Genomic DNA, 47,185 nt, shown 5'->3' on the forward strand with positions numbered 1-47,185 from the left:
ATAATTGTCCGATAGAATTATGATAAAAATAAATTAGTATATTAACCAAAACGGTCAACTCTATTTAGGGAAGCACAAAGCACAAGCCACAAACCACTTTTAACTTTACACTCAAAAACCTATGAGACTTGTATTTGCCACCCACAACCCCAACAAAATGAAGGAGATTAAACAACTGCTTCCAGATACGATTGAGTTACTTTCTCTAAATGATATTGGCTGCGATGAAGACATTGAAGAAACCGCAGATACCATTGATGGAAATGCGATTCTTAAAGCCAAATATGTTTCCGAAAAGTATGGGTACGACTGTTTTGCAGACGATACAGGACTCGAAGTAAAAGCCCTAAATGGAGAACCCGGCGTATTCTCTGCCCGGTATGCAGGAGAACATAAAAATAACGATGCGAATATCGCAAAGCTTCTTGAAAACCTAGAAGATAAATTAGATAGAAGCGCTAGCTTTAAAACGGTCATCGCCCTCTCTTTAAACGAGCATGAAACGCTATTTACAGGAATCTGTGAAGGAGAAATCACCAAAAAGAAAAGAGGAGAAAAAGGTTTTGGCTATGACCCCGTATTTTTACCGAAAGATAAAACCCAAACTTTTGCCGAAATGGAGCCCCAAGAGAAAAACGAAATAAGTCATCGCGCAAGAGCTTTTAGTCAGTTAGTCAGTTATTTATCAGAATAAGACGGCTAATAAATAAATGCGTTTTATAAGATAAGCTACTTAGGATTGTTTACCTTTGCAACTTATTTATTTTATTATATGAACAAATTTGAACAATTAGGGCTTAACGCCGAAATCGTAAATGCAGTAAGTGATATGGGGTTTGAGGCTCCTAGTGATGTACAAGAAAAAGCGATTCCAATTTTATTACAAGAGGAAACCGATTTGGTTGCCCTTGCACAGACCGGAACAGGGAAAACAGCAGCTTTTGGTTTTCCGCTACTCCAAAAAATAAACGCCGATAGCAAACACACACAGGGATTAATTCTTTCCCCTACAAGAGAATTATGTTTACAGATTACCAACGAAATACAAAATTACGCCAAATATATTAAGGGACTTAAAACGGTGGCCATTTATGGAGGTTCTAGTATTTCTGATCAAGCGAGAGCGATCAAGAAAGGAGCTCAGGTGATCGTGGCTACGCCCGGAAGAATGAAAGATATGGTAAGTCGCGGGATGATAGACATCTCTAAAATTGACTACTGTATTCTTGATGAAGCCGATGAAATGTTGAACATGGGATTCTATGAAGACATTACCGATATTTTATCGCACACCCCAAAAGATAAAAAAACATGGCTTTTTAGTGCTACGATGCCCAAAGAGGTATCTACAATCGCTAAGAAGTTTATGAACAATCCCGTAGAGATTACGGTGGGAACCAAAAACGAAGGAACCAAAAATGTTTCTCACGAATATTACGTGGTAGCAGGAAGGGACCGTTACAATGGTTTAAAACGTTTAGCCGATTCTAATCCAGATATTTTTTCGGTGATCTTTTGTAGAACCAAAAGAGATACCCAAAAAGTAGCCGAAAGATTAATCGAAGACGGTTACAATGCGGCGGCTATTCACGGAGATTTAAGTCAGAATCAACGAGATTTAGTGATGAAGAGTTTCCGTTCTCGTCAAATTCAAATGTTGGTGGCTACAGATGTCGCTGCCCGCGGAATTGATGTAGATGATATCACCCACGTGATTAACTACCAGCTGCCAGATGAAATTGAAACCTACACCCACCGAAGCGGAAGAACCGGTCGTGCTGGAAAAAGTGGCGTTTCTATGGTAATTGTGACGAAGAGTGAAATGCGTAAAATTAAAAGTATTGAGCGCATCATTAAGCAGTCTTTTGAACGTAAAGATATCCCTAGCGGAGAAGAAATTTGTCAGGTGCAATTATTCCACTTGGCGAAAAGCATTAAGAATACAGAAATTAACCACGAAATAGACAGTTACTTGCCTCAAATTGAAGAGCTTTTTAAAGACTTCAGTAAAGAAGAGGTCATTAAAAAAGTGTTTTCTGTAGAGTTTACTCGTTTCTTTAACTACTATAAAAATGCTTCTAAGCTTAACAGTCCTGCTGCAAATCATAACGATTACAGAGAAGGTGAAGATAGCGGAGAAAGCACGCGTTACTTTATTAACGTAGGTTCTAAAGATGATTTTGATTGGATGTCTCTAAAAGACTTCTTAAAAGAAAATCTAGATTTAGGGAGAGATGGTGTTTCTCGTGTAGATGTAAAAGACAGCTTCTCTTTCTTTAATACAGATACGACAGAGAAAGATAAAGTATTGGCTTTCTTTGAGAATTTTGAGCACGATGGTAGACGCATTAGCGTTGAAGAGACCAAAGATAAAGGCGGCAATAGAGATCGCAAAAAACGCGGCGGTGGCGGTGGTTTCCGTAAAGGAGGCGGCGGCAAAAGAAGCGGCGGTAGCGGTTTCAATAAGAGCAGCGACTCTGGATCTAGAGGAGAAGGTTTTTCTAGACGTAGCGGTGAATCTTCAGGGAAACGTAAATCAAACATCAAAAGCTCGGTGAGCCGAAGAAGAAACAAAAAATAAATATATTTACGTCTTTTAGAAGTAGATTTTATGTCTAAGTTCCCCATTCTTTTTAGCATCATGTTCATGGTTCTATCTTTTTCCGCGAAAGCGCAAGAAGTAGAAATTGAGGTGATTAAAGGAAAGGTGCTTAATGCGGCAAACGATTTACCTCTAGAAGACGTAAACATTGTGAACCTTAATCAGGTTAAAGGTACGGTTTCTGGCAAGGAAGGAAGTTTTGAATTGAAGGCAAAAGTCAACGATACCTTATACTTCTCCTATCTTGGTTATAAATCCATTCAGGTTCGCGTCACGAATGACTGGACCAAATATGGTGATGTAAAAGTAAAGATGACCGAGATTGGTATTGCCTTAGAAGAAGTAACGGTATCGCCTTTAAAACTCACGGGATATCTAGAAATTGACGCCAAAAACATTCCTATTTACGATAATTCCCGTTACAGCATTTCTGGCCTTAGTTATGGCTATGAAGTAGGTGACAGTCAGCCTGGTGCTTTTGCAAAAACCATGGCTTCCATTTTTAATCCCGCAGACTTGCTTTACAATACCTTTAGTAAAAAAGGTAGACAGATGCGCAAATTGCGCAAAATGAAGGAAGATGACGAGATTAGAAATTTGTTGCAAGAAAAATTCAATCGAGAAACCCTAGTCGCTTTATTGCAAATAAGCCGGGTAGATATCGACGAGATTTTAAGAAAGTGCAACTACTCTGGTCAGTTTATCAAAACGGCCAACGACCTTCAAATCTTAGATGCTATTAGCGGTTGTTACGAAGAATACAAAGTCTTAAATAGAGATTAAGCTTTTTGTTCTGCCAAAAAACGCTCTATAATTTGCTCACTGCTTTTTATAGAATTTTTTGCCCAATTGAGTTTAGCGTTATAAATTTCTTCCTCGCTAAGCCTCCACTTTACTCCACTACGTTTTAATTTAGAAGTAATACTCTGCAAGATAATCGCAGCAGAAACCGATATGTTTAAACTCTCGGTAAAACCTACCATGGGTATTTTTAGGAAACCATCGGCTTGTTCCATAATTTCAGTAGAAAGTCCGTCTTTTTCGGTTCCGAAGAATAAAGCCGAAGGCTGAGAGACATCAAAATCTTCTAGCATACACGCGTCATTATGTGGCGTAGTGGCAATAATTTGATAGCCTTTAGCACGCAAGGTCTCTAAACTATCTTTTGCGGTATGATACCTATTAATGTCTACCCATTTTTGAGCGCCCATGGCAATCTCCCTATCGATACGTTTTCTATTGCGTTCTTCGGTAATATGAACATTTTGCACACCAAATACATCGCAGCTACGTATCACAGCGCTGGTGTTATGAAGTTGGTACACATCTTCGGTAGCGACCGTAAAATGATTGGTTCTTTCGGCTAAAACTTTGTCGAATAATTGCCGCCTACGCGGAGTTAGATAACTTTGTAAATGTTCTAAGAGTTCTTGATTCATGCTACAAAAATAAAAACCCCAGCGAACTTTGCTATCGTTTAAAACAATATTTTGATTATTTTGCTGAAAACCTTTCTAAATACAAACCCATGAAAAATATAGTAGTCTTAACAGGAGCTGGCATAAGCGCCGAAAGTGGCATCAAAACCTTTAGGGATGACAACGGACTTTGGGAAGGACACGACGTGATGCAAGTGGCTTCCCCGCAAGGTTTTGAAAAAAATCCCGAGCTGGTTTTAGATTTTTATAATAAAAGACGACGACAATTAAAAGGAGTGCACCCCAATGCGGCACATTTGGCCTTAAAGGAATTGGAAGAAAAATATAAAGTGACGATTATCACTCAGAATGTAGACGACTTGCACGAACGCGCCGGAAGCAGTAACGTAATTCATTTACACGGTGAGCTTTTTAAAGTGCGAAGTACTTTTGACCAAGAATTGGTTTTCGATTGGAAAGACGATTTAAATGTTGGGGATTTCTGTGAATTCAACTCGCAATTAAGACCGCATATTGTTTGGTTTGGAGAAGAAGTTCCTTTATTGGAGCGCGCAGCTTTAGAAGTAGAGAAAGCCGACATCCTCCTCATTATTGGCACTTCGATGCAAGTATATCCTGCGGCAGGTTTAAAAGACTTTGTGCCGTCGCATTGCCAAATGTTTTTTATAGACCCCAAGCCTGCCATAGAAGAAATTAAAAATTTAACGATCATCCCAGAAAAAGCTTCTACCGGCGTTAAAAAATTGGTGGAGGAATTGCTGAAAGATTGTTAATTGTATATTTTTCAATACGGAATACCAAAATTTGAAAATTAAAACCTTTAAGACTTAGTTTTAGTCTTTAAAATGAGGATGCTAATTAGAAGAAAAAAAACTCTGCTATTCTGATTATTAAATTCTTATCCATAAAAACATCAATTAATAGTAGATTTGTTACCCAAACCGAAATGGAATCACCAATAAAATGAACGTTAACCACTTTCCAAAATTAGAGTCAAAACGGCTTTTGTTTAGAAAAATAATCGCATCAGACGCCGAAGAAATTTTATTCTTAAGGTCTGATAAAAGTATCAATACATACATAGAAAGGCCAGAAAGTAAAAAAATTAAAAGTATTGCTGATGCTAAAAAGATGATCAGAAACTTAGATAAATCATATGAAGCTAACGAGTCCATTGCTTGGGGAATAAGTTTAAAAGACGAGCCTCAACTTATTGGAACTATTGGAATACGAAATTTCTCTGTAAACCCAAAAACTGCAGAAGTGGGTTATGATTTACATACTGAATACCATCAAAAAGGAATCATGAACGAAGCGCTAAGCATGCTTATTCACTTTAGTTTTAATACACTGCAATTAGAGAAAATAGAGGCTTTTACGCATGTTGAGAATCAGGCTTCTATAAAATTATTAGAAAAAAATGGATTTCAGTTAATGAAGAGTAGAAAAGATTTAGACTATCTGTCAAATATCATTTTTGAACTTGAAAACAGTAAAAAATAAAGACTCTCGGGACAAACCTCTCTTCCGACCTAAGCTCAACTTCGAGGTATCAATTAAAAAATGCAATAAGCGAGTTGAAATAGAATTGTAGCATCTAAAACAGCAAATTTTATTTTTTTTTCAAACAATCAAAAAATCGTGTAGATTGCATAGTAGTTTTTTAGATGATCATAAAAGAATAACGAATGCGTAAATTAGAGCGAATAACAAATCCGAAAGTAGAAGAAGTTTTTGCTAATTACCCTGACGTTGTTCGTGAAAAGATGCAATTCTTAAGAGAATTAGTCATAGAAACGGCAGAAGAGATCAAGGAAGTTTCTAAACTGGAAGAAACCTTGAAATGGGGAGAACCTAGTTTTGTGACCAAGAACGGTAGTACGCTACGTATGGATTGGAAAGAAAAAACACCAGAGTACTATGCGATGTATTTTCAATGCAGCAGTAGACTCGTAGACACGTTTAGACTGGTCTTTGATCACACATTTCAATACGAAGGCACTCGCGCCCTTGTCTTTCATATCAACCAGAAATTACCTATAGAAGAATTAAAATCTTGTATAAAAGCAACGTTGACCTACCATAGCGTGAAGCACTTGGAAACTTTGGGAATTTAATAAAATGTTATTTGTGGTATTGAATTTGAAACTACAGTATTTGCCAACACCTATAACCTCAGAAAAATCTCCATTAAATATTTAACCTATTGGTCTCCCAATAATTCTTGCATTTTCTTTTCTAAATCTGCTCCCTTTAATTTAACCTCAATCACCTTTCCATCCTCATCCAACAGGTAATTCATAGGAATGGAAGAGACTTGATATAAACGAACAGCTGGATCATCCCACCCGTTGAGGATTGAAACATGATCCCAGTTCATTCCAAATTTTTTAATAGCATCCATCCATTCGCTTTTTTCTTTATCTAGAGATACACTTAGAATGTTAAGGCCCTTCTCGTGGTATTTTTTATAAACCTCTACCACATTTGGCATTTCTGCTCGACAATACGAACACCAAGATGCCCAAAATTCAATCAAAGTATATTTTCCATCTTTGTTCATTACGTCTTGTAAGGAAAGCTCTTCTCCTTCTGGAGTTTTCGCACTAAAATTAAAAGCAATATCACCTATAGAAATACCTGTAGATTCTCCATATTTTTCCCCCAGCTTCTTACCCATAGGGGTTTCTTTAAGTAGTGTCGAAAATTTTCCATAAAGTTGAAACATTTCCGTAAAAGTAATCGTGGGTAAATCTATTAAATCTGAAAAAATGAATAAAGAAGGTAATGCGTTGGGGTGTGTTTTAATCAACTCTTTATTATGAGCAACTATAGCTCTTGCAATTGCCATTTGTTGGCTTTCCAGTTCTTCTCGGATATTAGGATCCTCAAGTTCTTCTGTACTAAATTGACGAGACATGCGAATAAGCTCTGCATTTCTCTCTTTCATGTATGCTTTATAATCAGTCAATAGTTCATTGGCATCACTGCCTTGCATCACAGAACTGTAGATGCTGTCCGGATAAATTTTAGCCGTTAAGGATTTGTTTTCATTAATAAAAGATACATCTCCACGTACTCCAGCTATCGATAAAAGGCTAAATACTTGATGATCTACTGCTGGTAATTCAATTTGAAATTTTCCATTTTTAACTTGGGTTGAGTCTAAAGAAATTTTTTCATTTTCATTCACCAGAATAGAAAAGTAAACCAGAGTGCCATCGGGTACATTCTCAATTTGCGCATGGAGTTGATTTTTTTTAGTTTGACTTGTCACCGCTTGAACCGATAGGATTAAAACGCTTAACACAAGAAAAAAGAATTTATTCATGTTTTGGGGTATAAAGGTTTTGTAAAGATATAAAATTCTAACACAGACCTTGTTTAGTTCTATAAATACCATTCATACAGAAAAGAATACCAACTACGAAATATCTTATACTACCTATCATAAAGTTTATTTTTGAATGATAAAAGTTCATAATTTTCCAGTAGATATTTCATGTCGGAATGGCTCTGTCGAATGATCAATAAAAAAAGAGCTCTATTTTAAAAATAATAATAAGTAAACGAATCAAACCTAAATTAATACATTTTAAATACCAAAAAGGATGAAAACTAAAAAAATTACCAAAACACTTTCTTTATTATTACTGAGCTTCTCTCTAGTTGTTCTTTATTCGTGTAGCAGCGATGATGATAGTAATCCTAATAATTCTGAGAATCCAGGATCTGGTGCACCGCACACTTATGAACTCACCATAACCGGTGGAGAATTAGACGGTCAAGTATTATCTGGTGTTATCGATAATAAAGCTGACGATGATGCAAGTGCTGATGACTTTATTGCTTCTACCGGCTTTACCAATTCAGATGAGGGTCCAAACTTAAGACTTATTAATCTTTTCATGGAAGATGATCAAGTAGGCATCACCGGATGGGTAATGTATAATGAAGAAACAGGAATCTCAAAAGACTTTGGAAGTGGAGAGGTAGATGCACTATCGGTATCAAGTTTGACGATAAGCGTTACCCCGTCTAGCGAATTCGGTTAATTCTTGGGAGGGGCCTATATTAGCAATGAAGGAACGGTTACGCTTACCAATGTGAAGTTATTAAGCTTTCTTTCTACTGCAGGTACAGCCGCATTTCAAATGAATATTGAAGGAACCTTTATTAGACCATTAGCAAACGGATCTGTAGATGAAATGGAAGAAGCTCAAATTTCTGGAGAAATAGTATTCAATGTTCCTGTGGAAATGGAATGGATGGAGGAATTATAAACGCGATTTTCTCTTTCTAAGCATCTATTTAAAACTAGTCGTGTCCGACTAAGACATAAGACCTGCCCGTACCGAAGCGGTACGTTCGGGCGGGCGCTACAAGATAATAGACGTAAGATTTAATCTGTAATATGCTGATTATCATCTTTTTTTAAAAATATACATCTATGATAAATTTTAAAATAAAACGCAACACAAAAGCAAGGGGCTCCCACCAAAAAACACCTTTATTACTTGCTATAATTGACTTAAGCACATTCTAAAACATTTTACCTGGACACTAATGATTTAAAATCTTAATTTTAATATAGATGAAAACCTCAAAACAACTCATTTACCTACTTCTTATTTTAGGTGTAAGCATTTTTGTAAACTGCAGCAGCGATGATGATACTTCGCCAAATAATAATGATAATGATTCCCAAGCTTATGATGTCACAGCAAATTTAGAGTTCTCTTCTGGAGAGCAGATGGATTTTAAAGCAAATTCTGTTTTACCATTTGCAGATCTTTTTATTTATGATGAGAATACAGGACATCGTATTTTAACTTCGGGATATCAAACTACCCAAGACAGTCTTATTTATAGATTAGATATAAAAGGTATTTTTAAAGACGAACCGGGAACGTACGCGATGTACGAAAACAATGACAATTATCTAGAAGCACTTGGGTTTTATTTGCAATTTACTGTAGAGAGTGAAGATGGAGCTATAACTACAGATGATTTGTACCGGACGAAATACATTAGCGCAGAGTCGGGTAATTTTGAAATCACCTCGGTTAGCGGTAATCGCTTAAAAGGTAATTTTTCTGCTGTTCTACCCTATGTTCCTTTAGAAGATGGGAATAACCTAAAAATCATGAATGGAAAAATAGATATTGCTATTTCTAGGCTAAGTGAATAAAATAGAATGTATGCAAGAAACCCACCTATCAAAGGATTTTGATAGGTGGGTTTTTTAATTTAAATTTAAATTTTAATAGAAATGACAAGCTAGTGAGATTACATTTAAAAGTTTAAGTTCATTTTCACAAGATTAGTTAACCATGCAGCTCAACGTAAAAGATACCGTAGATCAAGAGACTTATGACCAAGTCGTAAAGTTATTGATTGATTACAATATCAGTAAAACTAAAGCACATAAAAACGAAATCAATAAACCTATAGAAATCATTGCCAGAGATAAGGCTAACCAAATTATTGTGGTCTTTATGGGCGTTCCATTTGGGGAACCTTAGAAATTAAAACCTTTGTGGTAAAACAGGAAAATAGAAACGAAGGCATTGGAAGACAATTAATGCTGGAAGCAGAAAAAGAAGCAAAAAAACGAAATTGTCGCTATTTAAGTTTAGACACGTTCTCTTTTCAATCGCCTTTATTTTATGAGAAACTCGGTTTTAAAAAGATAGGAACAGAAACTGATTTTCCCAAAGGCTATGAGAAATATTATTACCAAAAGAAAATCTAAATCACTCCCAACTATAAAAAATTTGTCTTGCAAGAAGAAAAAATAATCTATACAACGCCTCCAGTTCGCATCAGTGTTTACGGGACTTTAATTCTTATTATCATTGGAGCTTATTTTATTTACATTGTTAACTCCCTGATGCTGCAATTACTAATGGGCAGTATTTTTGTCTTCATCTTCATTTTTAGAACCCTTAAGAATTTTTACAAAAAAAAATTATAATCTCAGAAAACCATATTGAACTTATCAAAACAAGACTGGCAGGAAAAAAAGCATCTAAACGCTTCATGTTTTCAGAAATTGAACGCATTAAATACAATAAAGGGGGCTACCGACAAGACAGCGCGATCTACTTAAAAACCAAAGAAAATTCAAATATAAAGGTTCCTGTTACAGAAAATTCATTTCAGTTAGGACCCATTCTCAAGTTCCTAAATGATAAAGGCATTAAAATAAATTTGGTGCATTCAGATCATGAATTAAGATTATACCTTGACGGAAAAATTAAAAGCTTCCCTATGTCAAGCAAAGCGGAAGTGGATACTAAAAACTTTCGTTAATATAAGTTCTAAGATTTATATCACTATTCTTAACCAATAACGTCCTAAACATTTTTAAGAATATTAAAAGATTAATTCTGTTCTAAATTTAATTAGGACAATACTGATTCTTAACCTCTTTAATAATTACTCCCAAGCAATAAAAGTAACAAAACAGAAAGTTGTCCGTCATAAAGTAAAACCACCAAACGCAACTTTATGTCTTTATGGACTCCCCTTATTTGGTTAGCGATCATTTTACCCTTACTCATCGCTGCTCAAATTTTCTCGAAAGAAACCCACCCCAAATACCTTTTTCTTTTTGGCGCCTATTTTCTCTTTGATGCTTATACCCGTATTTTAGGTTTTGAATTGATTCCTCTAGATTTTCTACATCTAAACCTAAACTGGAGTGGAACGCTGCTAAGTTTTGTGGTCGCTCTCCTCATCATTTTATCGCAAACCAAAAACATACGACGCGAAATGGGGTTTACCACCCAACTAAATACCAAAACCCTTAAACTGGGAATTTTAATTTTCTTGGGCTTCCTCGTTTTCGATTTTATCTTTAAAATGATCGTATTTCCTAAAGGAAATGAATTTGATATGGAGCAATTAATGTTTCAAGCGAGCATGCCGGGATTGTCTGAAGAAATCGTTTTTCGCGGCATCCATCTTTGGCTTTTAAGCAAAGCCTTTGTTCCCACAAAGAAAATTAAAGGCATTGCATTTGGCTGGGGGTTTATCATCGTCACCTTTCTTTTTGCGATGATTCACGGCGTGGTCCTCACAGAGGCAATGGAGTTTAAAGTAGATATCATCACCATTCTTTACCTCACTCTAATCACCTCACTAAGTATAGGAATTTTAAGAAAATTTACTGGTAACCTCATCCTCCCAACACTGGGACATAACCTCGTGAATGTGATGAATTTATTTATTCGAAGCTTATAAAAAGCTAGTTTTATGCGGTGGATTGTATTTTCCTTATCGGATTTGATTTCGTTTTTTTACTCTTGATAGTTTTCTTGTTAGTATATTACACAGGAAGTATGAAATTGTATTAACTTTCTTTAGTTTAAAGTGAACAAAAAAAGTTAGAAGACTGGGCTAAACTGACTAGAAAATACGTTCCAGACAATTCTCAGCTTTTACGATATATCAATATATTCGAGAAAGAATGGGATAAAAAATAAATCATGAAAAGCTCTAAAGAGACTTCTTTATTAACCCATTTGCGTGAGATGAATACCCTTCGACCAAACAGAGTGTTTTCACCAACCGACTTCTAAACGAACCCGAATTAATCCTGAAAGTTATCGCGATTGCAAAAAATGAAAGCGAAGAAGTTTCAGGGAAAGCCTCTAGGGCTTTAGAGTTGGTTTGCATTCAAGATTTGCAGCTTATTTTCGCGCATATCGAATCTATTTTTCAAATCATTAAAAGAAATAGACGAGACGATGTGATTCGTCCTATGGCTAAAGTTTTAGAACTATGGGTACTAAATTATTTCAGTAAAACCCCAAAAATTAAGCTTCAGGAAGACCAAAAAGAAAAAATTACCTCCATTTGTTTTGACTGGATGATTACGCCGCAAAAAGTAGCTTCTCAAGCCTATAGTCTGCAAACACTCTACTTATTAGGGAAAGAAATACCTTGGATTCATCCAGAATTAAAAATCATCCTAGAGCAAAACTACCCTCAAGCTTCATCAGGATACCAAGCAAGAAGCAGAAAAATTCTTAGCAAGATTACAATTTAACAAGCCTTCTCTTTCCTCTCTTAGACTTCAGCAATTGAGGAATGGGAGTCGAAATAAAGGTAAACCCTATTCCGGTTAATAAGATCAATCCACCCACCAGCATTTGTAGGGTTATGGGTTCCGATAAGAAATACCAAGCCAAAATAGTAGTTAGTAAAGCTTGTCCCAAGAGAGATAAACTCACGCGAGTGGCACGCATTTTACTAATGGCAAAATTAAGCGCAAACCAAGCGAACAACTGACACACCAAAGCCTGAATAAATAAGACCAACCAAGCGGTATTACTAAAGCCGTAGAAGGCTTCTCCTGCAACCCAATTTAATACCCCCAAGAAAATGGTAGAAGCAAATAGGTTAATCAGCATAAAAGTGGGAACGTTGATTTTATCCAACACGCCTTTTGAGGTTAGAAAATACCAAGAGTAGAAAATCCCCGATAAAATTCCGAAAAGGAAAGCCCTATCAAATTTCATTTCCAAAAAGAACTGAAATCCAACAATAGTCACCATTCCCAATAAAGCCACTAAAGTTCCTATCCAAAAGTTGAGTTTAGGTTTATCGGCGAGTACAAAAAAGGCTCCTACGCCAACCCAAATGGGTGATAAGTTGGTAAGCAGTGTGGCTTGGGTGGCACTAGATTCTTGGATGGCGATATTCCAAACGGCTACATCGGCACCAAATAAAACCCCACATAAGGCAGAGAGTAAAGCTATCTTTAGCGTGGGTTTTTGCCATTGCTTGGTTAAAAACACCACAGGCAATAAAAGAACAAAAGCAATCGCCATCCTATAAAATGCCGATATAAGTCCAGAGGTTAAACCTAATTTTACCAAAATGGGGAAAATAGAAATACTCACAATCCCCGCCACTAATGCAATTCTCGCTTTATTCATCGCTCTAAAAATAATCGGCAAAATTAATCCATATTCATAATATGGACCTTGTTTTACCTAAACTTTAACGTATTAAAAAATGATTTTAATTTATCAAATGAAGATTTTACGCTCACCTAAAAAGGAGCTATATTTGTCTGCTTAAAACACACACAACCATGCATACGTTACAAGCTATTTCCCCTATTGATGGTAGATATCATTCTAAAACCGAAAAACTATCCGCTTTCTTTAGTGAAGAAGCCTTAATCAAGTACCGCGTAAAAGTAGAAATTGAGTATTTTATTGCACTTTGCAACTTGCCTTTACCTCAACTAAAAACGATGGATGCTGACTTATATCCTAAGCTTAGGAAAATTTATGAAGATTTTTCTAGTATTGATGCGCAGGCGGTAAAAGAGATTGAGAAAGTAACCAACCACGATGTAAAAGCCGTGGAGTATTTTATAAAAGAAAAGTTTGATGCTTTAGGTTTACAAGCGCACAAAGAATTTATCCACTTCGGATTGACCTCACAAGACATCAACAATACGTCTGTTCCGCTTACGCTGAAAGATGCCTTAGTAGAAGTGTACCATCCTTTATTGGAAGAAGTATTACAAAAGCTAAAAGCGATGGCCAAGGATTGGGCTCATATCCCACTTTTGGCAAGAACTCACGGGCAACCTGCCTCTCCTACCCGATTAGGAAAAGAGATTGAGGTTTTTGTGGTGCGTTTAGAAGAGCAGATCAAAAGCTTAAAAGAAGTTCCTGCGGCGGCCAAATTTGGCGGTGCAACAGGAAATTTTAACGCTCATAAAGTCGCTTATCCTAATCAAGATTGGAAGTCTTTTGGAAATCATTTTGTAGAGCAAATCTTGGGAATGAAGCATTCTTTCCCTACCACACAAGTGGAGCATTACGATTTTATGGCGGCTACTTTTGATGCTTTAAAACGCATCAACACCATTCTTATTGATTTAGATCGTGACGTTTGGACCTACGTTTCTATGGATTATTTTAAGCAAAAAATTAAGGAAGGAGAAGTAGGTTCTTCGGCCATGCCACATAAAGTCAACCCAATCGATTTTGAAAACAGCGAAGGAAACTTAGGAATTGCCAATGCTTTATTTGAGCATTTATCGGCAAAACTTCCCATTAGCCGTTTGCAAAGAGATTTAACCGATAGTACCGTATTAAGAAATATTGGCGTTCCTATTGGTCATACCATGATTGCTTTGGCTTCTACCTTAAAAGGTTTACATAAGCTGCTGCTGAATGAAAGTAAACTCAACGAGGATTTAGAAAACAATTGGGCCGTCGTAGCAGAAGCGATTCAGACCATTTTGAGAAGAGAAGCTTATCCCAATCCTTACGAAGCTTTAAAAGGACTCACACGTACCAACGAAAAAATTAACGCCAAGAGTATAGCCGATTTTATTGAAACCTTAGAGGTTTCGGAAGAAATTAAAGCTGAATTAAAAGCGATCACACCTCAAAATTATACGGGAATTTAATATTTCTAATTGAAACCAATCTCTCTTAAAAAAAACACTTTACAGAAAATAGATAAGGATAGGGAGAGTTTAATTTATTTCTAAACAAAAAACCACCCTTCTTTCTAGAAGGGAAAAAAGGAAAACATAAAAAAAGTCCAAGTTCGACAGATCGAGCTTGGACTTTTTTAACTGTATTTTTTGCTGAGCTCTATTCTCTTCTAAATTTTTTAGTTTCTTCAAAAACGTGCTCCAAGATGGCTTTATCTTCTTCCGTAAAGTCAATTTTACGGCGTTGCATTACTTTTTCGGCAACTTCAAAAGCTTTGTTGGTTTTGTAGGTGGTAGTTCCATTACTTCCACCCCAGCTGAAACTCGGGATAAAATTACGAGGAAAACCTGCCCCAAAAATATTAGCACTTACGCCCACCACGGTTCCGGTATTAAACATGGTATTGATTCCGCATTTAGAATGATCTCCCATCATAAGGCCGCAAAACTGAAGTCCGGTGGGTGCGAAACGCTCGGTTTCATAATCCCATAAACGCACCTCAGCATAGTTATTTTTTAAATTGGAGTTGTTGGTATCTGCACCCAGATTACACCATTCTCCCAAGACCGAATTTCCTAAAAAGCCATCGTGTCCCTTATTAGAATACCCCATAATCATAGAATTGCTCACTTCTCCCCCCACTTTACAATGAGGTCCCACGGTGGTGGCTCCGTAAATTTTAGTACCCATTTTTAGCGTGCCGTGATCACAAAGTGCAAAAGGTCCCCTAACGTGGCAGCCTTCCATCACTTCGGCGTCTTTTCCTATGTAAATAGGTCCGCTAGAAGCGTTTAAGGAAGCCATGGTTAACTTCGCGCCTTCTTCTATAAAAATTTGCTCTTGATTCACGCAAAAAACGCCTTCGGGAATTTTGGCAGAAGTCCGGTCTTTGGTAAGTAAGTCAAAATCGGCTTGAATCGCTTGGTCATTTTTAGCGAAAATATCCCAAGAATGAGCAATCATCAAGGGCTCTTCTTGAAGTTTAATTTCCTGAAAAGCATCTAAATCTATTTCCTCTTCTTCTTTTGTTCTAAAAGCGATGTAGGTATCTTCAAAGGTTAAAACTTGATGTTCTTTTAAGTTTTTTATTTGCTCTACTAAGCTTTCTGACGGGCAAACAGCCGCATTAATCATGGTATTATGTTCCATCTCCACCATAGGCCAACGTTCAGCCAAATAATCTTCGGTAATCGTGGTTGTGGTGGTTTCCAAGAACTTTTCCCATTTTTCGCGTATAGTTAAAATCCCGAAACGTAAATCGGCTACGGGTTTGGTATAGGTAAAAGGGAGCAATTGGTTTCTTACTGCGCCATCAAATAATATATAATTCATCGTCAACTTAGTTTTAAAACAAAGGTAAGGAAGTTTTTAGTAGCTGCTTTTTTGAAGATGCATTTTTATTTTTGCTGGTAACTCTCCCTGAATAGCCTTCAACAGATAACTCTAAGCCGAAGTAAACACCACGAATCTCTTCCGCAAAGAGAAAATTCCGCGAAAGCGAAAAAATAAAAGTGTCAACCGCAACATGAATTTAAAAGCTAAAACAGATTAATATGACCGCAAAACACTTCCGTAAAGGAAAAATTAAGCATAAAACTTACCTAGCGAAAATTAAAAATGACCTACCTCATATTCTACTTCTTTTTGTTTTTGATGTTGACTGACTTATTTACTACTTTTACGATAACTTAAAATAGAAAAAGCATGTCTGTTGCAAAAAAAGAATATAAAAGAGTAACGGTAAAGTCTTTGGTAGATATGAAGGCCAACGGAGAGAAAATCTCTATGCTTACCGCTTATGATTATACCATGGCAAAAATTGTAGATGGCGCCGGGATTGATGTTATTTTAGTAGGAGATTCTGCTTCTAACGTCATGGCGGGTCACGAAACGACCTTGCCCATTACCTTAGATCAAATGATTTACCACGCCTCTTCTGTGGTTCGCGCTATCGACAGGTCGCTTGTTGTGGTAGATTTGCCTTTTGGAAGTTACCAGAGTGATCCTAAAGAAGCCTTGCGTTCTGCCATTAGAATTATGAAGGAAAGCGGCGGGCACGCGGTAAAACTGGAAGGAGGGAAAGAAGTGAAAGAATCTATCAAGCGTATTTTAAATGCTGGGATTCCTGTAATGGGACATTTAGGGCTTACTCCGCAATCTATTTATAAGTTTGGGACGTATACCGTGAGAGCTAAAGAGGAAGAAGAAGCTGAAAAATTAAAGGAAGATGCTAAACTCCTAGAGAGAATTGGATGTTTTTCTATCGTTTTAGAAAAAGTACCCGCCAAATTAGCGCAAGAAGTAGCCGAAAGTGTTTCTATTCCCGTTATCGGAATTGGTGCTGGTGGTGGTGTAGACGGACAAGTATTGGTCGTGCACGATATGATTGGAATGACACACGAATTTAATCCTCGGTTTTTACGTCGATACCTCGATTTATATAGCGAGATGACCGCTGCTTTTCAGGAGTATAATAAAGATGTAAAATCTTCAGATTTCCCTAATGAAAAAGAACAATATTAATGGAAAGCGCCGGTTTAAGTATGTTTATATACCTAGATGCTCTTACCGGCGCTGTTTTTCTTCTCGTGGGATTCTTGATGAATAGATTTCCTCCTAGAGAGATCAATTCTTTTTATGGTTACCGAAGTGCTAAGTCTATGAAATCCCAAGAAGCTTGGGACTTCGCGCAAGCGTTTTCTTCTAAGCTTATGATGAAATCAGGCTTATTTTTAGTAGCTTCCGGTTTGTTAGGCTATTATAGCCTCGATATTTCCTTTTTTTGGGAAAGCACTTTAGCGACTTCAGCCTTTATTCTAGGCATAGGAGTTGTTTTTTATCTTACTGAAAAAGAATTGAAAAGAATCCCCTAAACTTTTAACCCCATTCCCTTGAGCAAAATAGTAAGTACGCCTAAAAATCTACAAGTGATTTATGAAGACAATCACCTCATTGTCATTAATAAACGCGCTGGAGACCTCGTACAGGGTGATAAAACGGGAGATGCTCCGTTAAGTGAAGTCGTAAAAATCTACCTGAAAGAAAAGCACAACAAGCCCGGAAATGTATATCTAGGAGTCGTTCATCGCTTAGACCGACCCACCACAGGAATTGTTTTGTTTGCCAAAACCTCCAAAGCCTTACCCCGACTTAATAAAATTTTTGCAGAAAGAAAGAACCAAAAAACCTATTGGGCAATGGTACAGAAAACACCTACTCCCAAAAACGGTACATTAGTTCATTACCTCAAGCGTAATCCCAAGCAAAACAAGTCTTACGCGCACACTAACGAAGTTCCCGAAAGCAAAAAGGGAATTCTTCATTACACCACCTTGCAAGAACTAGATCGGTATACCTTATTAGAAATCGATTTAGAAACCGGTAGACATCATCAAATTCGAAGTCAGCTGTCAAGCATAGGCTCATCTATTAAAGGCGATTTAAAATATGGTTTTAACCGAAGTAATCCCGATGCCAGTATTCATTTACATGCCAGAAAACTAAAACTCGTACATCCTGTGCAAAAAGAGGAAATGACTTTTGTAGCGGCACTTCCTAAGGATCCTCTATGGGATGCGGTAAAAGATAAATCTTAAAGTAAGCGTTAAAAACTCGCTTTTCTTTACGGAATTGTTCTCTTTTTATTTACTTAGTTTCGGTTTTAAAGCTTGTCTATAATTAAGAATTGATGTAGAAATCAATCCAAAAAAATACTTCACTTTAAACTTTAACAGAAGGCGGTTAACAAAAATAATAACAACAGTTTATGAGTTACAATGTAGAAAAATTACATGCCAAGCAAGTTGATTTTTTTCTTAAAAGCAATCCCTTCTCTATAAAAGAACGCATTCAATTGCTCCAGAAGCTAAAGCAAGAAATCAACTCGCAGGAAGACGCGATTGTGGAAGCCTTAAAAGAAGATTTTCAAAAGCCGGCTTTTGAGTCGATGGTAACGGAAATTGTGATAGTTTATAAAGAATTAGATCTTTTTATCAAAAACCTTAAATCTTGGTCCAAACCCGAAAAGGTAAGTTCCAGTTTACTTAATTTTCCTTCTTCAGATCGCATTTACCACCGCCCGTATGGGAATGTGTTGATTATCGCTCCGTGGAATTATCCTTTTCAATTAGCAATCAATCCGCTTATTGCAGCCATTGCTACCGGAAATACGGTCACCTTAAAACCCTCTGAGCTAACCCCAAAAACAGCTGCTCTTTTAGAAAAAATTATTAAAAACACCTTTACGGAAGCCCAAGCTGTAGTCATTCAAGGCGATAAAGAAGTAGCGCAGCAGCTTCTCAACTTAAAATGGAATTTCATCTTCTTTACCGGAAGCGTTCCTGTAGGGAAAATTGTACATCAAGCCGCAGCCAAAAACCTAACTCCCGTGACTTTAGAGCTGGGAGGTAAGAATCCGTGCATTGTAGAATCTACAGCAAAAATACAGCTTACCGCCAAGCGTATTGTTTGGGGGAAATTTTTAAATGCGGGACAAACCTGTATCGCTCCAGATTATGTGCTGGTTCATAAAAATGTCAAACCTGCGCTTATAAAAGCTTTAAAAGAAGAAATTATAGCTTCTTACGGAAAAAACACCATCGATTCCCCAGATTATGCCCGAATCATCAATTCATCGCATTTTGAGCGATTAAAAGACTTAATTGATAAAGAAAAGGTGGAGTTTGGCGGACAAACCGATGCGGAAACAAATTTTATAGCCCCCACTTTAATCGATGATCCCAAATTAAGCGACAAGGTAATGGAGGAAGAGATTTTTGGCCCCATTCTTCCTATTATTTCTTATGATCAGGAAAGTGAACTGAGCGAAATCATTCGCTCCTATCCCGCGTCCTTGGCTTTTTTCGTTTTCACGGAAAACCAAGCTTTCGCTGAAAAGATTATGACTCAGTTTCCTTTTGGCGGCGGAGTTATCAACGATGTGGTCATTCACTTTGCCAATGAAAAATTACCTTTTGGAGGCGTTGGAAATAGCGGAATTGGCGCTTACCACGGCAAACACAGCTTTCACTGTTTTACGCATCAACAATCTGTCGTAAATCACAAAACTTGGATCGACGTCCCTTTTCGCTACGCTCCCTACGGAAATAAACTCTCTTGGATTAAAAAATTTAAAAACTGGCTTTAGCCAATTGTTATTTAAAAGCTCCCCTCCTTCGGTAAGGAGGGGGGCTTTTTCACTTGTGAAAAAGGGGGTGGTTGTGACAATTCTTATCTTTGTAAAATAGCAGTCCCAACTAATCAATACACTTAAACTCAATCTTATCCCCTTGTTTCTTTTGCGACAAGATTTGTATACTTTTCTCGGTTAACTGAAAAATTCTAGGATAGCCTCCCGTAGTTTGCGCATCTCGCATCAACACAATTAAATTACCGCCTGGAGTTAATTGCACCGTTCCCGGCAATACAGGTTGTGAAAGCATCCCTTTTATAGTATTTGGGAATTGCTCTGTTAATTGATACGCCATTCGGCTGTTGTTTTTAGAAATACTCAACACTTCTATTTGCAACTGAATTTGTAATTCATTAGAAAGCCTATCCCATTCTGGTCCTTTATAAACTTCCAAAACTTTAGAAGCGTAGCGTTTAGCCTCATATTTAATTCCTGCAAACTGCTGGACCGAATTCTCTTCTTGTAAATTATAGGGTGAAATTTCACCTTTTTGTAAACTTGCATGACTAGTGATTGGGAAAAACTGACTTCGGCTTTTGAGAAACTCTTTAGTTTTAAAACCACCAGAAACCGCCACATAAGCTCTTACTCCCTGCGTGATTTGCTTTATATGAAGTTGATCTCCGCTTTCAACTAAAAAAGGCCTTAGAAGCTCTATTTTTAGATCATTTAACTTTACTTGGGCTTTTAATCCCACCACCACGACTAAAGTCTCTTTTTGAAATTCTAAAACAGGACCCAATAAAGTCACTTCCATTACAGCTTCAAACTCTTGATTTCCTACTAAAAGATTAGCCATTTTAGCCGAATACCGATCCATAACTCCGCTTTGCGGAACTCCCCACCCTGCAAAACCAAATCTTCCCAAATCTTGAATGCTTGATAACAAACCTTCCTTAATTACTTTTACACTCATTTTTCTAATTTTTGAATCTGATACGCTCCCAATTCTACTTGCCTTAAAATTTCTTGATGTTCTTTTATAGAAACCGATTTAAATTGAACTTCATCTCCCGGTAAAAAAGGAGAAGGTGAGTCTTGTGAAGGATCAAATAATGTCACCGGACAATTTCCTATAAGTTGCCATCCTCCAGCAGAATTTTGAGGATAGATTCCGGTTTGTTTTTCTCCTATTCCAACAGCTCCTTTTTTCACGTTTAAACGCGGTGTTTTCTTACGCGGAATTTGAAGTGTTTTAGGCAAGCCTCCCAAGTATAAAAACCCAGGTAAAAAACCTATAAAAAATAAGGTGTAATTGGTAGAGGTATGAAGACTTATAAATTCCTCTGAAGTCAGGTTTTTGTGTTGGCAAATTTCTTCCAAATCCAATGCAAATTGTTCTTCATAACAAACGGGAAGAACATAATGATTTGTTTTTATTTTTTTACTTAACTTGGTCTTTACAAGCAGTGCTTTTAATAAAGATATTTCACCATAAATATTTTCTATACCTAAACCATAATTAATTAACAATGAATTATATGTATTGATTACCTCAACATTTAATTCAATATAGTTTTTTTGAATTATTTTTCTGCATTGTAAGATCTCTTGCAGTATATTTTTCTCTATTTTTTCCTCCCAGGAGATAAGAATAGCTCGTTCTCCCAAGGTTTGAAAAATAAGTTGATCAATTTTCATACGTTGTTTATTTTGATTTTTTAGGAGTTTAATTTCAGCTTTAAATACTCCAAAATCTCTAACGAATTTTGGGTATCACTATGCACACAAACCGTATCAAATTTTTGGTATAAAACCTTCCCTTTTATACTGATAATCTCTCCTTCATTTACCATCATTTTCACCCGCTTTAAAATACTGTTTTTATCATGTAAAACCGCTCCTTTTGCACTTCGAGGAACCAAACTAAAATCAGGTTCATAAGCACGGTCTGCAAAACCTTCTATGGCGGTTTTTAGTTTGGTTTCGGCTAAATCCTTTACAACCGATTTGGGCGGCACAAAAAGTACGAGCTTCTCATCTATTTCTTGCACTAACTCAATCAACATCTTTGATTTCTTCTCATGATGCTTTAATTCATTATAAAGTGCTCCGTGAGGTTTAATGTGATGAAGCCTCCCCCCTAGCCTCTCGGTAATCTCTTTTACCAATAAAATCTGACTTTTAAGCGACTTTCTCAACTCAGGTAGCTCTATGTCAATGATTTTTCTTCCAAAGCTTTCTTGATCTGGATAAGAAGGATGAGCACCAATCTTTACTTGATGTTTCAGAGCAAGTTCAACCGCAGTTTCTACCGTTGCTGCATTTCCAAAATGTCCTCCACAGGCTATGTTACAAGACGAAATGAGAGGCATTAGCCTCTCATCGTATATTCCTCCTTCTGCCAAATCGCAGTTAATATCTATCATTTCTATACTATTTATTCACGCGCTGGTTATGTGCATACAAAGCAAAAGTAGTTAACCAATGTCCGCCTTCATAAGAATCGTTTAATACATTGGAGAACGAATAAGCTAAATGCTCTTCTGCAATCGGTTTTAAGTGGGCAAATCCCTCATATTTTCCTGCAAGATTAAACAACACGGCAGCACGACTAAAATTGAGTCCGTCTAAATGTACGAGTTTCCCATCTTTACGGTCAGATACTTCTCCTACTTTCAATGCGAAGTCTCTATTATTTATTTTCGGCATAAAATCTTTCAGCCACAGCTTAAAGGTTTGTTCTGCCAATACATTTTGCATTAAATGAAGTTCTTGCAAGCAAGGGGATAGAAAATCAAATCCGCTGGGCTCCCAAGAAATTGGACAATCATCATCAGATAAATAGAAGTCTTTTGCTCGCGCCGAGATTAAAGCTTGCAATTTTTCATTCTCGGTAGCCACCGCATAATCATACGCAAAGCCCATCGCAAAAGCAGTATTATCATGCTCTCCCGTACGAATGGGATAGTTTAACTTAGGTAAAAATTCCTGAAAATTACTTACTATTAGATTGGTTAAAGGCTGTAAATTAGCTTCCAACTCCACTGCCATAGGATCTTCCCACGTATGTATTTCTTGTGCTAATTTTAATAACCAAGCCCAGCCATAAGTACGTTCGTAAGTTTTATTTTGTGCCGCTTTAAAATAGCGCACTTCTTGCTGAATATTTTCTTTAGAAAGATTCGCTTTCAACAAATCCTTCATCTCTTCCGCTTTAGCGAGATTAGGAAACTGTTTTAAAAAACTCACCAAACTCCAATGCGCATGCACCGAAGAATGCCAGTCAAAACAACCGTAAAATGCGGGATGTAACTCTTTTGGATTTTTAAGATCTTTTTCTGAAGCCAAGGTTTGCCCCAACTTATTAGGAAATTCTTGTTGCAAGCATGCCAGTGGCATTTTGACCAATTTCTCGGCTTGCTCTAAGCTCAATACCACAGGTTCTGTATTTGTAATTTTAGAAGAAATCTCTTCCACAATGCTCGTATCCTGCTCCGTTTTTTGCTCTTCTTTAATTGAGGTATCCTCTTGATTCTTGTCTTTACAAGCCACCAACGCCAATAAACTTAATGTAATTGCTATTTTTCTCATAGTTTTATCCTAGCCAACCATCTCTATCTAAACTTCTATATTGTATGGCTTCGCTTATGTGTTCTCCGTTAATATTTTCTGCGTTTTCTAAATCGGCTATGGTTCTCGAAACTTTTAAGATGCGGTCATACGCTCTTGCGGAAAGATTTAAGCGTTCCATAGCTGTTTTTAAGAGTTGCTTGGAAGCTTCTTCTAGCTTGCAAAATTCTCTTATTTGCCCTACTCCCATTTGGGCATTGTAATGGATGTTTTCTAAATCTTCAAACCGAAGCGTCTGGTTTTCTCTCGCTTTGGTCACTCGCTCTCTAATCTTCACACTGCTTTCTCCTCGCCGCTCATCGCTCAACTTCTCAAAAGGCACTGGCGTTACTTCTATATGAATATCGATACGGTCCAACAAAGGGCCACTAACTTTACTCAAATAGCGCTGCATTTCTGCTGGAGAAGACCTCACCGGCGCATCGGGATCATTAAAATATCCCCCCGGACTCGGATTCATACTCGCCACCAACATAAAGCTGGAAGGATAAGTCACCGTAAATTTAGCCCGAGAAATAGTCACTTCCCGATCTTCTAAAGGTTGACGCATCACTTCTAAAACACTTCGCTTAAACTCGGGTAATTCATCTAAAAATAAAATGCCATTATGGGATAAAGAAATCTCTCCGGGTTGCGGATACGCCCCACCGCCGACAAGAGCCACATCCGAAATCGTGTGGTGCGGACTCCTAAAAGGACGCTGAGCCATAAGCCCTACATTCTCCCTTACTTTCCCTACTACGCTATGAATCTTGGTGGTTTCTAAAGCCTCATGTAAAGTCATAGGCGGTAAAATACTAGGCAAGCGTTTGGCCAACATCGTTTTCCCTGATCCCGGCGGACCAATAAGGATGATGTTATGACCTCCCGCCGCTGCGATTTCCATACAACGCTTAATCGATTCTTGTCCTTTTACATCGGCGAAATCAAATTCGGGATTTTCTAAACTTTGGTAAAACTCTTTCTTGGTGTCAACAATAGTAGGGATTAATTCTTTTTGCTTGTCAAAAAACTCAATTACCTCAGTGATATTTTCAATTCCATAAACGTCGATACCGCTTACAATCGCTGCCTCTTTAGCATTCTGCTTGGGCAAGATAAAGCCTTTAAAACCTTCTTCTTTTGCTTTTATCGCAATAGGCAAAGCCCCTCGTATAGGCTGTAAACTCCCGTCTAGAGAAAGCTCCCCCATAATCACGTATTCTTCTATTTTTGGTGCTTTAATCTGAGAAGAAGCGGCTAAAATCCCTAAAGCTAAGGTTAAATCGTAAGCCGAACCTTCCTTCCGTAAATCGGCTGGAGCCATATTTACGGTAATCTTTTTTCCGGGTAATTTATAGCTATTATTTTGTAAAGCGGCAGCAATTCTAAAACTGCTTTCTCGAATCGCATTATCGGGTAAGCCTACCAAATGATAGCCTATTCCCTTTGCTACATTCACTTCTACAATAATTGTAGAGGCTTCAACCCCAAAAACAGCACTTCCATAAACTTTTACCAGCATAGCTTTAGTTTGTCTTAAAAATAGCAATATTTTAAAACAAACTTGTAAATGAAATGATATTCTTTTTTAATGTTGAATTATTTTGTTAAAAACTGCTGCAATAAACGCCTTGTAGAGGCATCTAAATCTGTATTGATCTCCCTTGTCTCTAACTGCTGGTATATTTTAGAAGCCAATTGTTTCCCTAACTCTACCCCCCATTGATCGTAACTATAGATATTCCAGATAATGCCTTGTACAAACAATTTATGCTCGTACATCGCAAGGAGACTTCCTAAGGTTTCTGGCGTTAAACGCTCTATTAAAAGGGTGTTGGTAGGTTTATTTCCTTCAAAACATTTATACGCCTTTATTCTTTCTTGCTCTTCTAGAGAAAGCTCTTTAATTTCTTCTTCAATCGTGGCTTGAGATTTTCCAGAAAGAAAAGCTTGTGTTTGTGCAAAGAAGTTAGCCATTAATTTATGATGATGCCCTTTATTTCCGTGCACGGAATTATTAAAACCAATAAAATCGCAAGGAACTAACTTGGTACCTTGATGAATTAATTGAAAAAAAGCATGCTGCGCGTTGGTTCCCGGCTCACCCCAAATGACATTCCCAGTTTGGTAGCTTACTTTCTTACCACTACGGTCAATATTTTTCCCGTTACTCTCCATCACTCCTTGCTGTAAATAAGGAATAAATTTTTGTAAATATTGGGAGTAAGGGATTACCGCTTCCGTTTCTGTAAGAAAAAAATTGTTATACCAAATGCTAATCAGCGCTAAAAGCACAGGTATATTTTGATCAAACGAGTTTTTTTCAAAATGCTCGTCCATTTTCCGGGCTCCGTCAAGCATTTCCGTAAAGTTTTGATAACCAATTCCGCAACAAATCGCTAAACCCACCGCACTCCACAGTGAAAATCTACCACCAACCCAATCCCACATGGGAAAAATATTCTCTTCTAAGATTCCGAAATTCTTGGCTTTTTCATTGCAAGCACTTACGGCAACAAAATGCTGATTGATGTCTTTTTCCGTAAAGCCTTTATCTATTAACCAGTTTTTGATCGTAGTCGCATTACTTAAAGTTTCTTGGGTAGAGAAGCTTTTAGAAACCACAATAAAGACGGTTCGCTCTGCATCTATTTTCTTAAGAACTTCGTTGACGTGATCGCCATCTATATTGGATACAAAATGAACTTGCAACTGGTTTTGGTAAGCCGCTAAGGCATCGAGCACCATTTGAGAGCCCAAATCACTGCCACCAACACCAATATTAACCACATGCTGAATACTTTTGCCAGTTGCTCCTTTCCAATCTCCACCAATCAATTTTTCAGAAAAAACTTTCATCTTCTCTAAAGCAGCTTCTACTTCTTTGGTTTTTTGTTGAGCGCGCAAACGTGTATGTGCCACGGCCCTATTTTCGGTAGCATTGATGACCTCTCCTCTAAACTGCTTTTGAATAGCATCTTTAAGATCTACTTCTTCACAAAGTTCTAAAAGTAGCTTTTTGGTGGTATCATCCAGTCTATTTTTAGAGTAATCTAGGTAGAATTTATCCCATTCTACATGAAATTTATTCACACGTTCCCCATCTTCCTGAAACATATCGACCATCTTTTTTTCTTTGATGTCTTGATAATGCTCCTGAAGTTTCCTCCAAGCCACTGTTTCTATGGGGTTAATTTTCTTTAACGCCATTGGATATCTTGTTTTGATGGTGTGTTATTAAATGAGTGATGGGTCTTTTTATAATTTCTCCTAACTCCAATCCTCTTTCTCGTAAACTTTCTTTTATAATCGCTTTAGAAAAATGAGCGATAGAACCCACAAAATGAATGGGATACTTGTTTGATTCTTCAAACAACAAAATTCTATTTTCTATGAATTCTACAATTCCTTCCTTTAGAATATGGTAAAAATAAGGGTTTATTTCTTTTTGAGTAAATATAAAGGAGGCAAAATTTGCCAAATAAGCATTGGGGTTTTCTCGTTGATAGAGGTGCTCTTTGATTTCATCTGGATTTAGATCAAACTTCTGCTCAAAAGCTTCAGCTGTTTCTTTTGGCATTTTTCGGTAAAAATAATCCTGCAGCAGTTTTTTTCCGAAGAAATTCCCACTGGCTTCATCCATGATAATATAACCTAAGGAAGCTACTGGGTTATTAATTTTTTCTCCGTCATAAAAACACACATTGCTTCCAGTACCCAAAATACAAACGATGCTAGGGTGCTGCTTCAAGGCTTTAACCGCGGCCATGGTATCTTCTTCTACCAAGACTGTCGCTTTAGAAAAATAGCTTTCCAGAATTCGTTTTAGCCTTTGTGTCGGGATTTTGGTTCCACAGCCCGCACCGTAAAATTCTACCTGAGAAATTTTTCCTTTTATTTGTTGTAATTCGAGATTGGCATGAAGTCGGCTCGACAAGGTTTCTTCCTGAAATACAGACGGATTTAAGCCTTTTGTTTTGGTTTCTAAAATAACCATACCCTTCTGGTCTAAAACCACCCAATCGCATTTTGTTGAACCGCCATCTGCTACTAAAACCATCTTTTTTACTTGATTGTTGTGACGTAAGTGGCTAAGTCTACTAGTTTTGAAGAATAACCAAACTCATTATCGTACCAAGCTATCAATTTAAAAAAGTTCTCATTTAAACCTATACTCGCTTCTGCATCAAATACACTGGTTCTCGGCTCTGAAACAAAATCTTGAGAAACTACGCCTTCATCTGTATAGCCTAAAATTCCTTTTAATTCATTTTCAGAAGCTTTTTTTAGGGTCGCTTTTAACTCTTTAAAAGCAACCGCTTTTTTGGTTCTCACCGTAAGATCTACGACAGACACATCTGGCGTGGGTACTCTAAAAGCCATCCCCGTAAGTTTTCCGTCAAGGGAAGGAATCACTCTTCCTACGGCAAGCGCTGCTCCTGTGGTTGTGGGAATGATATTCGCCAAGGCATTTCTTCCTATTCTATAATTCTTTTTGGAAGGTGCATCTACGGTAGATTGAGAAGTCGTTGTTGCATGAACCGTAGTCATCAAAGCTTCTTCTATCCCGTAATGATCTTCAATCACTTTAGCCAAAACCGCCAAACAATTAGTAGTACAAGAAGCATTAGAAACAATAGTTTCTTCTGCAGTTAACTCTTTATGATTCACGCCCATTACATACATAGGAATGTCTTTAGAAGGCGCCGATATCACTACTTTCTTAGCTCCCGCTTTTAAATGCTGACCTGCACTTTCTTTGGTTTTAAAAATACCTGTACAATCAATAACCACCTCTGCATTTACTTCATCCCATTTTAACTCTGAAGGATTTTTTTCTGCACTTACGCGGATTTCTTTTCCGTTCACGACAAGATTTCCGTTGTTTACGTTAATATCTCCAGGAAATCTACCGTGTACCGAATCATATTTTAGTAAATAAGCTAAATGCTCTACGTCTACCAAATCATTAATTGCTACAATATTAATGTCTTCTCGTTGGCTGGCAATTCTAAAGGTTAATCTCCCTATTCTTCCAAAACCATTGATGGCTATATTTATTTTTTTCATGTTTCTTCTTCTATTTTTTTAGTTATATGGATATAATATCGGCTACTTTTAATAAATCCCAATCGATTTCATTAGATCCCGCAATGGCTTCTTTAAACGGAGTCACTACAATCTTTTTGTGCTTTACCCCCACCATCACATTATTTTTGTTTTCTAAAAGAGCTTCTACCGCTCCCACACCAAGCCTACTCGCTAAGACTCTGTCATAACAACTTGGGGCGCCACCTCGTTGAATATGACCTAAGACCGTGACCCTTACTTCGTACTGTTTTAGGTGCTCTTCTATATATTCTGCTAACTCAAAAATGTTCTTTCCAATCTGATCTCCTTCAGAAACCACGACAATACTCGAAGTTTTTCCAGACTTACTACTTTTTGCTAAAGATTCTACCAATCTATCTTTTCCTAGATCTTCTTCCGGAATTAAAATCTCTTCCGCTCCAGCGCCAATCCCAGCATTTAAAGCAATATCTCCCGCAACTCTTCCCATAACTTCAACTAAAAAAAGTCGGTTATGCGAATTGGCTGTATCCCGAATTTTATCAATAGCTTCTACCACTGTATTTAAAGCAGTATCATAGCCTATGGTAAAATCTGTACCCCGAATGTCATTATCTATGGTTCCAGGAATTCCCACTACAGGAAAATTAAACTCTTCATGAAAAAGCGATGCGCCTTTAAACGTCCCATCGCCGCCAATTACAATAAGGGCGTCTATTTCGTTTTCTTTAAGATGATCGTAAGCTTTTTTCCTGCCTTCTGCCGTTCTAAAATCATTAGATCGCGCCGACTTTAGAAAAGTACCTCCTCTGTTAATCATATTCTTTACAGACCTTGCTCCTAAGGGAATAAAATCTCCTTCTACCAAGCCCTGAAAACCACGGTAAATCCCGGTACATTCTTTTTCGTAAAAAACACAAGCTCTAACTGCCGCTCTAATAGCCGCATTCATCCCCGGAGCATCTCCCCCAGAAGTGAGTACTCCTATCTTTTGTATGTTTGTTTTCATAGACTCAATATTATTTGAATTTAACTAAAATGCCCATTCTAAACTACTAAAACTTAGCTAAAATAAAAGACTATGCAAAAACTTCCTCTTAAAGTAAGATGATATATTTAGTTTAAAAGATTCCGAATCAAATTTGGTATCCTAACTAACTAGTTGAGGAAAAGGCTAGAATTTATTTTTTAGCTTCAATATACTTATCGATTTGATTTTCTAAATAATTCAATGGTAAAGGTCCTTGAGAAAGCACCGCGTCATGGAAGTCTCTGATATCAAATTTATCTTTAAGCTCTTTTTTTGCTTTTCTTCTCAGCTCCAAAATTTTAAGCATGCCTATTTTATAAGCGGTAGCTTGTCCTGGCATCACAATATGTCTTTCCACCATTTTTTTACAATCTCCTTCTTCATTAGGTGTATTCGTTTTGTAATAAGCAATGGCATCTTCACGCGTCCATTTCTTCGCATGAATACCTGTATCTACCACCAAACGACAAGCGCGCCAAAGCTCCATCGCCAATCGTCCAAAATCTGAATAGGGATCTTTATAAAAGCCTATTTCTTTAGGTAAAAACTCGGTATACAATCCCCAACCTTCTACATAAGCGGTATAAAAATTGAATTTTCTAAACATAGGAATACTATCCAATTCTTGTGAAATAGCGATTTGCATATGATGACCAGGAATACCTTCATGATAAGCTAAGGCCTCCATTTGATAGTTAGGCATGGCTTTCATATGGTATAAGTTTGCGTAATATATTCCAGGTCTAGACCCGTCTAAAGCCGGAGCTTGATAAAAAGCTTTCCCCGCACTTTTCTCCCGAAAAGCTTCTACGGCTTTTACCTTAATATCTGCTTTGGGAAGCACGTTAAACAAGTCTCCCAACCTTCCTTTCAGGGCATTGATGATTTGTTTGGCTTCAGTAAGATAAGCTTCTCTGCCTTCTGCAGAATCTTCATAATAAAATTGAGAATCATTACGCATAAAATCAAAAAACTCTTGCAAAGAACCTTTAAAACCAACTTTCTCTTTGATGGCTTCCATTTCTTTATGAATTCTTTCTACTTCTTTAAGTCCGATAGTATGAATTTCGTTTGCCCCTAAATTCGTCGTCGTCATGCGTTTTAAGCGGTTGTTATAATACGCATCTCCTTTAGGAAGTTTCCAGACCCCCGCATCTGAAACCGAACGTTGCGTTTCATCTTGTAATGTCGCTATTAAGGTTTTAAATCCAGGGGCCACATGAGTTAACATGGCTTTTTTTGCTTCCTGCTTAAGAGAGGCTTTCTCTTCTTTTTTAAGTTTCAACTTCTCCAGCTTTGATGTAAAATCCTTCCATAGCGTACTTGGTCTTTTTACGTCTTCAAAAGGATATCCTTTAATTACATTTTGAGCATCATCCAATACTTTAGCAAAGACAAATGTAGGAGGTAAAACGCCGTTTTTCTCCCTAATCTTTAAACCTTCAGAGACATCTTCGAACACTTGCTTCATTCCGTTTAAACGAGAAATGTAAGCTTTGGCATCTTCTTCAGAATCAATTTGATGCATATTGATTAAAAATGCAGGTAACTCTGCTTGATAACCGTGCATCTGGTTGACAGGATAATCGTAAAAACGATATTTATAATCTGCTATCTCATTCTTCAACTGATTTTTCATCAACGCATAACTCAGCTGGTTTTCTTCAGATAACTTTGATTTCTTGATACTATCCTTTAGAAAAGCTAGCCGTACTTTGCTCTTTTCTAACTCTTTTGGATACTTCTTCTTGGAGAAATCATCCCATTTACCATAATCCGTTTTCTTTCCTAAACGTGTTTGCATCATAGGTGAGTCGGCAAGGTCTTCCTGAAAAGTTTTTTCAAAAAATTGCTCTATTTTTTTATCTTCAGATAAAGAACTTTGTTTGGGATTGGATGACTTTTTATCCTGACAAGAGATGATTACAAAACTGCTTAAGATTAAAATATACTTTTTCATTCCTTAGTTTTTTAACCATTGAAACTCTACGGAAGAATCGCCAAAAACGGTATGCGTTTGTTTTTTGAAGTCTCCTTTTTTAGCTTTAAAAATGTTAGGTACATAGGTTTGCGGATTCAAGTCGATTAATGGAAACCACGTACTCTGCACTTGTATCTGTAATTTATGTCCTTTCTTAAAGGTATGATGAATGTCTTGCAATTTGATGTTCACCGTCGTCTTTTTATTAGGAGTAAAAGCTTTGGGGTTTTCAAAACTATCTCTAAACCTACCACGAAGCACTTCGCTGCGGACCATCATATGGTAATTACTCATTTTTAAATAGTCCTGAGTTTCTTCATAATCTTCGGCATCATCGGGATACACATCGATTACTTTTACAATCCAATCGGCTGCTGTTCCTGTGGTGGCTACTTTTAATTTGGCCATAATTTCTCCTGCCAAAGTCATATCTTCTTCAAGAATTTCAGTTTCAAAAACCAATACATCAGGTCTTCTTGCCGAAAACCGCTGATCGTCTGTCATATACTTTCTAGGTGTAAACACCATTTTAATATCTTCAGAGTAAGGAACTGGCTTTTTAGGATCACTTACAAACTCTACTTTTTCATTAGGTTTTGGTAAGGTATGTAAACTTTCATTTTCTCCTAAGTAATATTTTTTGGTCACCGCTTTCTTTGGGGGCCAATGCTCATAAGTTTTCCACGCTCTTAAACCGGTATCGTACATGGTTGCTTCTGCTAAAACAGCCTCTTTTCCTTTTCCGTTACCTTTTAAAAAGTGGTTAAAGAAAGGGGTTTCAATATTTTTCTGGTAATTAAGCGAAATGTCATCTCCAAAATAAACATTCCCTATCGCCTGTCTTTTCTTAGTTCCTGCCCAATCCCCGTGACTCCAAGGTCCAAAAACAAGCGTATTGTAGTTTTTATTATTGGCTTCAATATTCTTGTACGTTTCAAGGGGTCCGTAAAGATCTTCCGCATCAAAAAGTCCGCCTACAACCATTACGGCAGGTTTAATTTTGACTTTGCTTAAATGCTGAATGATTCCTCTTTTTTGCCAAAATTCATCATAATTAGGATGCGCTTTAAATTGCTCCCAAAAAATATTATCTTCTTTATAATATTCATCTAACTGACTAATAGGCGTATGATCTAAGAAAAACTGATATTGATCTTTACTTTCAAGATCGGGAAACTTAAACCAAGCTTTATATGTTGGACCGTCCTGCTGATATCCAAAAAGAGCCATCGCTCTCCAATAGCTCAGCATATAAGCGCCATTGTGATGAAAATCGTCAAAAAAGAAATCGGCTATCGAAGCTTGTGGAGAGGCTGCTTTTAAGGCAGGATGTTCAGAAAGTAAGGAATAGGTCGCATAAAAACCGGGATATGAAATTCCCCAAGTTCCCACCCTAGCATTATTATTATCTACATTGTTCACCAACCATTCAATCGTATCATAAGTATCGCTCGCTTCATCTATTTCTTTTCCTTTTTTATTCGGAATAAAAGCACGCATATTATCATAAATCCCTTCACTCATCCAACGTCCGCGTACATCTTGATACACAATAATATTTCCTTCTTTCATTAAGAACTCATTGGGACCTACTTTAGAACGAAATTGATCTTCCCCATAAGGTCGAGAACTGTAAGGAGTTCTCTGCATAATAATGGGATATTTTTGCGATTTGTCTTTAGGAGAATAAATGGTAGTGTGCAATTTTATACCATCACGCATCTCAATGTCGACTTCTTGCTTGTCGTAATGCTCTTTAATTTGGTAGTCTTCATCTTGCGCCGAAAGGTTACATACCGAAAAGAAAACGATTAAAAAGAAGTAATAAAGTGACTTAGTTTTCATGAGTTGAATTTTTGTAGCCTAAAGGTATTAATAATCTTGAAAAAGTTATTCTTTACGGAAGTCTTTATGGGTTAAATTGCAAAAAACCTCTAAATTTCTTTAGAGGTTTTTGTTGTTTTCCGTGTTAGGAATATAATTTAGGATTTACTCTTTATAATTTCCTAAACCTTCTTTTAACCAAGCTTCATATTCATCTACATCTGGCATATAAGAGGCGGGCGTATTTAGCATTTCCTCTTTACTGTTCAGTAAAACATAATAAGGTTGTGCATTAACCCCAAATCTTTCAATCTGAAAGTCGCTCCATCTATTTCCAACAGTACGTATTCTTTTTCCAGTTGTTTCGCTGGTGTACTGCATTTCTTTTGGTAACTTTTTTTGAATATCTACATATAAAGAGATCAATACCACATCACTTTTTAATCTTCCTAAAATTTGTGGCTCACTCCAAACCCGCTCTTCCATCTTACGACAGTTAATACAGGCTTTACCGGTAAAGTCGATCATTGCTGGCTTGCCTACTTTTTTAGCATAAGCCATTCCTGCTTCATAATCTGTGAAGGCTAGAATATCATGCGGACCTAGCTCTGCGTGTTCCGGGAAATCTCCTTCATCATAATTTGCACTTCCGCCACCCGTTTTGGTAAATCCAACTCCGTATGGGGATTCACTATAATTCATTGGTGGTGGGAAACCGCTAATTATTTTTAATGGCGCTCCCCAAAGTCCTGGAATCAAGTAAATAACAAAGGTTAATACCACTAATCCAAATCCTAATCTTCCTACAGAAATGTGTTTCACAGGAGAATCGTGAGGCATACTAATTTTTCCGAAAAGATACAGCACTAAAGTTGAGAACACAGCAATCCAAATCGCTAAAAACAATTCGCGTTCTAACCAATGCGCATCCAAAACTAAATCGGCTTGCGATAAGAATTTAAAGGCTAAGGCTAGTTCTAAAAATCCTAAAACTACTTTTACAGTATTTAACCATCCACCAGATTTTGGCAAAGAATTCATCCATCCTGGCAACATAGCAAAAAGCACAAACGGAATAGCAATCGCCAGAGAGAATCCTAACATTCCTACAATCGGCGCGATTCCTCCTTTAGAAGCTGCTTCTACCAAGAGAGAACCCACAATTGGTCCTGTACAACTAAAGGATACAATCGCTAAGGCCAAAGCCATAAAGAATATTCCTGCAATTCCTCCTTTATCGGCTTGCTTGTCTACTTTATTGGCCCACGAATTGGGCAGCATAATCTCAAAAGCTCCTAAAAAGGAAGCTGCAAAGATGATTAATATGACAAAGAATATAATATTAAAGGTGACGCTTGTGGAAAGTGCATTTAAGGCATCGGCGCCAAAAACAGCGGTCACTATAGTTCCCAATACCACATAAATAAGCACGATAAAAAATCCGTAAAGCAAAGCATTTTTAACTCCTTTGGCTTTATTTTTACTTTGCTTGGTAAAGAAACCAACCGTCATAGGAATCATGGGGAAAACGCAAGGCGTTAATAAGGCTACAAAACCAAATAGAAAAGCTACCCAGAATACGGTAAAAATACCACGGTCTACTTTAGCTTCTTCTTTTTGTAATTTTTCTGAAACTACGGGCTTATCTGTTGCTCCTGCTTCTACTGCTACCTCTTCTTTTCCTCCAATTTGGTAAGCTTCAAAATCGTCAAAATTGGTGAATACTTCCGCAGTTTTATCTTTAATATTGAATACAAAGTAATATTCTTCATTGATACAAACCTCTTTACAAATCTGGTAAAATATCTGAGCTTTAATCAAGCCTAAATCTTCATTAATCAGCTTAACTTTTTGCGTAAACTTAGCTTCGTTTGCGAAATACACCTCGTCTACACCAAAAATATCATTGTAAGCTCTATCGGTTTCGCTTTCTTTAGCTTCTCCTTCTAATTCATAGTTCCCTTCTGCATCTATATATTCAAATCCAGTAGGAATAGGTCCGCCTTCTGGGGTATGCTGAGAATAAATATGCCATTCGTCGTCAATTTCTGCTTCAAAAATTAATTCATATTCTTGGTCAGAAACTTGCTTCACGCTTGCCTCCCATTTGGCAGGACTCTTTATCTCTTGAAGTCCAGAGCCGGGAAACTGAGCGAAGGATTGGCCAATGCTTAAAAAAGCAATACAAAGGGTTAAATATAGTCTCATGGGATAAGGTTAAATTTAAGTATATTTTGGGTTGGTTGTATTTTATATCGTTCGTCGGTTCTATGATTCACAATCCAGATAATATCTGTTTCATTGCATAAAACCCATATCTTCTCTTTTTCCGTTACCGGAATTTTTTCATCGATGAGAAAATCGCTAATTTTCTTCTTTCCTTGCATTCCAAAAGGGTAAAAATAATCCCCTGGTTTCCACTTCCTCAATTCGAGCGGGAATTTAAGAAGTTCTATCGGAAAATAAGCCGTATTCTTAGTTTTCTCTTCTATTTTTTCGACTTTCTCTTGTTTTAAAATACCTAACGAAAAAATTAAGTCTTCTTTAGCGTTCACTTTAAAGGAACCTTCCTCTTCCTTTTTGATTTTCTCTAAAATAAGCACTTCCCTATCTTTCAATAATTGATGCGTTTTAGAAAAAACTCGTTTCCCCGATTGCGCTTCCAAAAGCAAATACACATCTTCCCATTCCGTAAAGCCAAAATCTTTGAGTAATTGATAAAGTACCGCTTTAGAATTCGGGATTTTTTTTAACTCCTGGATAGCTAACTCATATCCCCAAGAGGTTTCTTTTACGATCTTAGAAAATAAAAGCGCTGTATAATCTTCTAGCAAAGCTTCAGATTCTTGTAAATGCGCTTGAGTTTTTAAAAAGGATGAAATCACATCTGGATTTTCCTCTTTTAAAATAGGATAAACCTGATTTCTAATCTTGTTCCGTAAATAAGCATTGGACTGGTTACTGGCATCTTCTCGCCAGCTAATATCGTTCTCTTTAGCAAACGCCTCTATTTCTTCTCTCGAAAAAATTAACAAAGGCCTAACTACAAGCTGATTGTTTTCAGGAATTCCTGTAAGGCCAGTAAGTCCCGTTCCTCTCATTAAATTGATAAAAAAAGTCTCCAAACTATCATTGGCGTGATGTGCCGTTAGTAAACTTTTGTAGTTTTCTTGCGCGCACAATTCTTCAAACCAAGCATAACGCAAATCGCGTGCAGCCATCTGAATAGAAACTCCGTGATCTTCAGCAAATTTTTTGGTATCAAAATGTTGTACATAAAAAGGACAACCTAATTGCTGCGCCAGTTCTTTTACAAAAACCTCATCAGCGTCGCTTTCTTTTCCGCGTAAGCGAAAATTGACATGGGCTAACGCAAAATCGACTTGAGAAAGCTGAAGCAAGTGAGCCAAAACCACGCTATCTACCCCGCCACTAATGGCTAAAACAACTTCTTGAGAAGTTAGGGATGGAAAATTTTCTTGTATATGTTTAGAAAAACGGTGTTGCATTTAACCTGGGCACTTTTTTCGCTTTCCAAAGATACCATTTCCCCACAAAACTTAAGCAACCTAAGTTACACACTTATGGCTTTCTTCAAAGCTTTAACTTTTACTAAACATTCTTCGTATTCGCTCTCAGGAATTGATTGTATGGTTATCGCACTGCCCACCGAGCAAGAGGTGTATTTTTTGTTAGAATTGTATAAAATCGTGCGAATAATGACGCTAAAATCAAAATCCCCTTCTGGCGTAAAATAACCAATGCTGCCGCTATAAAGTCCGCGTTTGGTGGTTTCCAGTTCTTCAATAATTTTCATGGCCGAAATTTTTGGCGCGCCCGTCATACTTCCCATAGGAAAAGTGGTTTGAAGCACTTCAATCGGACTTACACCTTCTTTAAGTTGAGAAGAAACGGTAGAAATAAGCTGATGCACTTGTTGAAAACTATATAATCCGCAAAGCTCATCTACGTTTACGCTTCCGCGGAAAGCGGTTTTGGAAAGGTCATTTCTCACCAAATCTACAATCATCACGTTTTCGGCAATTTCCTTAGGATCATTTTGAAGCTTCTTCTTTAATTTTTCATCTTCTATAGGATCTTCTAACCGCTTGGCCGTCCCTTTTATAGGTTGAGAAGTTACTTTTTGCCCTTCTTTTTTAATATAACGCTCGGGGCTTGCACTCAACGCATAATGTTCTTCTAGGCGTAAAAAAGTAGCAAAAGGAGCTTGAGAAATCGCATTGAGTTCTAAATAACTTTGAAGCGGATTGATTTCTTGATTTTCTACATAAAATTCTTGACAGAAATTGGCTTCATAAATATCGCCTCGCTGAATATGAACTTTCATCTGATGCACTTTCTTCAAATATTCTTCGGGAGAAATTCGTGCTTGAAGCGCAGCCGTTTGCTGTTGAACTGGTGCTTTGACCTCTAAAGAACAAATATGTACAAAATCGGTTTCTATTTCGTCATCTACCATATTTAGGTAGAGAAATTCAGCTGAATCTCCCTCGATGCGAATTATTTTTTTAGGTTGAAAGAAATACAAATCGGGAAAACCCAATCCATCAAAATTTTTAGACTTTAACTTTTCCGTATCTTCTTTAAGGTCGTAAGTAAGGTAACCAAAAAGGTAATCTTTGGTGGTAGACTGGTATTCTTCCAGCTTTTCAAAAGCTTGGAGGGTATCGGTTTTTAAGGCCGTAAAAGCATCTACGGCAAGAATTGCTTCGTAGTTCACTTGCTCATTGTAGGCATTGGAATCTAACCAAATTACCTCCTCAAACTCCTGACTCCATTGCAAAGCTTGCGCCTTAAAAGCGCTCGTATCTTTTAGTTTAAATGTTTTATAAGTCCTCAATTAACTTTCTATTTCCTGTAAAAAATTAGATAAGGTATCAATAATTCCTAATTGTAAAGTTTCATCGGTAACTTTAAGCTCTTGTAAATCAAAATGCTCATTAAATGAAGGAAAGCTAAAACTAGCCACCACTTGAGCTCCAAATTTTGGTAAAATAGCCTCTGTATACGCTAAAGCAGAAGCTGCACCTCTTTTTCCCGCAGAAGTACTCATTAACAGTACTTTTTTACCTTCCAAAAATTTTGGATCAAAACGAGACAACCAGTCTAATACATTTTTAAAGAAACTAGAAACCGTTCCGTTATGTTCGTTCACCGAAATAATTAACGCCTCTGCTTGATCTATTTTATTTTTTAAACGGGTTATATTTAAAGGAATGCCTTCATTTTTTTCTATATCATAACTATAGACAGGAAGTTCAAAATCGGTTAAACGAATAATTTCCACTTCATGATCTACGATTTGATTCGCTACGGAAGTAACCAAGGCATGATTGATAGAAATGGAACTACTTGACCCTGCAAAAACTAAAATTTTACCCATAAGATTGTAATAAGGCCTAAAATAACTGCATTTTACTTGAATATGAAAACTATTTCTTTTAAAAAATCCTTAATTTTAGCTTTCTAATATGTAGCGATGGATTTTAGATTACGTGTTTTTAATGAAGTGGTAAAAACATTGAGTTTTTCTCAGGCTTCAAAAAATTTATACCTCTCTCAGCCAGCGGTTTCCAAACATATTAAAGAGTTGGAAATGAAATATGAAGTAAAGCTGTTTGAACGTCAAAAAAATACCATTAAAATTACTTCCGCAGGACAAGATCTCTTTTTTTATGCTGAAAAAATTCTCAACCTTTATCACGAAGCCGAAAATCATTTTTTGGCTCTTCAGGAAAAGTTACCTAAAAAAGTGAAGATTGGTGCGAGTACCACCATCGCTCAATATATTGTACCTCCTTCTTTGGCTGAATTAAAGAAGAATTTTCCGGGCACGGAGTTTTCCCTTGTCAACGATAATTCAACTCAGATTGAACGTAAAATTGAACAATACGAACTTTCTTTTGCACTCATCGAAGGCAGCAACCACAATCCTTTATTAACTTACGAGAAGTTTTTGGATGATGAACTGGTACTGGTTACTTCTACCCGAAACAACTTAACTTCATCCATCTCTTTAGAAGATCTTCTTAAACTTCCTCTAGTCATTAGAGAAGAAGGATCTGGCACCCGCTCTATTTTGGAGAATCGCTTGGCCAAAGCCGGAATTCGTAAAAAAGACCTCAACATCGATATGATTTTGGGCAGCACCGAAAGTATCAAGTCTTATTTGTATGCTACGCCTAGTTATGCTTTTGTCTCTATCTCTTCGGTCTTTGATGATTTAAGACATCAGCAACTTCAAGTCATTGATATTGAAAATTTTGAAATCAAACGTCCGCTCTACTTTGTAAGTCTTCAGGGAGAACGTTCTTTATTTTTTGATCAAATTAAGAAATTCTTTTATTTAACCCATAACAAGAGGTTATAACCTATCACAATGTTTGTTGAGTAGCATCCGTTTATTTGCCCGACCTTTGCGCAGATAAAATAAACAAACATGCTTAAAAAGATAAATCCTATTTATGTAAAAGTAATTTTTGCATTGGCAGCGCTCTTGTGTCTCACCCCTTTTATTTCTTCTCCCATTGCCTTATTAATGGGAATTATACTCACCAATTTACTCTTTAATCCTTTTCCTGTATTAAGCGGAAAAACAGTGAAGTGGTTATTAAAAATTTCGGTGGTTGGCCTTGGTTTCGGAATGGATTTGAATAAAAGTTTAGAAGTAGGAAAAGAAGGTTTATTACTTACCATTATCACCATTAGTACCACGCTTATTCTAGGATATTTTATAGGAAAACTATTAAAATTAGATAGAGTGATTTCTTATTTGATTGCTTCGGGAACGGCGATTTGTGGAGGAAGCGCCATTGCAGCGGTATCGGCGGTGATTAAAGCTAAAGAAAAAGACATCTCTATCGCTTTGGGCGTAGTCTTCTTTTTAAATGCGCTGGCTATTTTTATCTTTCCCGTTTTAGGACATCAATTGGGATTATCCCAAAAAGATTTTGGTTTATGGAGTGCCATTGCTATTCACGATACGAGCTCTGTAGTAGGTGCAGCTTTAGCATACGGAGAAGAAGCTTTAGATATTGCGGTCACCGTAAAGTTAAGTAGAGCTTTATGGATTATTCCTTTATCTATATTTTCTATGTTTTTGTTTAAAGGTAAATCCAATTCTATTAAAATTCCTTGGTTTATCTTACTATTCGTACTAGCAGTAATTGCGAACTCCTACCTTAATCTACCCGAATGGATGAGTTTCAACATTCCTGAAATTTCTAAACAGTTATTGATTCTAACCTTATTTCTTGTCGGCACCGGACTTACATTCGCCTCCATTAAAGAAAGCGGAGCTAAGCCTATCGTGCTGGGAGTTTCGCTTTGGGTCATCATCTCTGTTATTTCTTTAGGCTATATCTTGTATGTAATTTAAAGCTAGTCGTGTCTGGCTAAGATGTTAGAACGCTTCGCTTTTAGAACATAGAAGTTAGATTTAATTTCTTAAATATTAGTATTCAGATGTATTATCAAATCAAAAAGATAATATAAAGACTATATAAAATTTTGATTTCTCAACCTGAACTTGCCCGAAATGGATTCATTCAGGCGGGCTTGATTCAGGTTCTCCATATGATTTTAATGTCACATCAATAGGTTTAGGAGTAAATCTATTATAATAAATTTTTCCGAGTACTGCTTAATTTGACTTCTTGAAGATAGTTTCCTATTAAAAGTCATGAAAAAATCCGAATCAATACGATTCGGATTTTTTTATTTAAGAGGAAGAATTAATTTCTAATTCTCTCCTATTATATCTACTTACACGTGTAAAGCACGGTCTCCCGTTGCTGCTAAAGCGGCTTCTTTCACGGCTTCAGCATAAGTTGGGTGTGCGTGGCTCATTCTAGCAATATCTTCTGCACTTGCTCTAAATTCCATTGCAACCACCGCTTCTGCGATTAAATCGGCTACACGAGCTCCTACCATATGTACTCCAAGAACTTCGTCGGTTTCTTTATTGGTTAAGATTTTTACAAATCCGTCAATATCTCCACTCGCTCTAGAACGTCCCAAAGCACGCATAGGGAATTGACCTGATGCATACTCTACTCTGTCCTCTTTTAATTGCTCTTCCGTTTTTCCTACAGAGGCAACTTCTGGCCAAGTATATACAACCCCCGGAATCAAGTTATAATCGATATGTGGTTTTTGACCTGCAATGGTTTCAGCAACAAAAACACCTTCTTCTTCGGCTTTATGTGCTAACATAGCTCCTTTAATCACATCTCCAATTGCGTAGATATTCTCTACATTGGTTTGCAAGTGTTCGTTTACTTCAACTTGCTTGCGGTCATTGATTTTAATTCCTGCGTTATCGGCTTCCAATCCATCGGTAAAAGGTTTTCTACCTACAGAAACCAAGCAGTAATCTCCTTTAAATTCTACTTCTTTTCCTTTTTTATCGGTGGCTTTAATTACCACTTCGTCTCCTGTATTTTCCACAGCAGTTACTTTATGAGAAAGCGCAAATTTTACTTTTTGCTTTTTCATCACTTTGGCAAGCTCTTTACTTTGAGCAGCATCCATGGTAGGGATAATACGGTCCATATATTCAATTACGGTCACCTCTGCGCCTAATCTCTTATATACCTGTCCTAACTCTAATCCTATAACTCCGCCCCCAATCACTAACATGTGCTTAGGAACTTCTTTTAATTTTAAAGCTTCGGTAGAAGTGATAATTCTCTCCTTATCAAGATCTATAAATGGTAAAGAAGAAGGTTTACTTCCCGTTGCAATAATAGTATGTTTAGCTTCAATCGTTACATCTTCTCCTTCCGCGGAAGCGATATTGATGTGCGTTTTATCTTTAAAAGAACCAACACCTTCATAGGTATTAATTTTATTTTTATCCATCAAAAAAGCAATCCCCTTAGTGGTTTGTTCTACCACCGTGGCTTTGCGGCCCATCATCTTTTCTAGATTAAGCTTTACTTCTCCAGGAATTTCAATCCCGTGATCTTCAAAATGCTTCAAAGCATCTTCATAGTGGTGCGAAGAATCTAATAATGCTTTAGAGGGAATACAGCCTACATTTAGACAAGTACCTCCCATGGTGGAATATTTTTCTATTATTGCGGTCTTTAAACCTAGTTGTGCGCATCGTATTGCGGCTACGTAACCTCCAGGTCCCGAACCAATCACTGCTACATCGTAAGTGCTCATAATTTAGTTTTTGTTGAGTTGAAAAACGTTGACAAAAATACGATATCTAATTCAATCAACAAGGTAGATGACACAAAGGATTGTTAAAATCCTTAGAATTTACGAAACGATAAGCGTCGTGTTCTTCACTTCCTTAATCACAAACGTACTCTGAGTGCTTCCTATTCCCGATATAACCGTTAGCTTTTCTATTATAAATTTGCGGTACGCATCCATATTTTTCACCAAGACTTTTAGAATATAATCGTAATCGCCACTTACATGATAGCATTCTAACACCTCTTCGAGTTTTAATACTTCGCGTTCAAATTGAATGATGTTATTTTTAACATGCTGCGACAATTTCACTTGGCAAAGCACCATAAAGTCCTTTTCTACTTTTTCTTTATCAATTAGCGCGACGTAGTTGGTGATGATTTTTTGTCGCTCTAGTTTCTTGATACGCTCATAAACGGCGGTATTCGACAAGCCCAATAGAAGCGCTAATTCTTTGGTGGTCTTTTTGGCATCTTGTTGCAAGTACTTGAGCAGTTGGTGATCTAGGCTATCTAATTTTATCATGGCGGTAAATTTTCAGGATTTATCAAAAACAGGAATCAATTGCAGTTTTAAATTCTAACAAACATAATTATTGTAGATTTTTAATCTAAGTTATGAAAATTAGCTTGACAATTATCTGATAATTACCGAATTTAGTTATTATTCACTTAAGTCTTATTATCATGAAATATAAACCAGCCGATAAAATTCAGGATTTACAATATTTTGGAGAATTTGGAGGAGTAAACCCTTCCATTTCAGATTCCTCTACCTACACCTTTCTTTCTGCAAAGACGATGTTTGACACCTTTGAAGGAAATGCCGAAGGTTGCTACCTCTACTCCCGCCACTCGAGTCCCAGCAATTTATATTTGGGCGAAGCCCTTGCTGCCATGGAAGCAACCGAATCTGCCACGGTTACCGCCAGCGGCATGGGTGCTATCACTCCAGTCTTATTGCAGTTATGCGATAGCGGAGATCATATCATTTCTAGCCGAACCATCTACGGAGGAACTTATGCTTTTATGAAAAATTTTCTACCCAGACTAGGGATAGAAACCTCTTTTGTAGACATCACCAAAATCGAAGCGGTAGAAGCAGTGATTACCCTGCAAACCAAAGTTATTTTTTGCGAAACGGTGAGCAATCCCTTATTAGAAATCGCCAATTTGACCGCATTGGCTCAGCTTGCTAAAAAACACAATTTGCAATTGGTGGTAGACAATACCTTTTCTCCACTTTCCATTTCACCCGCTCAATTGGGCGCAGCTGTCGTGATTCATTCACTTACCAAATTTATTAACGGAAGTAGTGATACGGTAGGTGGAGTGGTTTGCGCTTCAGCGGAATTTATTGATCAACTTAGGAATGTAAATGACGGCGCTTGCATGTTATTAGGATCTACGATGGACAGCATGCGATCGGCTTCTGTGTTAAAAAACCTGCGTACGCTCCATATTAGAATGCATAAACACAGCGAAAATGCGATGTATTTAGCAGAACAATTGGAGGCTTTAGGCTTAAAAACCGTTTATCCCGGATTAAAATCACATAAAGGAAATGCTTTATACCAAGAAATGATGAACGAAGAATATGGTTTTGGAGGGATGCTAACCTTAGATGTAGGCTCTTTAGATAAGGCCAATACCTTAATGGAATTGATGCAAGAACGAAATTTAGGTTATCTAGCCGTGAGTTTAGGCTTTTACAAAACCCTATTTAGTGCCCCAGGAAGTTCTACCTCTTCTGAAATCCCTGAAGAGGAACAACAAGAAATGGGATTAAGCGACGGACTTATACGCTTCTCTATAGGTTTGGATAATCATATTGACCGTACGTTTCAAATGATGAAAACTTGTATGGAAGAAGTGGGGATACTATAAACTCTTCAACAATGGCTTTCTTAAAACAGAAAGCCGTTGTTTTTAAATCTTCTATTCTTAAGTTGTTTTCATCCAGGGCTAAAAAAATGTAGGTAAGAGATGAAACAATTCATCTATTTATTCTCAGCAATTTTAAAGGTTTTGAATAGATTAAATTTTCGTTTTCAAAGTGTTTCTCAAAGTAACAATTATAGTAAAAGTTAAAAAAGGTTAAGAAAACTAATACTGTTTCTTGGTTCAGATAGTGAAAAATCACTACATTACTCATTCTTACACCAACTTATTATTGATACTCTATGGATAGTCAATCTTCTGACCCTGAAAACCAAAAAATTATATCAAACAACATAAGCATAGGTGCAGCACTCCTTCCAGTTATTGCTCTGGTAGGCATGCTAGCTTATAATGTATTTGTTTTTGGAGATGATGCCTTAGGCGGCTCCAATCAATTTATCTTACTTATGGGAGCTGCAGTTGCTGCTGTGGTAGGGCACTTTAATAATACTTCCTACTCAACGATGATTGAGGAGGTTTCTCAAAACATTAAGTCTACTTCTGGCGCCATCTTAATCTTATTAATGGTAGGTGCTCTAGCAGGAACATGGCTGATAAGTGGGATTATCCCCACCATGATTTATTACGGACTTCAAATTTTGAACCCTACGATTTTCTTAGCGGCTTGTGTGGTTATATGTTCTGTAATTTCGATTGCCACTGGAAGTAGTTGGACCACTTCTGCCACCGTAGGAATCGCATTGATAGGAATTGCCGAAGCTTTAGGAATTCCTTTAGGAATGACGGCCGGAGCCATTCTTTCTGGCGCTTATTTTGGAGATAAACTTTCTCCACTTAGTGACACCACTAACCTTGCACCCGCTATGGCCGGTACAGATTTGTTTACGCATATACGCTATATGCTTTATACCACTATACCTTCTATTGTCATTACGCTAATCGTTTTTATTATTATAGGTTTAAATCTAGAACCTGAAGGGGTAGCCGATACCAGTTCAATTTTAAATTCTATCGATGCCGCCTTTAATATTTCTCCTTGGTTGTTTGTAGTACCAGGATTAGTGATCTTTCTTATTATTAAAAAGACGCCACCTTTAATCGCCTTATTATTAGGTATTTTATTGGCTGCCGTAGCGAGTCTTATCTTTCAACCCAATATCGTTGCCGAAATCGCCGGAAGCTCTCAACTTACTTTTGAAAGTGCTTACAAAGGAATTATGAATGCCATTACGGTAGATACACAAATTGAAACCTCTAACGAAGCCCTCAACGATCTTTTCTCTTCTGGCGGAATGAAAGGCATGTTAGGTACTATTTGGTTAATTATTTGTGCGATGACTTTTGGTGGAATTATGGATGCCATTGGTGCGCTATCCAGAATTAGTAAAGCATTACTTCAAATGTTTCATACCACATTCGGGTTGTTTAGCAGTACGGTAATTAGCTGTTTAGCACTAAACGCCACGGCTTCAGATCAGTATTTAGCCATAGTAGTACCGGGAAAAATGTTCGCCCAAGCCTATAGAGATAAAGGCCTTGCGCCAGAAAATTTAAGTAGAACTCTAGAAGATTCAGGAACGGTGACTTCGGTTTTAATTCCTTGGAACACCTGTGGAGCTTATCATAGTGGAGTTTTAGGCGTTCCCGTAGCGAGTTATTTTGTCTACGCGGTCTTCAATTACTTGAGTCCGTTTATGACCTTATTATTTGCCGGTTTAAACATTAAAATTAGACAACTTAGTCAAACTAAAAAAGCGACTGCATGAAATTAGATATTTTAGCTATAGGAGCACATCCAGATGATGTAGAATTAAGCTGTAGCGGAACTCTTGCCAAAGAAATTGCAAAAGGTAAAAAAGCCGGGATTATAGATTTAACCCGTGGCGAATTGGGTACGCGAGGTTCTGCCGAAATTAGAGATCGAGAAGCGCAAAACGCGGCGAAAATTTTAGGCGTTTCAGTACGGGAAAATCTAGGTTTTAGTGATGGTTTTTTTATCAACAACACCGCTCATCAGCTAGAAATCATTAAAATGATTAGAAAATACCGTCCAGAAGTGGTTTTATGCAATGCGATTAAAGACCGACATATAGATCACGGTAAGGGAAGTCAGTTGGTGAGTGACGCTTGTTTTTTAAGCGGACTTCGTAGAATCGAAACCATTCATCAAGATAATCATCAACACCCCTGGCGTCCCAAAATCATTCTCCATTACATTCAATGGATGGAAATTGAGCCCGACGTTATTGTGGACATTTCAGGATATATAGATCAAAAAGTAGCTTCCGTAAAGGCTTATAAATCGCAGTTTTTTGATGAAAACAGCAACGAACCTTCTACGCCTATCACGAGCAACAATTTTTTAGATAGTGTGACCTATAGAGCAAGGAACCTAGGCAGACTAATCAATACCGAACACGCCGAAGGCTTTACTGTAGAACGCTGCCCTGCAGTAGATTCTATTTTTGATTTAATTTAATTCATTTTTTATTTTGCCATATTGGTATAAAGTATTAAATTTGCCAGCTCAAACAAATGGTGGTTGTAGCTCAGCTGGTTAGAGCGCTGGTTTGTGGTACCAGAAGTCGCCGGTTCGAACCCGGTCTTCCACCCTTTTTGAAAACCTCGCTTTTGGCGAGGTTTTTTTATGCCTTTTTCTTTCTCTATTCAAGAGTTTAAATCGGTTAAAAAAATAATTTTTTTTGCTAAAATCCTAATAGAAAAGCATCTAGAAACTCCCACTCTTACTCAATTTTTGCTACCGAAAAACAAAACTCAATCAAGTCATTATTTTTCTAAAAGATGGAGTTTATTCGGATCAAGTCAAAAAGTTGTGGGATTTTAGTTTTATGCAAAAATTGTGGATAGTCTAAATAGGAAAAAATCTAC

45 protein-coding genes and 1 tRNA gene are annotated in these 47,185 nt (G+C 37.2%); 25 read left to right on the forward strand and 21 right to left on the reverse strand.

What is annotated here, in order from left to right; all coding sequences use genetic code 11:
• Positions 1–121 precede the first annotated feature (121 nt).
• The 3 genes from RBU60_RS09375 (at position 122) to RBU60_RS09385 (ending at position 3,385) form a co-directional block, all read left to right on the forward strand.
• Positions 122–694 (forward strand): non-canonical purine NTP diphosphatase, encoded by a 573-nt coding sequence (locus tag RBU60_RS09375; protein WP_308864626.1) that lies wholly within the window; start codon positions 122–124, stop codon positions 692–694.
• 78 nt (positions 695–772) lie between these two features.
• Positions 773–2,581, forward strand: coding sequence for a DEAD/DEAH box helicase (locus tag RBU60_RS09380; RefSeq protein ID WP_308864628.1), 1,809 nt, complete (start codon positions 773–775; stop codon positions 2,579–2,581).
• Positions 2,582–2,611: 30 nt separating this feature from the next.
• Positions 2,612–3,385, forward strand: coding sequence for a carboxypeptidase-like regulatory domain-containing protein (locus tag RBU60_RS09385; protein WP_308864630.1), 774 nt, complete (start codon positions 2,612–2,614; stop codon positions 3,383–3,385).
• Here the strand turns inward: RBU60_RS09385 and RBU60_RS09390 are convergent.
• Positions 3,382–4,041, reverse strand: a complete 660-nt coding sequence (locus RBU60_RS09390; RefSeq protein WP_308864631.1) for a TrmH family RNA methyltransferase — start codon at positions 4,039–4,041, stop codon at positions 3,382–3,384. The genes RBU60_RS09385 and RBU60_RS09390 overlap by 4 nt on opposite strands.
• A gap of 89 nt (positions 4,042–4,130) precedes the next feature.
• Between RBU60_RS09390 and RBU60_RS09395 the strand changes: the two genes are divergently transcribed.
• The 3 genes from RBU60_RS09395 to RBU60_RS09405 all read left to right on the forward strand — a co-directional run bounded on the left by RBU60_RS09395 (position 4,131) and on the right by RBU60_RS09405 (position 6,158).
• Positions 4,131–4,814: an SIR2 family NAD-dependent protein deacylase gene (locus RBU60_RS09395; protein ID WP_308864632.1), complete on the forward strand. Its 684-nt coding sequence runs from the start codon at positions 4,131–4,133 to the stop codon at positions 4,812–4,814.
• Positions 4,815–5,046: 232 nt separating this feature from the next.
• Positions 5,047–5,544, forward strand: coding sequence for a GNAT family N-acetyltransferase (locus RBU60_RS09400; protein WP_308864634.1), 498 nt, complete (start codon positions 5,047–5,049; stop codon positions 5,542–5,544).
• Positions 5,545–5,729: 185 nt separating this feature from the next.
• Positions 5,730–6,158 (forward strand): DUF1801 domain-containing protein, encoded by a 429-nt coding sequence (locus RBU60_RS09405; RefSeq protein ID WP_308864636.1) that lies wholly within the window; start codon positions 5,730–5,732, stop codon positions 6,156–6,158.
• Between the two features lie 86 nt (positions 6,159–6,244).
• Here the strand turns inward: RBU60_RS09405 and RBU60_RS09410 are convergent, their stop codons facing one another.
• Positions 6,245–7,372 carry a TlpA disulfide reductase family protein gene (locus RBU60_RS09410; protein ID WP_308864638.1) on the reverse strand — a complete coding sequence of 376 codons (1,128 nt, stop codon included), beginning with the start codon at positions 7,370–7,372 and terminating at the stop codon, positions 6,245–6,247.
• 280 nt (positions 7,373–7,652) lie between these two features.
• Here RBU60_RS09410 and RBU60_RS09415 point away from each other — a divergent pair, with 280 nt between their 5' ends.
• From RBU60_RS09415 to RBU60_RS09450, 8 genes are all read left to right on the forward strand, one after another.
• The gene (locus tag RBU60_RS09415; RefSeq protein WP_308864639.1) at positions 7,653–8,096 is read left to right on the forward strand and encodes a hypothetical protein; all 444 of its coding nucleotides are present in this window, start codon (positions 7,653–7,655) and stop codon (positions 8,094–8,096) included.
• Positions 8,097–8,099: 3 nt separating this feature from the next.
• Positions 8,100–8,324 carry a hypothetical protein gene (locus tag RBU60_RS09420; RefSeq protein WP_308864640.1) on the forward strand — a complete coding sequence of 75 codons (225 nt, stop codon included), beginning with the start codon at positions 8,100–8,102 and terminating at the stop codon, positions 8,322–8,324.
• 311 nt (positions 8,325–8,635) lie between these two features.
• Positions 8,636–9,232: a hypothetical protein gene (locus RBU60_RS09425; protein ID WP_308864642.1), complete on the forward strand. Its 597-nt coding sequence runs from the start codon at positions 8,636–8,638 to the stop codon at positions 9,230–9,232.
• A gap of 142 nt (positions 9,233–9,374) precedes the next feature.
• Positions 9,375–9,566 (forward strand): hypothetical protein, encoded by a 192-nt coding sequence (locus RBU60_RS09430; RefSeq protein ID WP_308864643.1) that lies wholly within the window; start codon positions 9,375–9,377, stop codon positions 9,564–9,566.
• Positions 9,567–9,568: 2 nt separating this feature from the next.
• On the forward strand, positions 9,569–9,796 hold the full coding sequence (locus RBU60_RS09435) for a GNAT family N-acetyltransferase (RefSeq protein ID WP_308864681.1): 228 nt from the start codon (positions 9,569–9,571) through the stop codon (positions 9,794–9,796).
• A 287-nt stretch (positions 9,797–10,083) separates the two neighbouring features.
• Positions 10,084–10,356: a hypothetical protein gene (locus tag RBU60_RS09440; RefSeq protein WP_308864644.1), complete on the forward strand. Its 273-nt coding sequence runs from the start codon at positions 10,084–10,086 to the stop codon at positions 10,354–10,356.
• Between the two features lie 198 nt (positions 10,357–10,554).
• Complete coding sequence (locus RBU60_RS09445; RefSeq protein ID WP_308864645.1) at positions 10,555–11,289, forward strand: CPBP family glutamic-type intramembrane protease; 735 nt, start codon at positions 10,555–10,557, stop codon at positions 11,287–11,289.
• Between the two features lie 442 nt (positions 11,290–11,731).
• Entirely contained in the window at positions 11,732–12,097 is a 366-nt protein-coding gene (locus RBU60_RS09450) for a hypothetical protein (RefSeq protein ID WP_308864646.1), read from the forward strand.
• On the opposite strand, the gene RBU60_RS09455 is transcribed toward RBU60_RS09450, so the two are convergent.
• Positions 12,087–12,989, reverse strand: coding sequence for a DMT family transporter (locus tag RBU60_RS09455; RefSeq protein WP_308864647.1), 903 nt, complete (start codon positions 12,987–12,989; stop codon positions 12,087–12,089). The two genes, RBU60_RS09450 and RBU60_RS09455, sit on opposite strands and share 11 nt — an antisense overlap.
• Before the next feature lie 158 nt (positions 12,990–13,147).
• Here RBU60_RS09455 and purB point away from each other — a divergent pair, with 158 nt between their 5' ends.
• Positions 13,148–14,485, forward strand: coding sequence for an adenylosuccinate lyase (purB, locus tag RBU60_RS09460; protein ID WP_308864648.1), 1,338 nt, complete (start codon positions 13,148–13,150; stop codon positions 14,483–14,485).
• 190 nt (positions 14,486–14,675) lie between these two features.
• Here the strand turns inward: purB and RBU60_RS09465 are convergent, their stop codons facing one another.
• Positions 14,676–15,848, reverse strand: coding sequence for a GlmU family protein (locus RBU60_RS09465; RefSeq protein ID WP_308864650.1), 1,173 nt, complete (start codon positions 15,846–15,848; stop codon positions 14,676–14,678).
• A 372-nt stretch (positions 15,849–16,220) separates the two neighbouring features.
• Here RBU60_RS09465 and panB point away from each other — a divergent pair, with 372 nt between their 5' ends.
• The 4 genes from panB to RBU60_RS09485 all read left to right on the forward strand — a co-directional run bounded on the left by panB (position 16,221) and on the right by RBU60_RS09485 (position 19,662).
• Positions 16,221–17,039, forward strand: coding sequence for a 3-methyl-2-oxobutanoate hydroxymethyltransferase (gene panB, locus RBU60_RS09470; RefSeq protein WP_308864651.1), 819 nt, complete (start codon positions 16,221–16,223; stop codon positions 17,037–17,039).
• A gap of 20 nt (positions 17,040–17,059) precedes the next feature.
• A complete protein-coding gene (locus tag RBU60_RS09475; RefSeq protein ID WP_308864653.1) occupies positions 17,060–17,389 on the forward strand; it encodes an SdpI family protein in 330 nt (109 codons plus the stop codon).
• Between the two features lie 18 nt (positions 17,390–17,407).
• Positions 17,408–18,112 (forward strand): RluA family pseudouridine synthase, encoded by a 705-nt coding sequence (locus RBU60_RS09480; RefSeq protein ID WP_308864654.1) that lies wholly within the window; start codon positions 17,408–17,410, stop codon positions 18,110–18,112.
• A gap of 170 nt (positions 18,113–18,282) precedes the next feature.
• A complete protein-coding gene (locus RBU60_RS09485) occupies positions 18,283–19,662 on the forward strand; it encodes an aldehyde dehydrogenase (protein ID WP_308864655.1) in 1,380 nt (459 codons plus the stop codon).
• Positions 19,663–19,771: 109 nt separating this feature from the next.
• Here RBU60_RS09485 and RBU60_RS09490 read toward each other — a convergent pair whose 3' ends face one another.
• From RBU60_RS09490 to RBU60_RS09560, 15 genes are all read right to left on the reverse strand, one after another.
• Positions 19,772–20,623 (reverse strand): 5-oxoprolinase subunit C family protein, encoded by an 852-nt coding sequence (locus RBU60_RS09490; protein WP_308864656.1) that lies wholly within the window; start codon positions 20,621–20,623, stop codon positions 19,772–19,774.
• Complete coding sequence (pxpB, locus tag RBU60_RS09495; RefSeq protein WP_308864657.1) at positions 20,620–21,348, reverse strand: 5-oxoprolinase subunit PxpB; 729 nt, start codon at positions 21,346–21,348, stop codon at positions 20,620–20,622. The genes RBU60_RS09490 and pxpB overlap by 4 nt, the downstream gene beginning before the upstream one ends.
• A gap of 20 nt (positions 21,349–21,368) precedes the next feature.
• A complete protein-coding gene (gene pxpA / locus RBU60_RS09500; protein ID WP_308864658.1) occupies positions 21,369–22,076 on the reverse strand; it encodes a 5-oxoprolinase subunit PxpA in 708 nt (235 codons plus the stop codon).
• A 7-nt stretch (positions 22,077–22,083) separates the two neighbouring features.
• On the reverse strand, positions 22,084–23,241 hold the full coding sequence (locus tag RBU60_RS09505; protein ID WP_308864660.1) for a DUF2891 domain-containing protein: 1,158 nt from the start codon (positions 23,239–23,241) through the stop codon (positions 22,084–22,086).
• A gap of 4 nt (positions 23,242–23,245) precedes the next feature.
• Positions 23,246–24,784 carry a YifB family Mg chelatase-like AAA ATPase gene (locus tag RBU60_RS09510; RefSeq protein WP_308864662.1) on the reverse strand — a complete coding sequence of 513 codons (1,539 nt, stop codon included), beginning with the start codon at positions 24,782–24,784 and terminating at the stop codon, positions 23,246–23,248.
• Between the two features lie 77 nt (positions 24,785–24,861).
• Positions 24,862–26,472 (reverse strand): glucose-6-phosphate isomerase, encoded by a 1,611-nt coding sequence (pgi, locus tag RBU60_RS09515; protein ID WP_308864663.1) that lies wholly within the window; start codon positions 26,470–26,472, stop codon positions 24,862–24,864.
• Positions 26,453–27,322, reverse strand: a complete 870-nt coding sequence (locus RBU60_RS09520; RefSeq protein WP_308864664.1) for an N-acetylglucosamine kinase — start codon at positions 27,320–27,322, stop codon at positions 26,453–26,455. The genes pgi and RBU60_RS09520 overlap by 20 nt, the downstream gene beginning before the upstream one ends.
• A 5-nt stretch (positions 27,323–27,327) precedes the next feature.
• Positions 27,328–28,332 carry a type I glyceraldehyde-3-phosphate dehydrogenase gene (gene gap, locus RBU60_RS09525; RefSeq protein ID WP_308864665.1) on the reverse strand — a complete coding sequence of 335 codons (1,005 nt, stop codon included), beginning with the start codon at positions 28,330–28,332 and terminating at the stop codon, positions 27,328–27,330.
• A gap of 22 nt (positions 28,333–28,354) precedes the next feature.
• On the reverse strand, positions 28,355–29,341 hold the full coding sequence (gene pfkA / locus RBU60_RS09530) for a 6-phosphofructokinase (RefSeq protein ID WP_308864667.1): 987 nt from the start codon (positions 29,339–29,341) through the stop codon (positions 28,355–28,357).
• Positions 29,342–29,513: 172 nt separating this feature from the next.
• A complete protein-coding gene (locus RBU60_RS09535) occupies positions 29,514–31,322 on the reverse strand; it encodes a DUF885 domain-containing protein (protein ID WP_308864668.1) in 1,809 nt (602 codons plus the stop codon).
• A gap of 3 nt (positions 31,323–31,325) precedes the next feature.
• Positions 31,326–33,188, reverse strand: a complete 1,863-nt coding sequence (locus RBU60_RS09540) for a CocE/NonD family hydrolase (RefSeq protein ID WP_308864669.1) — start codon at positions 33,186–33,188, stop codon at positions 31,326–31,328.
• Between the two features lie 144 nt (positions 33,189–33,332).
• Complete coding sequence (locus RBU60_RS09545; protein ID WP_308864670.1) at positions 33,333–35,375, reverse strand: protein-disulfide reductase DsbD family protein; 2,043 nt, start codon at positions 35,373–35,375, stop codon at positions 33,333–33,335.
• The gene (tilS, locus tag RBU60_RS09550) at positions 35,372–36,676 is read right to left on the reverse strand and encodes a tRNA lysidine(34) synthetase TilS (RefSeq protein WP_308864671.1); all 1,305 of its coding nucleotides are present in this window, start codon (positions 36,674–36,676) and stop codon (positions 35,372–35,374) included. Before tilS ends, RBU60_RS09545 begins: the two co-directional genes overlap by 4 nt.
• 65 nt (positions 36,677–36,741) lie before the next feature.
• Entirely contained in the window at positions 36,742–38,028 is a 1,287-nt protein-coding gene (locus tag RBU60_RS09555) for an anthranilate synthase component I family protein (RefSeq protein WP_308864672.1), read from the reverse strand.
• The gene (locus RBU60_RS09560) at positions 38,029–38,571 is read right to left on the reverse strand and encodes an NADPH-dependent FMN reductase (RefSeq protein ID WP_308864673.1); all 543 of its coding nucleotides are present in this window, start codon (positions 38,569–38,571) and stop codon (positions 38,029–38,031) included.
• A 96-nt stretch (positions 38,572–38,667) separates the two neighbouring features.
• Between RBU60_RS09560 and RBU60_RS09565 the strand changes: the two genes are divergently transcribed.
• Both RBU60_RS09565 and RBU60_RS09570 read left to right on the forward strand, forming a co-directional pair.
• The gene (locus RBU60_RS09565; RefSeq protein WP_308864674.1) at positions 38,668–39,558 is read left to right on the forward strand and encodes a LysR family transcriptional regulator; all 891 of its coding nucleotides are present in this window, start codon (positions 38,668–38,670) and stop codon (positions 39,556–39,558) included.
• A gap of 69 nt (positions 39,559–39,627) precedes the next feature.
• Positions 39,628–40,566: a YeiH family protein gene (locus RBU60_RS09570; protein ID WP_308864675.1), complete on the forward strand. Its 939-nt coding sequence runs from the start codon at positions 39,628–39,630 to the stop codon at positions 40,564–40,566.
• 386 nt (positions 40,567–40,952) lie between these two features.
• Here RBU60_RS09570 and lpdA read toward each other — a convergent pair whose 3' ends face one another.
• The gene (gene lpdA / locus RBU60_RS09575; protein ID WP_308864676.1) at positions 40,953–42,359 is read right to left on the reverse strand and encodes a dihydrolipoyl dehydrogenase; all 1,407 of its coding nucleotides are present in this window, start codon (positions 42,357–42,359) and stop codon (positions 40,953–40,955) included.
• A 99-nt stretch (positions 42,360–42,458) separates the two neighbouring features.
• Positions 42,459–42,920: an Lrp/AsnC family transcriptional regulator gene (locus tag RBU60_RS09580; protein ID WP_407660199.1), complete on the reverse strand. Its 462-nt coding sequence runs from the start codon at positions 42,918–42,920 to the stop codon at positions 42,459–42,461.
• A gap of 161 nt (positions 42,921–43,081) precedes the next feature.
• Here RBU60_RS09580 and RBU60_RS09585 point away from each other — a divergent pair, with 161 nt between their 5' ends.
• The 4 genes from RBU60_RS09585 (at position 43,082) to RBU60_RS09600 (ending at position 46,909) form a co-directional block, all read left to right on the forward strand.
• Positions 43,082–44,281, forward strand: a complete 1,200-nt coding sequence (locus RBU60_RS09585; protein WP_308864678.1) for an aminotransferase class I/II-fold pyridoxal phosphate-dependent enzyme — start codon at positions 43,082–43,084, stop codon at positions 44,279–44,281.
• A 296-nt stretch (positions 44,282–44,577) separates the two neighbouring features.
• Positions 44,578–46,062, forward strand: coding sequence for a Na+/H+ antiporter NhaC (nhaC, locus tag RBU60_RS09590; protein ID WP_308864679.1), 1,485 nt, complete (start codon positions 44,578–44,580; stop codon positions 46,060–46,062).
• The gene (gene bshB1, locus RBU60_RS09595) at positions 46,059–46,775 is read left to right on the forward strand and encodes a bacillithiol biosynthesis deacetylase BshB1 (RefSeq protein WP_308864680.1); all 717 of its coding nucleotides are present in this window, start codon (positions 46,059–46,061) and stop codon (positions 46,773–46,775) included. The genes nhaC and bshB1 overlap by 4 nt, the downstream gene beginning before the upstream one ends.
• Before the next feature lie 58 nt (positions 46,776–46,833).
• Positions 46,834–46,909: transfer RNA gene (locus tag RBU60_RS09600), tRNA-His, on the forward strand.
• Positions 46,910–47,185 lie beyond the last annotated feature (276 nt).

Source organism: Mesonia profundi, assembly GCF_031085155.1.
GTDB classification, from domain to species: domain Bacteria; phylum Bacteroidota; class Bacteroidia; order Flavobacteriales; family Flavobacteriaceae; genus Mesonia; species Mesonia profundi.

What these genes read in the sequence shown, in the direction of transcription:
- RBU60_RS09465 (WP_308864650.1), bottom strand. Translation starts at nt 15,848, where the DNA reads ATGAATTATATATTATTTGATGGCGCAGTAAGAAACCAATTGCTCCCT.
- pxpA (WP_308864658.1), bottom strand. Translation starts at nt 22,076, where the DNA reads ATGATAGATATTAACTGCGATTTGGCAGAAGGAGGAATATACGATGAG.
- RBU60_RS09440 (WP_308864644.1), top strand. Translation starts at nt 10,084, where the DNA reads ATGTTTTCAGAAATTGAACGCATTAAATACAATAAAGGGGGCTACCGA.
- RBU60_RS09445 (WP_308864645.1), top strand. Translation starts at nt 10,555, where the DNA reads ATGTCTTTATGGACTCCCCTTATTTGGTTAGCGATCATTTTACCCTTA.
- RBU60_RS09430 (WP_308864643.1), top strand. Translation starts at nt 9,375, where the DNA reads ATGCAGCTCAACGTAAAAGATACCGTAGATCAAGAGACTTATGACCAA.
- tilS (WP_308864671.1), bottom strand. Translation starts at nt 36,676, where the DNA reads ATGCAACACCGTTTTTCTAAACATATACAAGAAAATTTTCCATCCCTA.
- panB (WP_308864651.1), top strand. Translation starts at nt 16,221, where the DNA reads ATGTCTGTTGCAAAAAAAGAATATAAAAGAGTAACGGTAAAGTCTTTG.
- RBU60_RS09565 (WP_308864674.1), top strand. Translation starts at nt 38,668, where the DNA reads ATGGATTTTAGATTACGTGTTTTTAATGAAGTGGTAAAAACATTGAGT.
- RBU60_RS09570 (WP_308864675.1), top strand. Translation starts at nt 39,628, where the DNA reads ATGCTTAAAAAGATAAATCCTATTTATGTAAAAGTAATTTTTGCATTG.
- RBU60_RS09475 (WP_308864653.1), top strand. Translation starts at nt 17,060, where the DNA reads ATGTTTATATACCTAGATGCTCTTACCGGCGCTGTTTTTCTTCTCGTG.
- pxpB (WP_308864657.1), bottom strand. Translation starts at nt 21,348, where the DNA reads ATGAAAATTGATCAACTTATTTTTCAAACCTTGGGAGAACGAGCTATT.
- RBU60_RS09455 (WP_308864647.1), bottom strand. Translation starts at nt 12,989, where the DNA reads ATGAATAAAGCGAGAATTGCATTAGTGGCGGGGATTGTGAGTATTTCT.
- RBU60_RS09520 (WP_308864664.1), bottom strand. Translation starts at nt 27,322, where the DNA reads ATGGTTTTAGTAGCAGATGGCGGTTCAACAAAATGCGATTGGGTGGTT.
- RBU60_RS09485 (WP_308864655.1), top strand. Translation starts at nt 18,283, where the DNA reads ATGAGTTACAATGTAGAAAAATTACATGCCAAGCAAGTTGATTTTTTT.
- RBU60_RS09535 (WP_308864668.1), bottom strand. Translation starts at nt 31,322, where the DNA reads ATGAAAAAGTATATTTTAATCTTAAGCAGTTTTGTAATCATCTCTTGT.
- RBU60_RS09395 (WP_308864632.1), top strand. Translation starts at nt 4,131, where the DNA reads ATGAAAAATATAGTAGTCTTAACAGGAGCTGGCATAAGCGCCGAAAGT.
- RBU60_RS09505 (WP_308864660.1), bottom strand. Translation starts at nt 23,241, where the DNA reads ATGAGAAAAATAGCAATTACATTAAGTTTATTGGCGTTGGTGGCTTGT.
- RBU60_RS09380 (WP_308864628.1), top strand. Translation starts at nt 773, where the DNA reads ATGAACAAATTTGAACAATTAGGGCTTAACGCCGAAATCGTAAATGCA.
- RBU60_RS09545 (WP_308864670.1), bottom strand. Translation starts at nt 35,375, where the DNA reads ATGAGACTATATTTAACCCTTTGTATTGCTTTTTTAAGCATTGGCCAA.
- RBU60_RS09410 (WP_308864638.1), bottom strand. Translation starts at nt 7,372, where the DNA reads ATGAATAAATTCTTTTTTCTTGTGTTAAGCGTTTTAATCCTATCGGTT.
- RBU60_RS09390 (WP_308864631.1), bottom strand. Translation starts at nt 4,041, where the DNA reads ATGAATCAAGAACTCTTAGAACATTTACAAAGTTATCTAACTCCGCGT.
- nhaC (WP_308864679.1), top strand. Translation starts at nt 44,578, where the DNA reads ATGGATAGTCAATCTTCTGACCCTGAAAACCAAAAAATTATATCAAAC.
- pgi (WP_308864663.1), bottom strand. Translation starts at nt 26,472, where the DNA reads ATGGCGTTAAAGAAAATTAACCCCATAGAAACAGTGGCTTGGAGGAAA.
- RBU60_RS09385 (WP_308864630.1), top strand. Translation starts at nt 2,612, where the DNA reads ATGTCTAAGTTCCCCATTCTTTTTAGCATCATGTTCATGGTTCTATCT.
- RBU60_RS09415 (WP_308864639.1), top strand. Translation starts at nt 7,653, where the DNA reads ATGAAAACTAAAAAAATTACCAAAACACTTTCTTTATTATTACTGAGC.
- pfkA (WP_308864667.1), bottom strand. Translation starts at nt 29,341, where the DNA reads ATGAAAACAAACATACAAAAGATAGGAGTACTCACTTCTGGGGGAGAT.
- purB (WP_308864648.1), top strand. Translation starts at nt 13,148, where the DNA reads ATGCATACGTTACAAGCTATTTCCCCTATTGATGGTAGATATCATTCT.
- RBU60_RS09490 (WP_308864656.1), bottom strand. Translation starts at nt 20,623, where the DNA reads ATGAGTGTAAAAGTAATTAAGGAAGGTTTGTTATCAAGCATTCAAGAT.
- RBU60_RS09580 (WP_407660199.1), bottom strand. Translation starts at nt 42,920, where the DNA reads ATGATAAAATTAGATAGCCTAGATCACCAACTGCTCAAGTACTTGCAA.
- lpdA (WP_308864676.1), bottom strand. Translation starts at nt 42,359, where the DNA reads ATGAGCACTTACGATGTAGCAGTGATTGGTTCGGGACCTGGAGGTTAC.
- RBU60_RS09510 (WP_308864662.1), bottom strand. Translation starts at nt 24,784, where the DNA reads ATGCTGGTAAAAGTTTATGGAAGTGCTGTTTTTGGGGTTGAAGCCTCT.
- RBU60_RS09585 (WP_308864678.1), top strand. Translation starts at nt 43,082, where the DNA reads ATGAAATATAAACCAGCCGATAAAATTCAGGATTTACAATATTTTGGA.
- bshB1 (WP_308864680.1), top strand. Translation starts at nt 46,059, where the DNA reads ATGAAATTAGATATTTTAGCTATAGGAGCACATCCAGATGATGTAGAA.
- RBU60_RS09375 (WP_308864626.1), top strand. Translation starts at nt 122, where the DNA reads ATGAGACTTGTATTTGCCACCCACAACCCCAACAAAATGAAGGAGATT.
- RBU60_RS09540 (WP_308864669.1), bottom strand. Translation starts at nt 33,188, where the DNA reads ATGAAAACTAAGTCACTTTATTACTTCTTTTTAATCGTTTTCTTTTCG.
- RBU60_RS09405 (WP_308864636.1), top strand. Translation starts at nt 5,730, where the DNA reads ATGCGTAAATTAGAGCGAATAACAAATCCGAAAGTAGAAGAAGTTTTT.
- RBU60_RS09560 (WP_308864673.1), bottom strand. Translation starts at nt 38,571, where the DNA reads ATGGGTAAAATTTTAGTTTTTGCAGGGTCAAGTAGTTCCATTTCTATC.
- RBU60_RS09425 (WP_308864642.1), top strand. Translation starts at nt 8,636, where the DNA reads ATGAAAACCTCAAAACAACTCATTTACCTACTTCTTATTTTAGGTGTA.
- gap (WP_308864665.1), bottom strand. Translation starts at nt 28,332, where the DNA reads ATGAAAAAAATAAATATAGCCATCAATGGTTTTGGAAGAATAGGGAGA.